Genomic DNA, 54,301 nt, shown 5'->3' with positions numbered 1-54,301 from the left:
AGGATAGAGGATAATCGCGTTGGGTGCGTTTGAACTCAGTCATCATCACGTTCTCCGGATTTAAGTCTGGAACGTGTCAACGCTATTCAGGACGGGTCAATCAAATAAATAAAGCCTCTCGTAAGAGAGGCTTTATGCTGACAAACCCTGTACTACCTGTTGAACAGGCCTGGAGGAGTTTTACTCAACGGTCAAAATACGCGTGGTATTGGTTGAACCGACGGTGCTCATGACATCGCCCTGAGTCACGATAACCAGGTCGCCGGAAACCAGATACCCTTTATCGCGCAGCAGATTAACAGCTTCATGCGCCGCGACAACGCCATCAGCCGCGCTATCAAAATGCACCGGCGTTACTCCGCGGTAGAGCGCGGTCAGGTTGAGCGTGCGTTCATGGCGCGACATGGCGAAAATCGGCAGGCCGGAGCTGATACGGGAAGTCATTAGCGCGGTACGACCGGATTCCGTCATGGTGATGATCGCGGTAACGCCTTTCAGATGGTTTGCCGCATACATCGCAGACATGGCAATGGCTTCTTCAACGTTGTCGAACTGCACGTCGAGACGGTGTTTAGACACATTGATGCTGGGGATTTTTTCTGCGCCCAGGCAGACGCGCGCCATTGCGGCAACGGTTTCAGAAGGATACTGACCGGCTGCGGTTTCGGCAGACAGCATAACCGCATCCGTGCCATCCAGGACGGCGTTCGCCACGTCCATCACTTCCGCACGGGTCGGCATCGGGTTGGTGATCATCGACTCCATCATCTGCGTTGCGGTGATGACTGCGCGGTTTAGCTGACGCGCACGGCGAATCAGCGCTTTCTGGATACCAACCAGCTCCGGATCGCCGATTTCAACGCCCAGATCGCCACGTGCGACCATCACAACGTCAGAGGCCAGAATGATATCGTCCATGGCGTTTTGGTCGCATACCGCTTCGGCGCGTTCGACTTTAGCCACAATTTTCGCGTCGCAGCCGGCGTCGCGTGCCAGGCGGCGTGCGTAGTTCAGATCTTCGCCGCAGCGCGGGAAGGAGACGGCCAGATAGTCAACGCCTATCAGCGCAGCGGTTTGAATATCGGCTTTATCTTTTTCGGTCAGCGCTTCAGCAGAAAGCCCGCCGCCGAGCTTGTTAATGCCTTTATTGTTAGACAGCGGGCCGCCGACGGTGACCTCGGTAAAGACTTTCATGCCCTGGACTTCAAGCACTTTCAACTGCACTCGACCATCGTCAAGCAGCAGGATATCGCCAGGAACGACGTCTGCCGGCAACCCTTTGTAATCAATGCCGACTTTTTCTTTGTCGCCTTCGCCTTTACCCAGGTTAGCGTCTAACAGAAATTTGTCCCCGATGTTGAGGAACACTTTGCCTTCTTTAAAAGTGGAAACGCGAATTTTTGGCCCTTGCAGGTCGCCTAAAATAGCCACATGACGCCCCAGTTTGGCGGCAATCTCACGGACTTTATCAGCACGCATTTTATGATCTTCCGGCGAGCCGTGAGAGAAGTTCATACGTACTACGTTTGCGCCCGCGGCGATAACCTTCTCAAGGTTGTTATCGCGGTCAGTTGCCGGGCCTAACGTGGTAACGATTTTGGTTCTGCGAAGCCTTCTGGACATGTAATACTCCGTTGACTAAAACAACTTGGTGTTGCGTGAACATTGATCCGGTCGTTCTGAAACCTTAACGGTATAAAATGAACGTCCCCGGATGACGAAAAGGGTAGAACATTGTTATTGCTTTTAGCGGTCATCACTCCTGATGAGTAATTCTTTATCAAAACGCGATTCCTTGAGCGCTTCCTTGACACGCTTCAAGTTATCTCTGAATTTTGCCCCGCGACGCAAAGTAAATCCCGTTGCCAGCACATCTATCACGGTCAGCTGAGCAAGTCGAGAGACCATGGGCATATAAATGTCTGTATCTTCCGGTACGTCGAGGGTAATGGCCAGCGTGGCTTCGCGCGCCAGCGGCGTTCCAGCGGAGGTCAGGGCGATCACCATCGCATCGTTTTCCCGCGCCAACTGCGCCAGTTCCACCAGGCTCTTGGTTCTGCCAGTATGCGAAATGAGCACCACGACGTCATCATCGTTACAATTCATACAGCTCATCCGTTGCAGCACGATATCGTCGGAGTAAATCACCGGCACATTGAAGCGAAAAAACTTATTCATGGCGTCATGCGCGACCGCGGCGGAGGAACCAAGACCAAAAAAGGCGATTTTTTTTGCCTGGGTCAGTAAATCGACGGCGCGGTTGACGGCCGATTTATCCAGCGACTGACGAACATGGTCGAGACTGGCCATGGCGGACTCGAAGATTTTTCCTGTATAGGCCTCAACGCTGTCATCTTCATCCACATTGCGATTAACATAGGGGGTGCCATTTGCCAGACTTTGCGCCAGATGCAGTTTAAAATCAGGAAAGCCGCGGGTATTCATGCTGCGACAGAAACGGTTCACCGTTGGCTCGCTAACGTTAGCTTCCTGGGCCAGCATGGCAATGCTTAAGTGAATCGATCTGCCTGGGGCGGCCAGAATAACATCGGCGACTTTTCGTTCAGATTTGCTTAAATGTTCCAGTTGAGACTGGACTTTTTCCAGCATATTCATGATTAGCAAGGCTCATGGGTATTAGCGATTTCAATGATGCGCGAAACCGAGCGCGTTTTGTTAGATATTACTCCTGGCGGCTGTCAAAGGGGGCAAAATGGCTAAAAAAGGTGTCGTTTTTTTTCATTACATGACCGACGTCGGATTTTAAGTTCCAGCTTGTGTGGAAAAGCGACAATTTTATTAGGCGTTTTGCCGATTATATTGCCAATCAAACGCCGGTTCACCTATGAAAAGGCGTTTACGGTTTCCGTAATCTCGTAAAAGCAGTACAGTGCTGTGTAATAAAATTACAACGATATCCTGGCTAAAGTACCAGGAGATTAACTGAGGAGAATGACATGGCGGTAACGCAAACAGCCCAGGCATGTGACCTGGTCATTTTCGGCGCGAAAGGCGACCTGGCGCGCCGGAAACTGCTGCCTTCCCTGTATCAGCTTGAGAAAGCCGGCCAGATCCATCCGGATACCCGGATCATTGGGGTGGGGCGCGCGGACTGGGATAAAGAAGCTTATACCCACGTCGTGCGTGAGGCGCTGGAAACCTTCATGAAGGAAAAAATTGATGAAGGCTTGTGGGATACGCTGAGCGGCCGTCTGGATTTTTGTAATCTTGACGTGAACGATACGCCTGCGTTTAGTCGCCTGGGCGATATGCTGGATCAAAAAAACCGCACCACCATTAACTATTTTGCGATGCCGCCCAGCACCTTTGGCGCTATTTGCAAAGGGTTAGGAGAGGCTAAACTCAACGCCAAACCGGCGCGCGTCGTGATGGAAAAACCGTTGGGTACTTCGCTGGCGACCTCGCGTGAGATTAACGATCGGGTCGGCGAATACTTTGAAGAGTGCCAGGTATATCGTATCGACCACTATCTGGGCAAAGAAACGGTTCTCAACCTGCTGGCGCTGCGTTTTGCCAACTCGTTATTCGTTAATAACTGGGATAACCGCACTATCGATCACGTTGAGATTACCGTAGCGGAAGAGGTGGGGATTGAAGGGCGCTGGGGATACTTTGACCAGGCCGGTCAGATGCGCGATATGATCCAGAACCACTTGCTGCAAATTCTCTGCATGATTGCCATGTCACCGCCGTCTGACCTGAGCGCCGACAGTATTCGCGATGAAAAAGTAAAAGTGTTGAAATCGCTGCGCCGGATTGATCGCTCCAACGTGCGTGAAAAAACGGTTCGTGGTCAATACACCGCGGGCTTTGCGCAGGGGCAAAAGGTGCCGGGCTATCTGGAAGAAGAGGGCGCGAATAAAAGCAGCAACACCGAAACTTTCGTCGCGATCCGCGTCGACATCGATAACTGGCGTTGGGCGGGCGTGCCATTCTATCTGCGCACCGGCAAGCGTCTGCCAACCAAGTGCTCTGAAGTCGTGGTTTATTTCAAGACGCCTGAACTGAACCTCTTTAAAGAGTCCTGGCAAGACCTGCCGCAGAACAAATTGACGATTCGCCTGCAGCCGGATGAAGGCGTAGATATTCAGGTGCTTAACAAAGTACCGGGGCTGGATCATAAGCATAATCTGCAGATCACGAAGCTTGATCTGAGCTACTCCGAAACCTTTAATCAGACGCACCTGGCGGATGCATATGAGCGCCTGCTGCTGGAAACGATGCGTGGCATTCAGGCGCTGTTTGTCCGCCGTGACGAAGTGGAAGAAGCCTGGAAGTGGGTGGACTCCATTACCGAAGCATGGGCGATGGACAACGACGCGCCGAAGCCGTATCAGGCGGGCACCTGGGGACCGGTAGCGTCCGTGGCGATGATTACCCGTGACGGTCGTTCGTGGAATGAGTTTGAGTAAATTTACCACTCACTCTTAGGTGGTATTTTACCGGTAACATGATCTAACACAGATTGTAGAATCATTTTTGCACTTTTAAGCCTCGTGTGGATTCACCTGCGAGGCTTTTTTTATTACACTGCCTGAAACGATTTTGCCCCATTATCCCCGGACATCATGTATTTCACTGTCTTTCCACATTGATGAAACGCATGGTAAACCCGGTAGCCGGACAGATAAATTTCAGGAGCCTCTATGAATCCTAATTTGTTACGCGTAACACAGCGCATTGTCGAACGGTCGCAGCAGACCCGAAAAGCCTATCTTGCCCGCATTGAGCAGGCGAAAACCGCCACGGTCCACCGATCTCAACTGGCCTGCGGCAACCTGGCGCATGGCTTCGCCGCCTGTCAGCCAGAGGACAAAGCCTCGCTGAAAAGTATGTTGCGCAATAATATCGCCATTATTACCTCCTACAATGACATGCTCTCTGCGCATCAACCGTATGAACATTATCCGCAGATTATTCGTCAGGCCCTGCATTCCGTGAATGCGGTAGGTCAGGTCGCAGGCGGCGTACCGGCAATGTGCGATGGCGTTACGCAAGGTCAGGATGGCATGGAGTTGTCATTACTCAGCCGCGAAGTGATAGCGATGTCGGCAGCAGTAGGCCTTTCTCACAATATGTTTGACGGCGCGTTATTCCTCGGCGTATGCGACAAAATCGTTCCGGGGCTGGCGATGGCCGCGCTCTCTTTTGGTCATTTACCCGCGATTTTTGTTCCGTCAGGCCCGATGGCGAGCGGCCTGCCGAATAAAGAAAAAGTCCGTATTCGTCAGCTATATGCGGAAGGAAAAGTAGACAGAATGGCGCTGCTGGAGTCGGAAGCCGCCTCTTACCATGCGCCGGGCACCTGTACATTTTACGGCACCGCCAACACCAACCAGATGGTGGTGGAGTTTATGGGAATGCAGTTGCCGGGTTCTTCGTTTGTGCATCCGGATGCGCCGCTGCGCGAGGCATTGACTGCCGCTGCCGCACGTCAGGTAACACGTCTTACCGGCAACGGCAATACGTGGATGCCGCTCGGTAAAATGATCGACGAAAAAGTCGTGGTGAACGGCATTGTCGCGCTGCTGGCTACCGGCGGTTCCACCAACCACACCATGCATCTGGTTGCAATGGCGCGCGCGGCGGGCATTCTGATCAACTGGGATGACTTCTCGGATTTGTCGGAAGTGGTTCCGTTGATGGCGCGTCTGTACCCGAACGGTCCGGCGGACATTAACCACTTCCAGGCGGCGGGCGGCGTACCGGTATTGATGCGTGAGCTGCTCAATGCCGGATTGCTGCACGAAGACGTTAACACTGTCGCAGGCTTCGGCCTGAAACGCTATACGCTGGAGCCCTGGCTCAACAACGGCGAGCTGGACTGGCGTGAAGGCGCGGAAAGGTCACTGGATAACGATGTCATTGCCTCTTTTGATAAGCCGTTCTCTCCTCACGGCGGTACTAAGGTGCTAAGCGGTAATCTGGGGCGCGCAGTAATGAAGACGTCTGCGGTACCGGTTGAAAACCAGATCATTGAAGCGCCTGCCATGGTATTTGAAAGTCAGCATGATGTGCTGCCTGCGTTTGACGCGGGCCTGCTTGATCGGGATTGTGTCGTTGTCGTGCGTCATCAGGGACCAAAAGCGAATGGAATGCCAGAATTACATAAACTCATGCCGCCACTTGGTGTATTATTGGACCGCCGTTTCAAAATCGCGTTAGTTACTGATGGACGACTTTCAGGCGCTTCGGGTAAAGTGCCTTCAGCTATCCACGTAACGCCGGAAGCCTACGATGGCGGCTTACTGGCAAAAGTGCGCGATGGCGACATCATTCGCGTGAATGGGCAGACAGGTGAGTTAACTCTGCTGGTCGACGAGGCGGAACTTGCCGCTCGTCAGCCTCATATTCCGGACCTGAGCGCGTCGCGCGTCGGAACGGGGCGTGAGTTGTTTGGCGCGCTGCGCGAAAAGCTGTCGGGTGCGGAGCAGGGCGCAACCTGTATCACTTTTTAAGATGACACACTAGTAATCAGGCGAGAGAAGAATTCCGATGAAAAACTGGAAAACAAGTGCAGAAGCAATCCTGACCACCGGCCCGGTTGTCCCGGTCATTGTAGTCAATAAACTGGAGCACGCGGTGCCGATGGCTAAAGCGCTGGTGGCCGGGGGCGTTCGCGTTCTGGAAGTGACCTTACGTACGGCCTGCGCGATGGATGCTATTCGCGCTATCGCTAAAGACGTGCCGGAAGCGATTGTCGGCGCCGGAACCGTTCTCAATCCGCAGCAGTTGGCGGAGGTGACGGAAGCGGGCGCGCAATTTGCGATTAGCCCGGGACTGACTGAGCCACTGCTGAAAGCCGCGACGGCAGGCACTATCCCATTGATTCCCGGTATTAGCACCGTTTCTGAACTGATGTTGGGCATGGACTATGGTCTGAAAGAGTTCAAATTCTTCCCGGCGGAAGCGAATGGCGGCACTAAAGCGTTGCAGGCGATTGCCGGTCCGTTCTCTCAGGTACGTTTCTGCCCAACCGGCGGCATCTCTCCGGCAAACTATCGTGACTATCTGGCGCTGAAAAGCGTGTTGTGCATCGGCGGTTCCTGGCTGGTGCCGGCCGACGCGCTGGAAGCGGGTGATTACGATCGCATCACCAAACTGGCGCGCGAAGCGGTAGAAGGCGCGAAACAGTAAGCCGTTAAATGCCCGATGGCGCTTGCTTATCGGGCTTACGAGTGGCGATCAGTCAGGTCTGATAAAAATGCGCTAACGTCGCCATCAGGCGATGGCGCATTAGCCTTTTACCGTCACGCGGCTGGCGGCCTTTTTCGCTCTTATCACCGCTTCTTCAACGTTTTCACCTGTCGCTAACGCTACACCAAGACGACGGGTGCCGTCGATCTCAGGCTTACCAAACAGCCGTACCTGCACTCCGGCCCCTACCGCCGCGTGTACATTATCAAACGTCACATTTTGACTGGTAAGCTGCGGCAGAATCACGGCCGAGGCAGCGGGACCATACTGGCGAATAGCGCCTATGGGCATTCCCAGAAAGGCGCGCACATGCAGCGCAAACTCAGAAAGATCCTGAGAAATCAACGTCACCATTCCGGTATCGTGCGGGCGAGGGGAGACTTCGCTGAAAATGACTTCATCGCCACAGACGAAGAGTTCAACGCCGAACAGACCATGACCGCCTAACGCCAGTACCACATGACGGGCAATCTCTTGCGCCCGCTTCAGCGCCAGTTCGCTCATCTGCTGTGGCTGCCAGGATTCGCGATAGTCGCCATCTTGCTGACGATGACCGACCGGCGCGCAGAAATGCACGCCATCGACGGCGCTAACGGTGAGCAGCGTAATTTCAAAATCAAATTTAACCACGCCTTCCACAATCACGCGACCCGCGCCAGCGCGTCCGCCCTGTTGAGCATACTCCCATGCCTGCGCGAGCTGTTCGGCCGAGCGGATAAAGCTCTGGCCTTTGCCGGAAGAGCTCATGACCGGTTTGACGATGCAAGGAAAACCCACTGCGGCTACCGCATCATGAAAACTGGCCTCACTGTCGGCAAAGCGATACGTCGATGTCGGCAGACCTAATTCTTCTGCGGCCAGGCGACGGATCCCTTCGCGGTTCATCGTGAGCTGCGTTGCACGGGCGCAAGGCACGACATTCAGCCCTTCGCCCTCCAGCTCGCGCAGCGTATCGGTGGCGATCGCTTCTATTTCCGGCACGATATAATGCGGTTTTTCCTCTGTAATCACATGACGTAGCGCCTCGCCGTCCAGCATATTAATGACGTGTGAACGGTGAGCCACATGCATGGCGGGAGCATCAGGATAGCGATCGACGGCGATAACCTCGATCCCCAGGCGTTGGCATTCAATCGCCACCTCTTTTCCTAATTCTCCTGCCCCTAATAACATCACCCGCGTTGCTGCCGGACGCAGCGCAGTGCCTAATAGCGTCATATTTCTGTCCCCTTATTTACCTGCGCGCAGTATATACGAAAACGTTTGCGCATGTCTTTTCGAATAGATTGCTTTTCTTGCCGCCTTGCAATATACTGTATATAAACACAGGTAAATAAGGGGCTGCAAAATGGCGGTTGAAGTTAAATACGTAGTCATTCGCGAGGGTGAGGAGAAGATGTCATTTACCAGTAAAAAGGAAGCCGACGCCTGGGACAAAATGCTCGATACTGCCGATCTTCTTGATACCTGGCTTGAGCAGTCGCCAGTCGTGCTGGAAGATGGGCAGCGCGAGGCGTTGTCGCTGTGGCTGGCGGAACATAAAGAGGTGTTAAGCACTATCCTCAAAACCGGTAAGTTGCCTTCTCCGCAGGCGGTTGAAAAGGACGCCGCGAGTAAAACGAAAAAGCAAGCCGCCTGAACCCGTACTTGCGCTCCCGGCGTTTTGTACCATGCTTTTCCTGAATCATTGTGCTAAGGAGAAAAGTATGAATAAAAGAGGAGCGTTGTTGAGCCTGCTGTTGTTATCCGCCAGCGTATCGGCATTTGCGGCATCCACCGAGAGTAAATCGGTTAAGTTTCCGCAGTGTGAAGGGCTGGATGCCGCCGGGGTTGCGGCAAGCGTGAAGCGCGACTACCAGCAAAATCGTATCGTGCGGTGGGCAGACGACCAAAAAAAGGTCGGGCAGGCTGACCCGGTCGCGTGGGTTAATGTGCAGGATGTTGTGGGTCAAAATGATAAATGGACAGTGCCGCTAACCGTTCGCGGTAAAAGTGCCGATATTCATTATCAGGTCATCGTTGATTGCAAAGCCGGCGAGGCGGAATATAAGCCCCGCTAGCAGCGTAATTTGCGCTTCTTTTGCCGGAACAGACAATTCCTGACATCCCCTCAGGTACGCTTGACCATTATTGGTCTGTATTTGAGGGGTACTATGGCTAACTGGTTGAACCAATTACAATCACTTCTTGGGCAAAAAGGCGCTTCTGCATCGCCTTCCGGTGAACAGGGGTTAAATAAACTGCTGGTTCCCGGCGCGCTGGGCGGTCTGGCTGGACTGTTGGTCGCCAATAAGTCTTCGCGCAAATTATTAACTAAATACGGTACTGGCGCTTTGCTGGTGGGCGGCGGCGCGGTAGCGGGTTCCGTATTGTGGAATAAGTACAAAGATAAAGTACGCGCTGCGCATCAGGGGGAGCCGCAATTCGGCAGCCAAAGTACGCCGCTGGATGTTCGCACTGAGCGACTGATCCTGGCGCTGGTTTTTGCTGCAAAAAGCGATGGGCATATTGATGCCAAAGAACGCGCGGCGATTGAGCACCAACTGCGAGAATCAGGTGTTGAAGAGCAAGGGCGCGTGTTTATCGAGAAAGCTATTGAGCAGCCGCTTGATCCACAACGTCTGGCACAGGGCGTTCGCAATGAAGAAGAAGCCCTGGAAATCTACTTCCTGAGCTGCGCCGCCATTGATATTGACCACTTTATGGAACGTAGCTATCTGAATGCGTTAGGAGACGCGCTAAAAATTCCTCAGGAGGTTCGGGACGGTATCGAGCAGGACTTGCAGCAGCAAAAACAGGCGCTACCAGGCTGATAACCTGCCATTAAGTAACATGTTTCGCTTGCATCATGCGTGTCTTTTGCCACCCTTATAGGATGGATAGTTTACGTCATTCATGTTGCAGGATAGCGGCGAAGCAGTGACATCTCAGGCGCTTACCGAGGTGAGCGACCGGGACTACCATGCTACGCCGCTGTGTTTGCCGCGTGATATATAACAAATATTAACGCAAAAGAAAAAACGACATGTTGCCAAAAGCCAATCGAATTCCCTATGCCATGACCGTACATGGCGATACGCGCATTGATAATTATTACTGGCTGCGAGATGACACTCGCTCGCAGCCGGAAGTCCTTGATTACCTGCATCAGGAAAATGAGTATGGCCGGAAGGTCATGACCTCTCAGCAGGCGTTACAGGACCGCATTCTAAAAGAAATTATCGATCGCATCCCGCCCAGAGAAGTTTCCGCTCCGTATGTGAAAAACGGCTATCGCTACCGTTATATCTATGAACCCGGCTGCGAATATGCCATCTATCAACGACAATCGGCGTTAAGCGAAGAGTGGGATGTGTGGGAAACCTTGCTCGATGCGAACCAGCGGGCCGCGCACAGCGAATTTTATACGCTCGGCGGACTTGCCATTACGCCGGATAATACCATCATGGCGCTGGCGGAAGATTATTTATCCCGTCGTCAGTATGGGTTGCGTTTTCGTAACCTCGAAAGCGGTAACTGGTATCCGGAACTGCTGGATAACGTTGCGCCTGAATTTGTCTGGGCCAATGATTCCCTGACCCTTTACTATGTGCGTAAGCATAAGAAGACGCTGCTGCCCTATCAAGTTTGGCGGCACACGATTGGCACTCCGTCATCGCAAGATGAACTGGTATATGAAGAGAAAGACGATACCTTTTATGTCAGCCTGCATAAAACCACTTCGCAGCATTATGTGGTGATTCATCTTGCCAGCGCCACCACTAGCGAAGTGCTATTACTTGACGCGGAACTGGCCGATGCCGAGCCGTTTTCATTTTTACCGCGCCGCAAAGACCATGAATATAGTCTCGATCACTATCAACATAAGTTTTACCTGCGTTCTAACCGGAACGGTAAAAACTTTGGGTTGTACCGTACCCGCGTGCGCAATGAAAACGCCTGGGAAGAACTGATCCCTCCGCGCGAGCATATTATGCTGGAAGGGTTTACCCTGTTTACCGACTGGTTAGTGGTCGAAGAGCGTCAACGGGGGCTTACCAGCCTGCGGCAAATTAACCGTAAAACCCGTGAAGTGATAGGCATCGCCTTTGACGATCCGGCTTACGTGACGTGGCTTGCCTATAATCCCGAACCTGAGACCTCCCGGCTGCGTTACGGCTATTCTTCAATGACGACGCCAGATACCTTGTTTGAACTGGATATGGATACCGGAGAACGACGGGTACTTAAACAGACGGAAGTGCCTGGGTTTGATTCTGGCTGTTATCAGAGCGAACACCTGTGGATCACCGCACGCGACGGCGTCGAAGTGCCAGTATCGCTGGTTTATCATCAGAAGTATTTTCGTAAAGGGCAAAATCCGCTTCTGGTTTACGGCTACGGATCTTACGGTTCCAGTATTGACGCCGACTTCAGCAGCAGCCGACTGAGCTTGCTGGATCGTGGCTTTGTTTACGCAATCGTACACGTTCGCGGCGGCGGTGAGCTGGGGCAGCAGTGGTATGAAGATGGCAAATTCCTCAAAAAGCGGAATACTTTTAATGACTATCTTGATGCCTGCGATGCCTTATTAAAACTGGGTTACGGTTCACCGTCGCTGTGTTATGGGATGGGCGGGAGCGCGGGCGGAATGCTAATGGGCGTCGCTATCAACGAACGCCCCGAGCTTTTCCACGGCGTTATTGCCCAGGTACCCTTTGTTGATGTATTAACCACGATGCTGGATGAGTCGATCCCACTAACGACAGGAGAGTTTGAAGAGTGGGGGAACCCGCAGGATATTGAGTATTATGACTATATGAAAAGCTATAGTCCTTATGACAATGTCAAAGCGCAGGACTATCCGCACCTGCTGGTGACGACAGGATTGCACGATTCCCAGGTGCAATACTGGGAACCGGCGAAGTGGGTGGCAAAATTACGCGAGCTAAAAACGGACCAACGTCTGCTGCTGTTATGTACGGATATGGACTCCGGGCACGGTGGTAAGTCGGGGCGGTTTAAATCCTACGAAGGCGTCGCGCTGGAGTTCGCCTTTTTAATCGGCCTGGCGCAGGGAACCTTACATAGCGCATAGACGCGCGCCCGCAATGGCTTGTGAGCGTCGCGGGTTATTGTGGTGTTCCATTGCTGCGTTGCTCGCCAGCCTGAACATCTTCCAGGTAGTGTTTAAGCGTCAGGCGAAGTTCCGGGCTCATATTATCAAGGTTATTAAAAAGCCAGCGTAAATAGCCCGGATCGCGTTTTGCGACTTCAGATACCGCCTTACCGCGGTATTTACCGAACGGGAAAGTGGTTAACAGCGCAGGACGGCCCGTGATATTGACCATTTCTTCCGCGGTCCAGCCGGTGGTTCGCATAATATCAATCAGCAAGGCGGCGGTGATATAGCAATCATAAAGCGCCCGGTGATGATGCAGCCCCGGCGGCGTTTGTACGCTTAGTTTGCGTGATTTATAGAGCGCCATATTGCTGTATTTTATTCCCGGCCACAGGCGTCGCGACAACTTCATGGTACAGATCCACTCACCCGGCAATTCAGGTAATACGCGTCTGTCGAAACTGGCATTGTGAGCGACATACCACTCACTACCGTAATAAAGCGGTATGACATCTTCAATCCACGGCTTATCGGCGACCATGGCTTCGGTAATACGGTGTATCGCCATCGCCTGCGGCGTAATAGGGCGATCGGGGCGTATCAGGTGACTCATGGGATTGACAATGTTGCCATCAATGACATCTACAGAGGCTATCTCTACGATCCCGCCCTGCAGCCCGCAGGTTTCCGTGTCTATAATCCGCAACATGATTCATTCCTCACCGAAAGATCTTAGCGTAATGGAATGATATCGCCTTGCCAACCCTCCGTTGTGCGCAGGCCCGTCAGTAATAGCGAACCGCAATCGGCACGAACAATAAGTTGCCCGCTTTCATCCCACAGCGCGCTACTGCCACAGGCATTGGCCATCAGTACGGCCAGCGCATATTTATGCGAAAAACGTTGTAAGCGTGAGGTAGAAGCATGTAGTTCAGGTTCGTTAAGACATTGACTGGTTGTGAATAACGTAAATGAGGGATCTATATCATCACCTTCTGGCTGCTCATCCACCACGTTGATAGCGCTTCGCTGCCTGGCAATACAGGCGCCATGACTTTTGTGAAACATGAGCGGCGACGCTAGCCATGGGGCAAAAATAGCGATGCCTTTTACGAAGCGGCAGTTATGCTCAACAGGCATACCCACAATGATAGTCATATGGTGGGTATCGGCCGCATGAGTGAGCGGCTGTAAAAGCGCCTCGTCAGGCGGGGCGGGCAACGATTTATTCCTTTCGTCGCAGCCTAATAGCGACAGTGACGGAAAGACCAGCAGTTCGCACTGTTGACGAGCCGCAAGCTCAATATATTCCAGATGATGGGCGACATGCTCCGCCGGCGAGGCGTTCAGGGGCGCATACTGCGCAGCAGCAATTTTCCAGGAGGACATAATGACTTCCTTTTCATAGTCTCTACAGCCATTCTAAAAAGCATAGGTTAAGAATCGCCTTATAATGTAGTCGTCTGCATGTAAGGAAGTGTAACGTTATATAATTTTTATTTAACTTTGGGTTCGTAAGGGAGTCGGGATAGTGATACGGAAGCCAGACGATGGGCAATCAGCCGCTCGCGAAACCAGGCGCGTAGATGCTCTGGCTGCTCACGTTCGACCGCCTCCGCGACAACTGGCATATTGTAGCGCTCTTTAAATGCCACCCCGGCTGCCGCCAGGTCCACATTGACTTTATCCATTTCCGCTTGTTCAAGCTGAGCCAGATTTGTTTTCATACGTGTCTCCTTTTTTGTTGCCGCCAGAAGGTACTAAGAGTCCGCGGTAATGGCAAGATGGAAATGATGATCCTCGACTCATTGATTGTTGAAGGTTATTCTTTGTAACGTAGGTATAACAAAAAGGAATAGTGAATATGGCTTCTTCTGCACCATCGCGACGTTTAGCTTTAGTGCTGCTGGCATCGACATTTGCGACGCCAGCGGCCTGGGCACATGCGCACCTGACGCATCAGTATCCAGCGGCGAATGCTGCCGTTACGGCCTCGCCACAGGCGCTGACTCTGAATTTTTCTGAAGGGATTGAGCCAGGATTCAGCGGCGCAACCATTACTGGCCCTCAGCAAGAGCTCATCAAAACGCGCCCGGCAAAGCGAAATGAACAGGATAAAACGCAGTTGATTATCCCGCTTGAGCAGCCGTTAAAATCTGGCACTTACACGGTAGACTGGCACGTTGTGTCGGTGGATGGACATAAAACAAAAGGGAAATACACCTTCAGCGTGAAATAAATGATGCTGACATTCGTCTGGATAACTCTCCGATTTATTCATTTTGCTAGTTTGATGCTGGTCTACGGCTGCGCGCTTTACGGCGCCTGGCTGGCACCCGCATCAATTCGTCGTTTAATGACGCGTCGATTTTTACATCTGCAACAACATGCCGCCGCCTGGAGCGTTATCAGCGCGGCTTTCATGCTGGCGATTCAGGGCGGACTGATGGGCGGCGGCTGGCCCGATGTTTTTTCCGTCTCGGTGTGGGGCGCGGTACTGCAAACCCGCTTTGGCGCGGTCTGGATATGGCAAATTATCCTCGCGCTGGTCACGCTGGCGGTGGTAGTCATTGCGCCGGTAAAAATGCAACGACGGCTTCTTATTCTAACCGTTGCTCAGTTTATCCTGCTGGCAGGCGTTGGACATGCGACGATGCGCGACGGTGTAGCGGGAACATTACAGCAGATTAACCATGCTCTGCATTTACTCTGTGCCGCAGCCTGGTTTGGTGGGCTGTTGCCAGTGGTTTATTGTATGCGCATGGCTCAGGGACGCTGGCGTCAACATGCCATTAGCGCCATGATGCGTTTTTCTCGTTATGGTCACTTTTTTGTGGCGGGCGTATTGCTCACAGGCATTGGCAACACGCTATTTATCACGGGATTTACCGCTATCTGGCAGACCACCTATGGACAGTTGCTTTTGTTAAAATGTGCGCTGGTGGTGCTTATGGTAGCAATTGCGCTGACGAATCGGTATGTTCTCGTACCACGTATGCGACAGGAAAATCCCCGGACTGACCTATGGTTTGTCAGGATGACGCAAATTGAATGGGGAGTTGGAGGCATAGTTCTGGCGATCGTCAGCCTGTTTGCAACCCTCGAACCTTTCTGATGGACTGGCATAACGAATGAAAAAAATACTCCTTCCGGCGCTTCTGCTGGCCACTTCGGGCGTAGCGTTGGCGGCGCCGCAGGTGATTACCGTAAGTCGTTTTGAAGTAGGAAAAGACAAGTGGGCGTTTAATCGGGAAGAGGTCATGTTGACCTGTCGGCCTGGCCAGGCGCTCTATGTGATCAACCCCAGTACTCTGGTGCAGTATCCCTTGAATGCTATTGCCGAACAGCAAGTAGCGGAGGGTAAAACGCGCGCTCAGCCTATTGCCGTCATTCAAATCGATAACCCGGCGAAGCCCGGTGAGAAAATGAGTCTGGCGCCGTTTATCGAACGTGCGCAAAAGCTTTGTGATCCATCCAATAGCTGACTGATTTTTAATAAAAAACCGTAAACCTTCACGAAAAGGCTTACGGTTTTTTTATCTCTGATGACAGACAAAACGCCAGGTTTTTTCAATCACCTTCGTCACAAACTGGAAAACCTGGCGTCGTCATCTATTCTTAAAGGGCAAGGCGATTTAGCCTGCATTAATGCCAACTTTTAGCGCACGGCTCTCTCCCAAGAGCCATTTCCCTGGACCGAATACAGGAATCGTATTCGGTCTCTTTTTATTTTTCTTATAAATCAAGTAATTAAAAACGTTTGTCCGAAAATGTCCGAAATTTGTCCGAATTTCTGTATTCGGTCTTTTTCCTTTATATCACAACAAAATCTGATTTAACATTTTTAAAACAGAAAATTAGAGCATCATGTATGCCTTTTCGTCTCGCTCATCAAGGTACATTTTTGTTGTGTTCTCGGAAGTATGCCCCAGGAGTTTCTGAGCAAACCCTTCCCCGTAAGCATCTTTATACAGTCGTCCGGATAAGCTGCGGATCTCGTGAAACGGCGGTGGGTTTTCACTGAAATTTATTCCGGTCAATTTTCGTGCCGCAACAAATTTTTTAGTCAGGCTGTCAGGATGAATACTCCCGTTCGGGCTGTTTTTGCGTATGCCAGCGCTGATAAGGTATTCGCTACGGCTTACCAGGCGGCAGCGATCAATCACCGTACTGAGGCGTAAACCCATGGAAGGAAGGTTGAGCGAAAGTGGCAGAGCGATTTTCATCCCGGTCTTGATTTGCTTAACGTACAGTCGCTCATCAATAATGTGACTGAACTTCATGCATGATAGATCCTCCCGTCGCTGTCCGGTAACAAGGGCTAGATCCATAGCCAGCGGGAACCATGCAGGAAGTTGTTCTGCTGCCTCCCTAATTTTGTTATATACATCCAGTCTCAGACGATCACGAGCGACTTCGATCTTGGGGGAGCGTGTTGGCTCCACTGGATTATGCGCAATATGTCCTCGAACTATAGCCTCCCTGAACATGTCGGAAAGTACAGAACGCATGGCTCCGGCCATTGTGTTTTTCCCCTCTGCTATCCAAGTTTCCAGAAATTCAGCAATATGGCGAGTAGATACTTCTATTAAAAGCATTCTCCCTATTTTCTCTTTTATTGTTTCTAACTGATTTCCGCGTATCTTATATGTATTAGCTGACAGGTTACGCCGTTTTAATAGTATTTCATACTGTTCTGCCCACTTTGTAACGGTGAGTGAGTCCGTTCCTTTTAGCTTTTCAATCAGCCCTACGGGGGTATAGTTTTTCGCAATAAAGTGATTGGCTTCGATTGCCTGAGCAATTGCATCCCTGCGTGAAATCTGACCTAGCTGAATTTCTTCATTAGTTAATGGATTTCTCCAGGCGAATGTTTTCCTGGATCTTCTATAAGTCAGATTTTTGGGGAGATTAGCATCATACTTTTTTTGACTCATTTATTAACCGCTCCAGCAACGCACTTTTTTTACCAGTTCGCCCGTTAGGATGGTGTTGTTCAAGCACCAGTCCCACTTTATTCGGCTTGATATAAAACGCGTCCGGATTAACCCGATACGTCCTGCCATGTAATACTGGAGTCGGGTAAATATTTCCGTTTCGCGCCCATCGTCTTAATGTTGTGAGAGGTGGAGGATCATCGGGATAATTTAATTCACCCCAGGTTTCAAGTCTCACAAAGCTCATAGTCATGTCTCTTTACTTCATGACCGCCGCCAACTATACGGTGTGGCGGTCGGTCGGGGTTGAACATCAATGATCAGGTTAAAATTTGAAGGACTGCTGACCGCCGCCCGGTAAAACTTTTACATCTCCGGCGCGCCGTCCTGTAAATCCTGCCCAATGCGCGGCGCGTATCCTGTCAGCCTGCTCTTCAGTCAGGCAGGGTTGCGGCAGGGCGGAGTTTTTCTGGTGCTCTGCAACGCGTATGGATTCGCCGGCTTCGTGTAACTTCTGGCACAGGGGGCAAAGGTCGCGTGTATCCATCATCCGGATCTTTCCATCGAAAAATATGTTGCCATGCCATGTAGCGCAGTTCCGGCACACGGGTGCATCGCAGGTGAACATGGCACGACATTTTTTCATGTACCCGTGTTTGTCCTCATCGGCATCCCAGCCGATGATCCCGTCACAAAGCAGGGTGGCCGGGGTGCCGCAGAACATACAGACAGACTTCTTCATGCTGCAATTACCTCCCTCATTCAGGCTGTACGAATCCCGCCGCGTGAGCGGTGTTTAAAAGCATTTTTACGGTTAATTAATTATTCAGCAGGCGATCTTTATTCCTTAATACATTTAAACTTTTCCAGCGTGACTTTCTCTTCGCGTGATTTTCCGGCTTCAGTTCTGCCGGCCAGCATTTTTTCACACTCGGCTTTATTCATTTTTTTGTCAGAAAAACGAACCCAGTTTGTCGGGGAATTACCCGGCTTTTTGACGATGGCGGTTATTCTATATTTGTACATTAATAAAGCACCTTCACTTCAGGCGGTCAGCGACCGCCAGTCTCCGTTATGCGGTCACGTTCTCTTCCACGCCAGCGTTTTCGACGACGCTGTACTCACCTGTGATGACAGACGCATCAGCCGGATCGATAGTCAGCGTCTCCTTTTCGTCCATTGATACCGCGCGCTGGATCTCAATGGATACAGGCAGGTATTTGAACAGGCGGCGTATGGCGGTTTTTTTGGCCATTTCCTCCCAGTGAGTAACCCACGGGCCGTTGTTACCGGCTTTGCTCTGTGCCCGTACCAGCTCTATCTGTTTACGGGTCATTACCTCAAACTGTGTGCCACCATCTTTAAGGCGGGCAACGGCATAGACATGAGTAACCGGTGCATCTTCGTTCTCACCCGGACGGTGTACCAGCTTTTCTTCCAGACCAAACTCGAAGCTGAAATCGTCACCTTCGCGGACGACGCGCGCGGAAAGACTTGCAATCTGTCCGGAACGGCGGGCAAGGTCGATCATTCCCCGGTATCCAATAATTAACTGAACGTTTTTTTTGCCTGACTTTTCGTTTTTGTTTCCGAACGGCAGCAGATAGGCATGACCGAGCGCGCCGCCGGGCTCCAGCCCAAGCTGGGAACACTGAACGATGGCGCTGACAAAACTCATGGTGTCACAGTCACCCAGTGCCGGAACTTTTCGGATTTCCGTTGTGGCTATCCGGATCATGCGTTCCGCTGTCATGTGGCGGGGCAGGGCCGCCGCCAGTTGTTCTTTCATGGAAGGCTGGTTGATAAAGCTGATCACATCGTTGTTATTTTTCACTGCCGTCGGGGTGCGTGCTCCCTGTGTTTTTTGCAGGTCGGCTTTTGCAATAGGTGGCTGTTTAGGCATTTGCATTCTCCTTCGCCCAGCGGGGCAGTGATAAAGTTTTAATGGCAGGCCATTCATCGTTACTAAGGCATTCGGCCAGGGTTTGCAGATTGCGACGATATTCCCGCTGACCTGCCAGTTTTGCGTCTTCACCCATCATGAAAATCTCAACCGGGTAACGCCCACATTCGGCGGTTGTACTGGCAACAAGGAAGACGAAGGTGGGTATCTCACCGAACTGCGCCCGATAACCGTCGCTGTAGAAAGCGTCCTGTACGTGGTAGCGATAATCGTAATAAGCTGTCCTGAACCGCTGGATATCAGCAGTGGTTTTCACATCCATGATCCAGTGAAATTCAGGGATGATTTTGTCCGGACGGCACCGACACAAAATTCCTGTTTCCGGATCTTCCCAGTAGACTGATGATTCAGCATATCCGGCGCTTTCAACCAGCCACTGCCCCAGCGGTAACGCCATCACACTCTGGTACATAAGTTCGATTTTCCGGCCTTCTTCTGCCGTAAGCACGGTTCTTCCTGTCCGGGCGCACTCTTCCAGAAAGGTTTTCTCTTCTTCTTTTCCTGCGCTGGTACGGCGGTTAAATTCCGGAGCGATGATGAAGCGTTTACTGAACTCCTCTGGTTCCAGTATCCGGCAGTGAAAAGCCGTTCCTGTATCGAGAGTCTTTGTTTTCTCCGTGTCCACGGGGGCATTTTTACGCCACAGATAAATTGCTGGTGTGTCTGCGATATCGTCAAGCTGTGATTTACTGACGCCGGGGCCAGCGTGATACGCCTCGTTAGGGATGTCATAGTAAATACCTGGCTGTATATCATCAGGGACAGTGAAATTTCCGTTTTCTACGGGATCTGCCGCTTCGCCAGCTTCATCACCGCCAGTACCTGATCCACCGTCCGTTGTAATTTCCTGCCCTGTATCGCCAGCCGTTTCCTGCTGGTTGCTCTCTTTCGGCGTTTCTCCATCTCTTTCTGTTCTGGCTTCCATTTTTTCGGTCTGATTTGAGGGAGCACTGAACAGCGCTGAAACGTCGAAAGTCCCGTCTGCGTTTCTGGTGACAGCCTCCGGCTCTGCTGCTGGTTGTTTTTCCTCCGGCACCACTTCTTCTTTTTCACCCTGATTTGAGGCGCTGTAATTGTTATGAACCCACTTCGGATCGTTCGGGGCGCTGATGCCTTCGACATATTCACCGCGCGCGGCTGCCAGTTGTTTACCAACATCAACCGGGTTTTTGGGTGGAATGTTTTTACGTGCTTCGTGCAGTTCTGCCAGTATTTTCTTGTAGCCTGCTTCTGTCTGGCTTACAGGTGGCTCATTCTCCAGCGGCTGCGGGTCCGGATGATGTTCAGTTGTGTCCTGTTCCACTGCTTCAGGCGTTGCTGGTTCATCTGCCAGTTCGCCTGCCGGTTGCGGTTTTTCTTCATCATCGTTTGCACTCCCTTTCACTGGCATGGGCTGAGATGTACGGCCACAGGCGATATCAACAATAAGCGGGTCGGGGCTGGCGTGGTCGGTTTCGGTAAGTACACGGTTGAGATACTCAGTAACGCGTGCAGGTATGGCTTCAATCCCGATCGGCGCTTCTTTCACTGACGCAACCACGATGGCACGGGAATAATCCATACCGCCGGGCATGTTCAGAAAAGCCTTACAGAACACATCGAAGGGAGGCTTATTGTCCGCGACAATTTCATCCACTCGTTTTGAATGCGCCTGATGCAGGTTGTAAATATCCAGGTCCATTGAGCGGGCGAGTACACCCATTGCAACGTCGCGGGCCAGTGACGCTTTATCGTGAACAAAACCTTCCCCACGATCGGTAAGGATGCCACCGCCAGCGTTAGCGCCTGATGGTGTGCGGTTGATGGAGGATACGCGATTTCCTTTCTGCCACTCTTTGACCAGCAGACCGCGGTCGATGGGGTGTGCGTCAGCGTATGCCTGCGCAAAATTAATCTTCATATGCAGCGTGCGTTGCTTATCACGCGGAAAAATCCGTTTAAAGGCATCAGTAAATTTCCACAGACCTGGAGTATCCAGCTTTTGTATACCTGGCACATTATGGCAGGCGAGCAACATATCCTGGATATAGTTGTCACTCATCTCCAGCTCCATGCGGCTGACTTCGGCAAGCTGTTCCGGCGTGATTTGATGTGAAAATTTATCTTCAAGAATGAACTGAGAAAGTATGCGATGGCGTTCGCTCAGCGTGGCGACAGGATGAAACATCGATTTTTCAACATCAGCCATCGGTTCGCCGTTAACGTTATAAGCGTAAGCGGGGAGGGGATCGCCGGCAGTATTGTCACTGTCAGCCGGAGTATCCATGGAGGCCGTGTCACTGCTGGCGTCATCATCTGCTGCCATTTGTTCATGAAACTGGTCTGCGGGAACCGCGCCGGGGATCAGCATCATGGTTTTTCCGTCTTCGCCGCCTTTTTCGTAACGGTTGCAGAATTCAGTATCAAACACACCTTCAGGGGGAAGGTCGCCAATGGCAGGAAGATTTACACGAACGGGTTTTTTAAAATCGTCCTCGTCATAACCCTTATCGTCCATAGCAGCAATGCAGCGGGAAATGGCTACCGACAGTTTTTTAGCTGTAGTCCAGAAGAAACCTGCTTTTATTCCAAGCCGCTTTCTGGCCTCTTCATTTTTAACAAGGCAGTGCAACGCAAAATCTTCTTTATTTTCACTCATTGTTTTTTAACCTCAGTTAAGATTAAAATCGTTTTGCCAGTGAAAATCCTCTCCGGGTGCTCACTGGTCATGTCTCTGGTGGTGGGTCTGGTCGCTCACCTCAGCATCGCCGGGATGTAAAGCCGGGGAAGCGCCTGCATTTAATGCAGGCTTTTTTCCTTTGAGGCCTCAGACATCGCCCGCGCAAAATCACTTGCAACAGACAAGCTCTTCAATGCACCAATAACCTCCCTGGGGACGTCTTTCACTTTGAGCAACATGGCTGCTGCGGCTATAGTGGAGTCCCATGCCCCTGTTTTTTCATCTGCATATGCAGTTATTGATTTATTTATTGAATAGCCATCTTCGTTTCTGTTTAACTCGTATGAATAGCCAATAACTACCGGCATATTGTTTTGCTCGCATATCTTAAATATACGGCTGGTGAGTTCTTTTAGTTCCTGTAATACTGCTGCATCAGGCGTTGTATTTTTCATTTTTATTTCCTTTTTCAGGTTGAGTGAATCCCTGCCATTGCTGGCATAGTTTTATTGTTTCAGTAAATGATTAATTAAAGTTCATGTGCCATCTGGTCATGGCTGGCACAGCGTTTACTGCAATATTTTTGTTTTTTACGTGAAATAAGCGTTCCGTGCATATATATCAGTTCATATTCGTATGCGGTCTCTTCCGGTATTGCTTTCTGACAATATGCGCAGTTAATTAATGTCGGGTCTCCTTTCTGGGTGAGTAGAGTATAAATTTTACGAATCAATCCCGGTTTTCTGTTTATTGCAGTCTGCTGTTTAGCCGGACTGCGCATCCAGTCGGAACGAGGTGTAATGACAGGTATCATCGTTTTATCCTCTTTGCCTGTTTATAAGCGAATTTTGTTGGTGCGGTGCCTGGTGCCTCCAGGTGACGATAACCAGTTAACCATTACCGCCGACTACTATTTCCACCCACAACATGAAGGACCGTTATGTCTTTTTAACTGTGCCGCGTGCGCTTAGCCGCATTCACCACACCACAAAATTCGCTTTAAAAAGGGCGGAAACCAGAAAGGAATGAACTGGTACCGCCAAAGACTACACACAGCAATGTCACGGGTTCCACTCGCAACCGGAAGCGCGCTCAACCAGGATCGGTGGATTTAACGACAACCTTAGTTAAGTAGCGAACGCGCTTTCGTGTTGCGTGCTCCGTATCGTGGAGCTGACGCCCGTCTTTATCCACATCGGGGCGGTGGTATACTGGAGTTCTCACACAACCAGTAAGGACATAAAAATGACACCCCGTCCAATTAGTGTTTTTTGGTTCAAAAATCTCGATCAGTACGAATCATGCAAAGAAATTTTGACCGATTCGTGGGTGCTACCTGACGATTATCGGGACTGGCTTATCCGCTTCAATCAGATGATTGATCGTTATGAACGCAGTGGTATCGAGGTGATCAAAGTAGAGATAGAGCCCAACGAGTTCTCCATCTGGTGCCTCGCCAACGGATGTGAGATAAGCACCAAGAGCTGCAACGACTTCGCTGTTTTCCATGGCAGTAGCAAGGCGCTCCGCGATAGAGATACTGATTGGGGATATGAGTAAACAAACTCGTCCTTCAATTCTGAATATTTCTATTTTCATGACAGTACCTCTACAAATTCTGCGAAGCATAGCGCCCCCTTACCTTCGATAAGGCTTTGAAAGTATTCCTGGTAAGCCTTTTCCATGGGGGTATTGAAATCCATGCTGACCTCATTCCCGCTTAACGCCCGGCGGCGGAACGTTTTATCTACTGCGCTTGTTACTTAACAACAACTGCCGTCATGTTCGTATGCCTCAGGCTGGCTACTTAGCCCGACTCAGCAGCGGGATAACTCTTGGTATTGTCCGGCTGTTATCTGGTCTGGCGTTGTCTTGATACATCAAATGCTCACATATCGTGAGTAATTTGTCAATATGAATTGTGAGCATTATTTTCTTGGTGGGATATGGATAAGCAAAAAAATCCCGCATTTGCGGGATTACTAAGAGGGGAGGTTAGCTCAAGAGGATGGAGTATCTTTTTTATGCTGTCTGCTTCTAAGGTATTGTTCTACATACTCATCAATTTCTTTTAATCTGATTTCAAACAGATCAAGCATACGTGTTTGCTCTGATGCTGGCAGTTGATTAAACAATTCGAGTAGCTTTTGTTGGTTATCACTCAGCCATGAGTTGGCATTTTCCTGCTTACCGAACATTAGTTCTGCGGGGGAAATGCCAAGCACTTGGCCAAGCGTAATGGCATCCTCAGCTCCAATACTCCGCGTTCCAGCCTCGTAATTTGCAATGCGTGACGACCCCGACCAGCCACATAGCTTAGCCAGTCGTCCCATGCTTAATCCTCTGTTTTGGCGGATAGTTTTAAGACGTTCGCCAATTTGTTCTGCAATCGTTTTCATGTTTGGAATTTTATCACGCTACGTGAAATTGATGATACTCACGTATGTGTAGTTGACTATGCTCACGAATTGTGAATAATAAAATTCGGAGGTTTTAAATGAACAAAATTTCAACATACAGAAAGCAACTGGGGCTATCTCAAAGGCAGCTTGCGACTCATTTGGGATGGATACAGAGCCGTCTGGCGAACTACGAAGCAAATTTTCGCACACCCGGACTGGAGGAGTGCCGAAAAATTGTTGCCACACTTAACCATCTGGGATCTCGCTGTGTTCTTGATGATGTTTTCCCGCCTCATGTGAACGATAGCAGAACCATATTAGCGAAGGTGAACAACCATGATCACCCCTGAAACAGCCAGTCAGGCGTTATCGTCATGGCTGGCATATCTACAGATAACCCAGGAAACCGCCACGCAACTGATCACCCGCGCATTCCTGGAGCAGCCGGCGCGACCGGAAATAGCGGTTCACCGTATCGAGCGTGACGACGGAACGGTGGATTACGACGCATGGCGCCGTAACCGGATAAACATTTTTCAGCGCTGGCGGAAACGGGAAACGGCGGAGCACTGCGAGAAATTCTCTGCGCTGATCCCCGCTATTCTGGAGGCGATCCGCAAAAGTGCGCCGGAACTGCATAAACGAATAACGGCAGGGCAGAGCATTGAATACCTGCTTTCACAGCTTTTAAAAAAACCGCAGTGGCAAGCGCGGTACTTCTTGGCGCGCCGCTGGCGGATTTTGAGCGAAAGTGTGACGAGGCCATATATGCGTTACAGGCGTTACGTAGCGGTTATCGCCAGCAGTACCAGAGACATGACCAGTGAGTAATTTTTTATGTTTTATCGCCCGGAAAAGAGCGTAGAGAGGCTTTATGGCCGCACTTCCATACATGCAGCTTTACATCGCTGATTATCTGGCGGACACCATGCACCTTTCTGCCGAGGAGCATGGAGCCTATTTGCTGTTGATGTTCAATTACTGGCAGACCGGAAGAGCTATCCCGAAAAGCAGGCTGGCAAAAATTGCTCGGATTAGCAGTGAACGCTGGGGGGCAGTGGAAGAGTCCCTGAGAGAGTTTTTCATTGATAACGGTACTGAATGGATTCATGAGCGTATCGAAAATGATCTCGCTGCGGTCAGGGATGTTCTGGCGAAAAAGTCGGCAGCAGGGAAAGCATCTGTTCAGTCCAGAAGGAACAGGAAGAAAACGCAGGCCGCCAGTGGAAGTAACACAAGTTCAACAGGTGTTGGTTTGGTGTTTAAACAGGAAGCCAACAAAAAGGGAACTAATAAAGATATAGATCTAAAAGAATTAAATCCCACACATAACGCGTGCGCGCGCGCGAGTGCTCCGGTTAGTCAGCCTGGAATTATGGAACAGCCTGTCGTGACTGAACCGGAATACCGGGAAGGCCTGAACGAGCCGATCGGGAAATTCTCAATGATGGATGACTGGCATCCCTCGCTGGATTTCCGACAACGGGCCGCCCAGTGGGGCGTTGCGTTACCAGAGCCGGAATATTTACCTACGGAGCTTGTCGCGTTCAGGGATTACTGGACGTCGGAGGGAAAGGTGTTCACACAAATCCAGTGGGAACAAAAATTCGCCCGTCACGTAAACCACGTCAGGGCAAAGGCGAAACCAGCCAGCAGGGGAGAAAACCATGCAGAAATCCAGCCAGACAGCACCGCATCGCGGGCAGTACAGCAAATCAGGGCAGCCCGCGTGCAGTGGGAACGCGAAAACGGGATCGCCAGCGACGGAGACGGCCTGGCGACTCTGGGAAGTCATGGGGGAAATTTATTCGAACCGATGGACGCAGAAGAACGGCGCGGCACCTTCGAAGCTGTGGGTGGCCCAGATTGGGGCGATGACTGAGCGCCAAATCCGGCTGATTTGTCAGCAGTGTATGGAGCGATGCCGGGCGGCTGAGACATGGCCGCCGGACCTGGCTGAGTTTATTTCGCTGGTTTCTGAAAGCGGAGCTAATGCGTTTGGTCTCACAGCCGATGCGGTGCTGGCGGAATATCGTCACTGGCGTAACGAGTCCTGGCGCTACTCCGGCAGTGATAAATATCCGTGGCCTCAGCCGGTTCTGTATCACATCTGCACCGAGATGCGCAGAACGGGCGTTGAGCACCAGATGACGGAAGGCGAACTGAAACGACTTGCAGAACGGTTACTGGCGAAGTGGACAAAACACGTCGGTAATGGTTTCAGCATACCGCCGGTACGCCGTCAACTGGCAGCGCCGCGTCATCCGGCAGGGCCAACCCCGGCACAACTGATGATGGAAGAATTCAGACGGCGTAAGGCGGCGGGAAGGCTTTAACAGGGGGGACTTATGAGCAGAAATTACACACCGGCGCAGAAAGCTGAAATACAGAAGCGCCTGACGGAACTGGTACGAAACCACGGTCGGATGACGTTTGGAGAACTGCGGAAGATAACGGGGTTAACCATTTTTTCAGCCCGTCACTACCTGGAAAAGGCGGAAAGTTGTGGGGATCTGTATCAGGCCGGGAGAAGCGGTATTTTTCCTTCGGAACAGGCTTTCCTGCTTTGGAAGCAGAAACGTGAAGATGCCAGGATTACCCGCTTTCTGAAAACGCCGGAAGGTGTCGTGAGTTCCTACGACCGGACCAGAAACGTTATCTGTACGGAGTGCCGGAACAGCGTGACGATGCAAAGGGTACTGGCATTTTATCGGGGACATCACCGGGAGGCGAAATCTGCATGAAAATCGAATAATATAACTTTGCAGAGGTAGCGAATATCGTAATCACCCGTTCGGCATTTGAATTCCGTGAGCACAGTCGTGTTGTGAATGTCGCCTTGTTCACAACACCAGGAATATTCCACTGTCAACTGGTTGTCTGCGGCTGGACATAATTTTATCTGATATTCAGGCTGTACCAGCGCAAAGGTTCCGTGAGTCCGACTGTCTTTTTTGCTTCCAAATATTCAGTTTTAATTATCTGAGTATGGCAAGGTGATCATCTGTATCAAACACCGGGCAACGGGTTTTACTTTACCCAACGATTACGTCCCTGTTGTTTAGCCCGATAAAGGGCCTCGTCCGCTCTGGCAATAATGCCGGTAACAGTGTCACCGGCTGTGGAAAGGGTGATGCCCATACTGACGGTGACCGTTTCGCTAACCGCAGATGCTGCATGCGGCAGTGCGGTTTCACGCAGGTTTGTCTGAATACGTTGAGCAACCAGTGCTGCTTCATTCAGCGACGAAGAAGGCAGCACAACGACAAACTCCTCGCCCCCGTAACGTGCCACCAGGTCTGCCGGAGTACGAATCGACCTCTTCACTACACAGGCCACCTTTGCCAGACAGGCATCGCCAGCCTGGTGACCATAATGGTCGTTATAGTTTTTGAAATAGTCCACATCGAGCATGATCAGTGCAAACGGCTCCGTCTGGCGGAGAGCATCCCCAAGAAAACTTTCCATTGAACGTCGATTAGCGGTCCCGGTCAGTGCATCTTGGTGAGCCATAACGTCGAGACGCGCGATAAGCATCCGGTTTTCCTGGTAACGCAACCAGGCTTCATCAAACCAGCGCTGCAGGATAAAGCGACCATAAATGAGTATGGCGGTAAGAGTAAGCCAGACTAATAAAAACCGGATATTCACATACTGATTAAGCTGCACACTGGCCAGTAGGGCGGTCAGCCATAACGGGACGATGAAAAGTAGCAACGCTGGCAGATGATAATAAAGCGCAGCCAGCGCGGTAAGCATAAGGATGACACTGAGAGGCCAGGCAAAAGGCAGCTGCCACCAGACAATAAAACAGTAGCTACAATAGCTCCACATCAGACTGAGAATCAGCAGCATCACCAGACAAAGAGGAGTAAATCTGGTCGGAAGGCGGTAAATGAAAAGGAGTATCAGGAACGAAAAAACAATAATACTGCCCATAATATCGTCTATTAAAGGCAGTATTCCAGTCTGTGCACTGATCGACTTGTCAAAGTCACTGATGAGTATGTGGCGAAATAAAATGATAAGCGCAAAGCTGATATTCACAAATGTGAACCACGGAATACTTACACGTAGCGCTTGCCTGACCATATCTTTATGATCCTGCCATACCCTTCCAGCACTGGAGGTACGGCGCCTGTCGTCCGAATCCTGCCCCATCCTTAATCGCCTCATATAATGAATAATTACTATCCAGTGTAGTGCGGAGATACTTCACAGTGAAAAATGGAAAAGCTATCAGGCCAGGCTGCATTTTTGGCTGATGAGATGATTTTTGTTCCACAGTGACGAACTTATCGTCAACGCTTCTGTAGTAGGGGAATAATTATAGTTGTCTCCCGGTAACGGGAAGCGAGCTTACCCCACTGACTAAAAGAGGATGGAACTGGCAGACGTAAAACATGATTTATTTGTATCCATAAATGGCGAAATGTAACGTTTTGGTTATATTTAAAAGAGCGAAAATGGTCAGCAATAACTTTAATTGTTTGAATTAACAGATAATTAATCGACCAGACTGAGTGATATAGAATATTTTTACATGAGGGGTACAAATGAGACTTAAGTTGATCGTTAAAAGTTTTGCGCTGGCGGGGCTACTCTCTTCCACTGCGCTGACACCTTTATTTGCACAGGAAGCCCCAAAAGGCGCCACTGCTTCAACCAAGCAAGCTAACGATGCGCTTTATAACCAACTTCCTTTCTCTGATAACACCGATTTCACGAATGCCCATAAAGGCTTTATCGCTGGCTTACCTGAAGAGGTGATTAAGGGTGAGCAAGGGAATGTCATCTGGAATCCACAGCAGTACGCTTTCATAAAAGAAGGGGAAAAATCTCCTGACACTGTTAACCCTAGTCTGTGGCGTCAGTCCCAACTAATCAATATCAGTGGCTTGTTTGAAGTAACAGACGGTGTCTACCAGATTCGTAACCTTGATTTATCCAACATGACGATTATCGAAGGTAAAGAGGGGATTACGGTTGTCGATCCGCTGGTTTCTGCGGAAACAGCCAAAGCCGGTATGGATTTGTATTTCAAAAACCGTGGCAATAAGCCTGTTGTCGCCATCATTTATACTCATAGCCATGTTGACCACTATGGCGGTGTGCGTGGCGTTGTCGATGAAGCGGACGTGAAATCCGGCAAGGTGAAAGTGTATGCGCCTGCTGGCTTTATGGAGGCAGCAGTAGCCGAGAATATTATGGCCGGCAACGTGATGAGCCGCCGTGCCAGCTATATGTATGGCAACCTCCTGAAACCAGATGCCTCCGGCCAGGTTGGCGCCGGACTGGGGACGACCACCTCTGCGGGGACGGTGACACTGATTGCGCCCACTAATATCATCGATAAAGACGGCCAGAAAGAAGTGATTGATGGCCTGACTTACGACTTTATGCTGGCCCCTGGTTCGGAAGCCCCTTCGGAAATGCTGTGGTTCATCGAAGAGAAGAAACTCATCGAAGCCGCAGAGGACGTCACTCACACCCTGCATAACACTTACTCGCTACGCGGCGCGAAAATTCGTGAGCCGTTGCCATGGTCGAAATATATCAACGAAGCCATAGTGCGTTGGGGGGACAAAGCTGAAATTATTATGGCCCAGCACCACTGGCCGACCTGGGGTAACGAGAATGTTGTTGGTCTGCTGAAAAGCCAGCGAGACCTGTATCGTTATATCAATGACCAGACTCTGCGCATGGCCAATGAAGGTCTGACTCGCGACGAAATAGCGGCCAACTTCAAACTACCGGATAGCCTGGCAAAAACCTGGGCCAACCGCGGCTATTACGGCTCCATCAGCCATGACGTAAAAGCAACGTATGTGCTGTATCTCGGTTGGTTCGATGGCAATCCGGCAACCCTTGATGAGCTGCCACCCGAAGAAGCGGCCAAGAAATTTGTTGAATACATGGGCGGTGCCGATGCGATTCTTCAGAAAGCTAAAGCAGACTTTGACCAGGGGAACTACCGTTGGGTTGCTCAGGTGGTGAGTAAGGTCGTGTTTGCCGATCCAAATAACCAGAATGCACGTAACCTTGAAGCCGATGCGCTGGAACAATTGGGGTATCAGGCTGAATCTGGTCCATGGCGTAACTTCTACCTGACCGGTGCGCAGGAGCTGCGTAACGGTGTGGTTAAAGGTCCGACGCCAAATACAGCAAGTCCGGATACCGTTCGGGCGATGACCCCTGAAATGTTCTTCGACTTCCTGGCTGTACATATCAACGGTGAAAAAGCGGGTAATGCCCGGGCGGTATTTAATATTGACCTTGGCAGCGACGGTGGAAAGTACAAGCTTGAGCTGGAAAATGGCGTGCTGAACCACACGGCTAATGCTGAAGCGAAAGATGCTGATGCCACGATTACTCTGAACCGTGACACGCTGAATAAAATTATCCTGAAGGAAGAAACCCTGAAGCAGGCTCAAGATAAAGGAGAAGTCAACGTTACCGGTAATGCTGCGAAACTGGATGAGATGCTGGGCTATATGGACAAGTTTGAGTTCTGGTTCAATATAGTTACACCATAAATAGATTCCCTGCGGCGTCAATGCTGCAGGGAAGTTACTTCAGACAATTCTGTACGTTTTTTATACTCGGTTTTTCCTTCATTCTTTATATCTTGCTTCATTTTATGTATTTGCTGCTGAAGAACATGGCCCTGATACCAGTCAGTTCTGATTCTGTTATGCACAGCCTTTTTCATCAGATGACAGTAACTGGTTGTTGCGTGATTCAATGGCCTGCGAGTCTGGTCAACATGCTTTTCGATGCCGGTTGGCCATGATGCCAGTATGGTTAACTGGCATCATGGCAGCATAATTTTGCCGGATAAGTCAACCGCAGCGATATTAATCGTCCTGATTATCATCTGCATCACCGTCACAGTGACTGCACCAGTAACGAGGAGAGACTGCGATCGAACCGGCCAGACAGAGAGGAGGTAGTTGTCTTCATTGCTAAGTAAGAGACCTTGGGGATGAATCTCCGTCACTTGTGATGTGTCAGACAACCTCAATGTACCCGCACTTAATACCTGCGCCGGCGGTTTTTGTAATGTCCGGGAAATGAGCATATCAAAAAATAACCAGTTATAAGATTATAAATAAAACACAGAGAAAATGTCATTGCACATGGTCAAAAAATAGACACATTTATTGATGATGGTAATTAATAGCCTTCTATATATTCATGGTGAGAATGAAGATGCTTTAAAAATGCTCAAGTTCGTTATCTATGGAGACACCGTGAAAAAACTAAATAAAACACTTACTTGTAAATATGCTGTTATTCGCCGTGATGACATGACAGTAATTGCTGAAATGGATTTTTTTCCTGACTGCAACAGGTCATTGATGTATCGGGATGGCCGCTATGTCCGGTTTCTGCCGTTGTTGCAAAATGACATCATGGGGAGCGATACCCTGATTAATGAGCTGACTATCAGAGCCGGTTATCATGAATAATCATCCTTTGTTATACTCGCCTGCGGGCTGAACTCCCAATCTACTGCGCCACCGGAGAGAACGATGGCGCATTTACAACTGGTCAAGCAAACCTCATCAGGGCTTCTGCTCCCGGCGACGCCGGAGAGTGGGGATTTCCTGCGCTCAGTAAAAATCGGTGAGTGGATACACGCCGATTTTAAGCGTGTCCGCAACTACGCCTTTCATAAACGATTTTTTAAACTCCTTCAGCTTGGTTTCGACTACTGGACACCAACGGGCGGCACGGTCACATCGCGGGAACAGAAACTTATCTCCGGGTTCGTTAATTTTCTTTGCGACTCCGCAGGCCAGGAATATACCCCGGCCCTTAACGAGGCGGCGGAACAGTACCTCCATAACGTAGCTACCCTGCGAACCGGGGATGTCGCCCTTCTTAAATCTTTCGATGCCTTCCGGGAATGGGTAACCGTTCAGGCCGGGTTTTATACCGGGCATTTTTATCCGGATGGCAGCTGCGGGCGCCGGGCGAAATCCATAGCATTCGCCAGTATGGACGAAACCGAGTTTCAACAGGTCTATAAGGCTGTGCTGAACGTCCTGTGGAACTGGATTCTGTTTCGTAAATTTTCCTCTCCGGAAGAAGTTGAAAATGTGGCCGCGCATCTGCTGGAGTTCGCATGAAAATGACATGGTTTCAGCATCCGGCGTGTACCACCGAAGAGGCGGATGAGCTGGTGAAGCAGTACCGGCGCAGGGGGGTAAAGACGGAGCGCAGTCTGAATCATGACTGTATTCACTGGACGGTAAGCGCCCTGTTACCGGAGTTCGGGCATGTGCCAGTACGGAGGCGTGCGTGCTCTTATCTGAAATGAAAACTTACCGCAGTAAAAAATGGCTGGCAGCCGTCGGGCAGATTGAGCAGTGCGTGCTGTGTGGTCGGTGGGGAACGCAGGTCGCGCACATGAATGAAGGCAAAGGCATGGGAATGAAAACGGATGACTGCGCCACGGCGGCTATTTGTCAGGAATGCCATCATGAAATCGATAACGGCAGTCACCTGAGCAGGGAAGAACGCCGGTGTCTGATGAACAGGGCAATCGTACTGACAGTGATTAAACTTGTACGCATGGGAAAGGTGGTACCGAAATGATTTATTCAACCAGTACCGGAAAACCGGGCGAATATTTTCGACTGAATACACTGGAAAGCGTGTGGATTCAGGGAAAACTCCGTATGTGGGGACGATGGTCATACATCGGCAGCGGTAAACCCGGCAATATGTTTAACCAGTTGCTGGCCTCCAGAAAACTGACAAAAACAGCCATCAATGAGGCTTTACGCCGTCTGAAAAAATCAGGAACAAGCAAGCCAGATCTAGAGGCCTTTCTTCGTGAAATGATGAACGGGAAACAAAAAAGCTGGCTGGCGCATTGTACTGATTCCGAGGCCATGTTGATTGACTGCGTGATTGGTACTGTATTAGCTGAGTATCCGGCGCTGAAAAAGTTGATTCACCAGCGTTACGAAGGGCGGGGAATGAGTCAGAGAAGGATGGCTGATTTACTAAACAAACAATATCCAGACTGGTGTTATGCAACATGCCGTAATCGCATAGGTGTGTGGCTAAAAATGGCGGAGTTTATGCTTTATCTGCCGATGCGTGAAGCGTTTGCAACCGATGCCCACAAAATCGCCCGTTGACTCTGTTTGTTATCCGGGGCTATATTCCCGGCATGCCAGCAAAATCTGGCGTCGGGATTGGCGTCCCGGATAGAAACCGCGACAGACACACGCCGCGAGCGTGTTTTTTATTGTCGTATGCACGCGCACATCTGAATTATGGTGGGCTGTGTGGGGGCACCGAAAGGTGCGCCGGTTGGTTTCCCGGTTACGCCAACCCTGCACAGTTCACCACCAGACGATTGGCGTCGTCGGTGGTGAGTTATTTAGAAACCACTCTAGGGCGTCATTATGACAACTCAAATCTCTGTCGAAACTCTTTCCCCGATTACCCATAACCAAATTCCCGTTATAACTACCGAACTTTTGGCGCAGTTATACGGCACAAAAATCAAAAACATTTCTGATAACTTTCTGAACAACACCACGCGATTCGTAGTAGGAAAGCATTACTTTAAAATTGAAAAAAACGAATTACGCGAGTTCAAAAACAGACCCGAAACAATCGGGTTAGTTGGTAAAAATGCCCGTTCCCTAATCCTCTGGACAGAACGCGGCGCAGCCCGCCATGCAAAAATGCTCGAAACAGATCAGGCATGGGAGGTATTCGAGAAGCTGGAGGATTGCTACTTCAGCCAAAAGAACCCTTCAGTGCTAGTTTCATGCCAGAAAAGTTACGACACGCGAGTTCTCTGTTATCAGCAAAGCGGTGTCACTGTTTCCACAATCCTGTTGCGGGATGATGACATTGTCATTTCCCTTGAGTCATGGCTGGAACTGGCGAGAGCCAACGGTTGGTTTGTTATTCGCAAAGATCAACTGGTGGAAAGGCTGATGCAGCTTTAGCAAAAAAGCTATTGCATTTTTAGCCACAAACTGCTTCAATCCCGGTATGCTTCGCAAAGCTGTATCGCGAGGCGAATAACAGACATGAACACAAAAGAACCCGCCATTGAGCGGGTTTTTGCGTTTTAGGGGGTCGCATTCGCGGGCCTTTTTTGTTCAACAGGCTTTGAATTGTGGTTTCTTGCACCGTGGCATTTTCTGCTTCGCCCTATACTATTTGCTTAGTCTGGCGGAGGTGTGAATGAAAGAAGGGTATTACTGGATTCAGCATAACGGTGTTGTTCAGGTGGCATACTATACGAACGACACAGTTGACGATCTGGAATCAGGACAGCTTATTGTCGGTGTCTGGCATCTGACAAGGGGCGATGATATCTGCCATAACGGTGAAGCAGAAGTACTGTCGGGGCTGTTACAACCACCAGCTTAGATATAGAACGCGCTGGCGGCGCTTGGAAGACGGCTTGAAATATTAGCTGCGTAAATTATACCCCTGATTTTCTGTATACCACTGCCACGTAGCGGGGATTGGCTCCCGCACCCATCACAAGGCTGCGCTATTGCGCGGCCTTTTCTTTTTCCACTTACCCGACATCCGGGTAGTCCATTTCCCGGACAGGGGAAGTTATGACAATGGATAAACATACGACATGGCTGGCCTACATCTGGGCATTAATCAGCGGCATATGCGCCCAGTGGACGTTAAACGACTATGGCGCGCTGATAGGTATTGTTCTGGGTATTGGTACGTTTCTGGTTAATAAGCATTACAAAAAGAAATCAGAGCAGGCTCAGGCAAGGCAGGCTGCCGCGATGGAAGAGCGTAACAGGCTAATCGCCCGGATTCTGGAAAAAAACGACCATGACAGCACGTTAAAGATGCTGGCGGTATCTGAAATGCCGGAGGGCAGTAATGGCGCTCAGGACAAAAGTTAAATACGGTCTTTCCGCCGCCATGCTGGCGCTGATTGCCGCCGGTGCCAGCGCACCGCAACTACTCGACCAGTTTTTGCAGGAGCGGGAAGGAAATACGCTGGTGGCCGTTCGTGATAACGGCGGCGTCTGGTCAGTATGCCGTGGCGTGACTCGTATCGATGGTAAACCCGTTGTGAAAGGCCAGCGATTGACGCAAAGCCAGTGCGACCATTACAACGCCATCGAGCGGGATAAAGCGCTGGCATGGGTAAATAAACATGTTCACATACCGCTGACCGAACCGCAGAAAGCCGGTATTGCGTCGTTCTGTCCGTATAACATCGGTCCCGGTAAATGTTTTCCGTCCACGTTTTACCGCAAGCTCAACGCAGGAGATCGTAAGGGAGCGTGTGCAGAAATCCGCCGTTGGGTATATGACGGCGGCAAAGATTGCCACAACAGGGAAAATCAGTGTTACGGCCAGGTGATACGCCGCGACCAGGAATCAGCGCTGACGTGTTGGGGGATAGACCAGTGAAATACTTACCCACAACGGTATGTTTTGTCGCGGCGGCTTATCTTGCCGCTCATGGTATTGACGGCTGGGGATGGTTTCTCTTTATCGGCGTTATTCTGGTATGAACCGTATAACCTTTACTGCCATCATCCTTCTGCTGATAGTTGCCATAGCGCTGGCGTGGACGACTGACCACTACCACGGTAACGCGGTGCGCTATAAAGACCAGCGCGATACCGCCACTCACAATCTGAAGCTGGCGAACGAGACAATTACCGACATGACGAAGCGCCAGCGTGACGTTGCCGCCCTCGATGAAAAATACACGAAGGAATTAGCTGATGCACAGACCAGGAATACTGATTTGCAGCGCCGCCTTGCTGCTGGTGGCCGGGTGCGCGTCGAAGGACGATGTTCAGTGCCCACCGAGACCGAAACCGCCAGCACCAGCCGCGTGGGCAATGCTGCCACCGTCGAACTCTCTCCAGGTGCTGGACAAAACGTTCTCGATATCCGCGCCGGGATCATCAGCGACCAGGAAAAACTGAAGTATTTGCAGGAGTACGTTCGCACGCAGTGCAGATAAAAAAATCCCCGCAGGAGGGAAAAGGAGCTTACCTGCGGGGGAGTTTCAGAAATGCATAAACATGACAATGTCTCTGGGTCTGCGTACTACCACATCGCGTTTTTATCGTACTGATATAAGCCAGTTTTCGTACATCTCAAAAACGTAACCAGACGCTAAAAACTGGTACACCTCATGAAAATAACTCAATGGCTGAAAAGCCTCGTCCATACGGAGCAAAGAGAAATGCCGGATATGAAAGATATCGTCACCGACGACATGGTGAAAAATGCCCTCAAATCAGACGCCGTTACCATCGCAGTTAAAACGCAGATTAAATCCACTCTGGATCAGCAGATTGACGCCGCTGTCGATACCGCATTGACCGATATTCTCGGTAGTGATGCTGATAATACGGTTATGCAGTAGGTGAGATCAGGCATTACAGCAGCCCTTCAGTGAGGGGCTGCGATAATGGTTAATCACAGGGAACATAATCATGGAAAAACCGGACTGGGAGGCCATCGAGACGGCATACCGGGCCGGAGTGATGTCCCTCCGTGAAATTGCGTCACATCATGGTATTAGTGAAGGTGCTATCCGCAAGCGCGCAAAGCGTGATGACTGGTCCCGTGATCTTAACGCCAGGATTCAGCAAAAGGCTGACGATCTGGTACGCAAACAGGAAGTACGCAAAACGGTACGCACCAAAACGGAACTTACAGAACGCGTACTGATAGAAGTCACAGCGGAGGTAATAGCCTCGGTTCGCATGGAGCACCGGGGCGATATTCGCCGGGCCCGGGAACTCACAAACACGCTTTTTGATGAACTTGGTGCGCAGTGTGCTGATGTGGGGGCGCTGGAGCAACTGGGTGACATCATGTTCGATCCTGACGATAAAGGCCGTGACCGGCTCAATGAAACTTATCAAAAAGTCATCAGTCTGCCTTCCCGTGTGAAATCTCTGAAAGACCTGAGCGACAGCCTGAAAACGTTGATCGGCCTGGAGAGAGAAGCATGGAGTATAGGTGCTGTCAGTGAACCAGAAAAAACGCCTCTACCAGGAAAAAATACTGATCTGACAACTGATCAGGCAGCGGAATTGTACAAAAAAATGATGAGTTGATTATGCCTTTACCATTCCCCTTTGACTTTAAAGATCCTGATTATATTCAGGTTTTCGAATGGCGAATGGAGCGTCTGCAACGTATCAGAAAGGCTCCCGAAACTCTCCCTGCTCTCAGGCAGTTTTACCGTACAAACCCGGCGCAGTTCATCATCGACTGGGGCATGACTACAGACCCGCGCAATCTCGATTATGGTCTTCCGGTCACCATCCCTTTTTTGCTGTTTCCACGGCAGGAGGAATGGATCGACTGGATTATGGAACGCTCGCGTAACCATGAGAATGGTCTGACTGAAAAAAGCCGCGAAATGGGGTTGAGCTGGACATCTGTCGGTCTGGCCAGTGCGTTATGTCTGTTTAACCGTGAAATGGTTATAGGGTTTGGTTCCCGTAAAGAGGAGTATGTCGATAGCACGGTTGATCCAAAAGCGCTGTTCTGGAAAGTACGCAAATTTATAGCAACTCTTCCTGCCGAGTTTCGGGGAGGCTGGGACGAGAGAAAGCATTCACGTTTTATGAGCGTGGAGTTTCCTGACACTGGCGCGGTAATTAAAGGCGAAGCTGGCGATAATATCGGGCGCGGTGACCGTACTACGCTTTATTTTGTGGATGAGGCCGCCTTTCTCCAGCGGCCATTACTTATTGATGCCGCGCTTTCCCAGACAACTCGTTGCCGTATCGATCTCTCATCGGTTAACGGCATGAATAACCCCTTTGCGCAGAAGCGGCACAGCGGAAAAATCTCTGTGTTTACGTTTCACTGGCGTAGCGACCCGCGTAAGGATGATGAGTGGTACCGCAAGGAGTGCGAGAAAATTGATAACCCGATCATCGTTGCTCAGGAGCTGGATCTTAATTACCAGGCATCGGCAGAGGGTATCCTGATCCCATCAGAATGGGTACAGGCTGCGGTTGACGCACATATCAAACTGGGGATTCAGCCCAGCGGTCAACGGCTCGGTGCAATGGATGTCGCCGACGAGGGGCGGGATAAAAACGCCTGTTCCCTTCGTTACGGCTTCCTGTTGAGTGATGTCCAGGAATGGTCGGGTAAGGGTAGTGACATCTATGACTCCGTGGTTAAGGTCTTCGGCCTGTGCGATGACTTTGGTGCCGATGAGTTCCGCTTTGACGAGGACGGGTTAGGCGCTGGCGTTCGTGGTGATGCACGCGCTATCAACGAACTACGGGAAGCTGAGGGTACAGATCAAATTACTGCCACACCATTCCGGGGGAGTGGAAGCGTTTTTTATCCTGAAAATGAAGCTGTTCCCGGTGATAACGGCAAACCGGCACGTCTGAATAAGGACTTTTTCGCCAATGCCAAAGCTCAGGGCTGGTGGCATCTTCGCAAATTATTCCGCAATACATTTCGTGCGCTAAAGGGCATGGAGTATGACCCGGATGAGATTATTTCCATCAGCAGCACGATGGAAAATAAAGACAGGCTTTTGATGGAACTGTCACAACCCACCTGGTCGAAAAATGCCGTCGGAAAAATTCTTGTTGATAAGCAACCTGACGGGACGAAATCTCCTAACCTGGCAGACTCAGTGATGATTGCTTATGCCCCGATGGAAATGCCCGTCGTAATTTCTGATGATTTTATGGAGTGGATTTGATGTGGCTTTTTAAACGTAAAAAAACGGTGACACCGCCAGAAAGTCCGCCTGAACCACATCCGATGACGATCAGCGATGAGGTGGTTGCTGAGGCCGGACAAAAACCGCAGCGTGAATTTGTTCGCTATGAGCCACCGCCGGGAGTCATTCCCGAAGACATGCGCAATGCTGTACTGGCAATGGACTCGACTCCCTACGATACACTGAACAGCCAGTATCCTGATTTTGTGTACGGAGGATTTCCGGGCTATCCGTATCTGGCACTTCAGGCGCAGTTACCAGAGTACCGGCGCATGGTCAGTGTGATTGCCGAGGAGATGACCCGCAAATGGATAAAGGTTAAGGCGGTCGGGGTAGGGGACGACAGCCGCGCGCCGCGCATAGCGCAGCTTACTGATGCACTGGAGCGCTATAACGTACGGGATGCCTTCAGGCTGGCGGTGGAGCATGACGGCTTTTTCGGGCGAGGGCAAATTTATATCGATGTGCGTTCGCCATCGGGTATGTCGGCCTGGACTGACCCGGCGGAGCTGGAGTCCAGGCTGTTTATTTCCGACAAAAAAATCCCGAAAGGTTCCCTGCTGGGGCTTCGTATTATTGAACCCGTCTGGACGTATCCGGGTATGTATAACTCGGATAATCCGCTGAGTGATGATTTTTACCGTCCGTCCGAATGGTACGTAATGGGAAAAACGGTTCACGCCAGCCGCATGATTGATCTGATTTCTCGCCCGGTTCCGGACATGCTGAAGCCGGCCTATAACTTTGGCGGCCTGTCACTGGTTCAGATTGCCGAACCTTACGTCAATAACTGGCTGCGTACACGCGACAGCGTGGGCGATATGCTGCATTCGTTTTCGCTGAGCGGGATCATGACGGACATGAGCCAGGCGTTAACGGGGAAAAGGGACCCGAATTACGCAAAACGCGCGGAGCTGTTTAACCGTACCCGTGATAACCGCGGGTTGTTGATACTGGACAAAACGAAAGAAGAGTTTTTCCAGTTCAACACCCCTCTGAGCGGCCTCGACACCCTTCAGGCGCAGGCACAGGAACACATGTTCTTTGTCAGTGCCATACCGTCAGTAAAGTTCGCCGGGCTGAGTCCTACGGGACTGAACGCGTCGAGTGAGGGTGAAATCCGTGTGTTTTACGACACCATCGCTGCACTTGCCACTCGCCTTCTGAAGAAACCGCTGAAAAAGGTACTGGATATTATTCAGTTGTCTGAGTTCGGCGATATCGATCCTGATATCACTTTTGAATTTGAACCCCTGCATGAACTGACGCGCGAGCAACTGGCGAATATCCGTAAAACTGAAGCGGAAACAGATCAGATTTACGAGAGCGCCGGAGCGGTGACCAATAACGAGGTACGCGAACGGCTGGCTACTGCACCGGACAGCCCGTACAGCGGTATTGACCTGAGCGGAGAAATCGAAATTGACGACACCGAAGAAAATCCGCCGCAAGACCCGAACGCAGACCCTGAGACGGATTTCACCCAACGCGGGGATTGAGGCCTGGTACCGCAGACAACTGGATAATGCCGTCAGTGAGATGCACAACAGCGTGCTTTACTGGCTGCGGGCTGAGTACCGTAAAACAGACCTCGCGCAGGATGCGTCCCCCGTTAACCTGATGCGTGGAGCCATGCAACAACTTGCCAGGCGCTGGCAGAAAAGGTTTGACGAAATGGCCCTGCGGCTGGCGAGGCGGTTTGCCGGTGATGTTCTGAAAAACAGCGATGCGTCACTGTCCACTGCGCTCCGTGATGCCGGGTTTACGGTTCCTTTCCGTATGACAGCGGAGATGAACACCGCACTTCAGGCCAGCATCACGGAGAATGTGAACCTCATTCGCTCCATCCCGCAGCAACATCTCACCCAGGTGGAAACACTGGTCATGCAGTCTGTTAGCCGGGGGCGTGACCTGAAAACTCTGACCGATGAACTGGAAAAACGCTACGGCATCACACGACGGCGCGCGGCGCTGATTGCCCGCGACCAGAACAATAAAGCGACCTCGGTAATGCAGTCGGCCAGACAACGCTCGGTGGGCATCACTGAAGGTATCTGGCGGCATTCCCGCGCGGGTAAAACATGGCGCCCGTCGCATGTGAAGGCGAACGGTAAACGGTTTGATCTGCGAAAGGGGATGTTTCTGGATGGTAAGTGGGTACTGCCGGGCGAAGAAATCAACTGCAAGTGCGGATGGGAGGCCGTTATTCCCGGACTGGAGAAAAGATGATTATTACCGAAATGCTGGCGTTTGACCGGGCATCGGTAAGGCAGTTCGATAAAGTAGGTCGCCTCCAGATTGAGCGCAGTAATCTCAGCAAGGCGAACGTCTGCGGTTATTTCGGGCATGAAATACCGGGGGCGGAAGCGCTGGGACTCGACCCTCAAAAACTTTATCAGCTTTACCGTGACCCCGATGAACTGCGCAAGGCAGTTTCAACCTTCAACAATATTCCCGTCCTGTGCCGACACAAACCCGATTATCCGGGCGCGCCCGCGCGCGAGTACCGGGTGGGGACGACTCATGCCAACAGCGAGTTTGACGGTGCCTATCTGGTTAACGGCATGTCCATCTGGGACAACTCCGCCATCGCGGGGATAGAAACGGATGAACAACGGGAAATCTCATCGTCATATGCCTATGTGGCAGATATGACGCCGGGAACCACCCCCGACGGTGAACCGTATGACGGCGTTATGCGGAATATCGTGGGAAATCATGTGGCGCTGGTCGGCGATGGCCGGGCGGGGCCGGACTGTCTTGTTATGGACTCTCTCCCTCAGGAGCTAAAACGCATGAAACTGAGTAAAAAAGAAGTGGCGGTGCTTACCGCGCTGGGAACCTATCTTGCGCCGCGTCTGGCACAGGATGCAGCTCCCAGGGATTTGTTACGCCTGATGGCGCAGCATAAGCGCCCGGCAGCTATCGCCAGCGCGGTAAAAACTGCTTACAGCGAACGGCTGGCACAGGATATGGATATTGAACCGGCGGAGCTGGCGCAACTGATGGAATCAGCAGAAGCCGTGCCGGAGCTGGCCGGGGACGATGATACCGGGTTAACTGACGAGCCGAAGGCATTTGATACCGACAGCCCGATGGAAAGTGTACTGGCGTTGCTGTCCGGCAAGGTTCCTGATGATGTGCTGGAAAAAATTAAATCCGCACTGGCTCCGGCAACTGACGAAGACCCCGAAATAAAAGAGGCTGATGTGAAACCCGACGATGGGAAAGTCGATAAACCCGCGATGGATGCGGCAATCAGGCTGGCAACTGACCAGGCAACGAAACGGGCTGCTGAAAATTTCCGCGCCGTTCGTGTGGCTGAAACCGAAGTGCGACCGCTGATTGGCGATGTGGTGGCGATGGACTGCGCCGAAGAGGTTTACCGTACCGCGCTGGAGCAGACGGGGATCGATATCCAGGGCATTCACCCCAGCGCGTACCGCAGCATGGTGAAGTTTGCCGTTGAGCAGAAACAGACGGCCAAAAGTCCACGCGTGGCGATGGACCAGGCCAGCGCATCGACGTTTGCAGCAGATTTCCCCGGTGCAAAACTGAAACGAGGTTACTGATATGAATACTTTTCAGACACACATGAACCAGTACCCGGCACCGGGGATTCCGGGGGCATTTGCCAGTGATAACCCTCACGCCTCGTATGTGGCGGGAGAAGACGCGCTGATTACCGGCCCTGACGGACTGGTTATTGCCCGGTTTGCCTGGGTAACCAAAGGCGTTGCCGCCAATGAGGGAACCGGTGCGCCGGCGGGTTTTGTTCCGCGCGACGGGCAGGCTTCTGTTGTGGAATGGCTGGCTGGCGACTCGAACACTATTTACCCGGGACGTGAATGTACCCTGATGGTATCGGGGGACTTCTGGGCGCTGACCACCACCGCTGCGACGGTCGGGCAGAAAGTTTTTGCCTCCCTGACCACCGGGGAGATAGCCACAGGGGCGGCAGGCGCCACGATGGCGGGTTTTGTCGAAACCGGGTTTTCCGTTGCCAGCGCTGCGGCGGCGAAAGAAGTTATTAAGATCAGCACCTGGAGCAAATGATGAATAAATTTAAACAGCATTATGCGACGGTAAGCCGCGACTACGGGATTATCCTTCCCGGTGCTCAGGCGTATCTGCCGCCGGAATACGCTGCCGATTACGGACTGGCGATGGACGCACAGCCTGCGCTGGTTACAGCGGCTAACAGTGGCATCCCGGCGTATTTCACCAATTACGTTGAGCCAGAACTGATCCGCGTGCTGGTGACGCCGATGAAAGCCTCTCAGATTCTGGGCGAAACCAAAAAAGGTGACTGGACGACACTGTCGGCACAGTTCCCGATTGCAGAATCTGCCGGGGAGGTGAGTTCCTACGGGGATTACAGCAACAACGGTATTGTGACGTCTAACGTCAACTGGGTACCGCGCCAGAGCTATCACTTCCAGACGTTTACCCGCTGGGGCGAGCGAGAGCTGGATATGTACGGCGCAGCCCGTATTGGCTGGGCAGCAGAGCTGAACGTGGCATCGGCACTGACGCTGAATAAGTTCCAGAATAAGTCCTACTTCTATGGTATTGCCGGACTGGCGAACTACGGTTTGCTGAATGACCCGTCGTTATCCGCACCGATAACCCCGGATACCGTGGACGGTAAGCTCAAGTGGGACGACAAGGACGGACAGGGCGTGTATGACGATGTCGTGAAGCTCTTTAAACAACTGGTGAAACAGACTAACGGCCATATTGAGCGTACCGACAAAATGAAGCTGTGCATGTCGCCGCTGGCGGAGGTGAACCTCACCAAGACTAACCAGTACAAGGTTAACGTGTCCGATCTGCTGGCGAAAAACTTCCCGGCGATGACCATTGAAACGGCGGTGGAATACACCTCTGACGCTGGCGAGCTGGTACAGCTTATCGCGGAGCGTCTGGGGGAACAGGATACAGGCTATTGCTCTTTCACTGAAAAAATGCGCGCCCATGCGGTAGTGACTGAATCATCTGCCTGGAAACAAAAAAAATCTGCCGGTACCTGGGGGGCGATTATTCGCCAGCCGCTGGCGTATGCACAAATGCTGGGGGTGTGAGTCATGGCTGAAATGGTAACTGTGGGCTGCAAACTGCCGAATGGCATAGTGCTGGAAGTGGGCCAGAAACGGGTTCAGGTAGCAGGCTGGCGGAATAACGCCGTTAAAATCGTTGGGGGCTATGGCCTGACGCAGGTTGAAAAGGCGTTCTGGGAAGCCTGGCTGGCGGAGCACTGCCAGCAACCTTATGTGAAAAACGGCGTTATTTTTGCGCAGGACAAGGCGAACAGCGCTGCCGCGCAGGCTACGGAGCAGAAAACCGTGAAATCCGGCCTTGAACCGCTGCCGCAGAAAAATCCGGCTCCGGGCATTAACCGCGATGATGAAGTGATGGACAAACCTCAGGAGTAAAACGGTATGGGTACGGTAACGTTTGACTGGCAGGCATTTTCGGCCCTTTACCCGGAGTTTTCCGCTGTTGGTCAGGTTGCCGCAGCCGCCCTGTTCGGTAAAGCGACCGCGCTGTACCTGGATAATACGGACGACAGTCCGGTTACCGACCTGAACGAGCGGGAACAGCTTTTGTTCCTGCTGGTTGCTCACCAGTGCGCGTTGCGTGGATTCGGCAAAAGCGGTGACGGGCAACCGGGGCTGGTGGGACGTATCACCAGTGCGTCGGAAGGTTCTGTTTCCGTCTCCGTGGACAATAGCGGCAGTAACGATGCGTCGTGGTGGTATCTCCAGACACCTTACGGCGCTGACTACTGGCAGGCGACGGCACCGTACCGTTCAATGCAGTATCATTCCGGCGGCTCCCCTTCGCGATATCCGGGGCATTATTACCGGGGATACGGGAGGGGGCGTCGATGGTAAACAAAGTCACGGGCGGCAAACAGTTCAGGCAGAAGTTGAAACAGGCCGCAGATAACCTTAAATCGGGCAAAAGTCTCAAAGTGGGTTTTCTTGAAGGGGCAACCTACCCCGACGGTACGCCGGTGGCGTATATCGCCGCCATTAACGAGTTTGGCGGTAGTGCGATTATACCCGCTCGCGAGCAGACGCTTCACTTTCGCTATAACGAAAAAAAGGGAGAAATCGGGCACCGCTTTGTCAAAGCCGGTAAGGGTAATTTTGCTCAGGATGTGGTTATTCCTGAACACACGGTCACCATTCCACCCCGTCCGTTCTTCCGTAAGATGATTGAACATAAAAGTCCCGAATGGGGCGAAAAAATGGTGACATTATTACGGGCGAATGATTTTGATACCGCGACCGCTCTGGTGTACATGGGGGAGCATATCAAAGGGCAGTTGCAGATGTTTATTCGCGACTGGAAAAGGCCGCCCAACGCCGCATCCACTGTCCGGCAAAAGGGCTTTAACAACCCGCTTATTGAAACCGGTCATATGATGAACAGTGTCGATTATTCTGTTGACGGGGGCAAAAAATGAACCTTCACGGTATTGTTTCCGGCGCGGTACGTCGGGTAAATCCTTATACGGACGCGCTGGTTTATCGCTCGCGCGGGAGTACACAGCAGGCGGATTATTCCCGCGTGCCTGAGTATGAAGATCCGGTTCCCGTCAGGGTACAAAAACAGGCCGTCACCCAGGCGGATTTACGTCATCTCGACAATCTGAACCAGCAGGGTGTTTTCGCCACACTGTATACCGACGGTAACTGGTGCGGGCTTAACCGTACCCGGCAACAGGGTGGCGATAAATTTGTCATTGGCGATGAAACGTGGCTGGTGGTTGAGGTTCCGGAAATCTGGCCGGACTGGACGAGGGTTATTGTATGTCTTCAGGTGTGACCCTCTCCGTTACGGAAAGCGATCTTTATCAGGCCCTCGGTGATTATCTCCGGGGGCTTTTTTCTGATGCCGGGATTGAACGAACACAGCAGAACCGGGTCCCGATGCCTCAGGGGGACTTCATCACCATGACAGGTATTGATGTTACCGGATTATCCACTGCGGTAGTGACATATTCTGCGCCGGAACAGGCCGGTGAAGGCTCTCAGCATATCACCCGTACCACAAAATGGCGTTGCCAGCTTGATTTCTACGGGCCTCATGCGGCGGATAACGCGCAGGCGCTGGCAACGCTTTTCCGGTCTGAATTTTCCGTGCAGCTTTTCCGGCAGACCGGCGGGCTGATTTCCCCGCTGTATTGCTCAGATCCCCTTAACACCACGTTCGTCAACGGCCAGCAGCAGTATGAACCGCGCCGGACGCTTGATATTCAGATGCAGATTAACCCTGTGGTCACAACACCCCTGATGTTTTTTGACAACGTGATCACCCGGACAACGGAGGCTGATAATGCCAATCCCACTCAGTAAAGATGTACAGATAATTCCCGGTGTGCTGGCTGTGGCGGGTAATGCCGTCGATCTTAATGGCCTGTTGCTGACCGGAAATCCACTACTCCCGGTCGGCGGTGTGGTTCCGTTTTCCTCCCCGGATGATGTGGCCGCGTATTTTGGTGCATTATCCGATGAGTACGCACGCGCGCAGCTTTATTTTCAGGGCTTCAAAAATGCCACTAAAACGCCGGGACAATTGTTGTTTTCCCGTTTCAATCTTGCCGCATCGGCGGCCTGGTTACGTAGTGGTTCGTTTAAGGGCGTGACTATTGAACAGCTACAAAAACTTTCCGGTACGCTGACGCTGAGTATTAACGGGAAAAGCGCCAGCGCTGAGGTGAATTTTAACGGCGTAAACAGCTTCGCTGCTGCTGCAACGGCACTACAGACAGCGCTGACCGCGGCGGTGGCAACAGTGGTATTCGATACCACACAGAATGCTTTCGTCATTACTGCCGCCGGGGCGAAACCGGAGAGCACCACGATAACGTTCGGCAGTGGATCGGCAGCGGAACCTCTGAAGATGACCAGTAATACGGGCGCGGTGATATCTCAGGGCGCGCCTGTATCTGATGTACCTGACACGATGGCAGCCATTAAGGATGCTTCCCAGCAATGGGCGGGGTTTTCCACAGTATCTGAAGTCACTGACGAGCAACACCTGGCGTTTTCTGCCTGGGTAAACGGGCAGGGCAAGCGTTACTTTTATGTGGCATGGACAACCAGTGGTAAGGCCAAAGTAAAAGGGGATACCAGTCATATCGCGTACCAGATAATCACCGTCAATAACTACAGTGCTGTTGTACCGGTTTTCGCGTCTGATGGTAACCGGGCGGCTGCGGTACTGGGGTATGCGGCGTGCCTTGATTTTGTCCGACCAGAGGGGCGCGTGCCGTTCAAGTTCCGCGAGTATGAAGGTCTGGCCGCTGATGTTACCAGTGGCAGCGATTACGATGCGCTGATAGCCGCAGGTTACAACTTCTACGGAAAATATGCGGAAAACAGTGTGGTGGAAGATTACTGGGCTGATGGCACCATTACCGGCGATTTTAAATGGATGGACAGCTTCTGCGGGCAAATCTGGCTGAATGCCAATTTGCAGGGAGCTGTGATCTCGTTATTCAAGTCAAACCAGACTATCCCCTACAACAATGAAGGGCGGGCGCTGGTTGCGGCATCAATGAGTGACGTTATCCAGCAGTACAAACGCTGGGGCGGTATCCGTGAGGGGGTGACACTGACGGAGGCGCAGAAGAAGCAGATCAACAATGTTGTGGGGGAGGATGTTTCTTCAACGTTGTTTGCCACCGGCTACTACCTGTATATCGGCGATATGCTTCCCTCTCTGCGGGCAACCCGTAGCAGCCCGTCCTGTACGCTCTGGTACTGTGACGGCGGCAGTATCCAGAAACTTGTTATTGCATCCACGGAGATCCAGTAAATGTCAGGTAACAACAACACCATCACTGCGGCGGATGCCATTATCACGCTGACAGTGAATAACCTGTATCCCTCCGGCGTACAACTTCAGGGATTTGCAGCAGATAACGTTTATGGCACCGATCCGCTGGTACTGGCGGAAACCGTCCGCGGTATTGACGGTAAACTGTCTGCGGGATTTGTGTACAGTAACATTATCCAGACGTTTCATATCATGCCGGACTCACCCAGCCGGGATATTTTTGATACCTGGTCAACCACATCCCGGACCAGCCGGGCTGTATTCCGTTGTAATGCTGTCGTGCTGCTTCCGGCGATAGGCCGTAAATATACCTGCGTAAATGGCGTACTCAAACAATGGAAAGCGCTGCCTGACGCGGCGCGTACATTGCAGCCAGGACAGGCGGTTATCGAGTGGGAAACTATCACTCCGGAGGTTTTTAACTGATGGCCCGTAAAGAGAAATTTATCACTATTGATGGTCAGGGGCGGGATAACGGCAAGATATTTCACCTTACCGAAATGTCTGCCTCGCAGGCGGAATGGTGGGCGATGCGCGCCATTATGGCGATGGGGCGTGGCGGCGTGGAGTTACCGGATGATGTTCGCAGTATGGGGATGGCCGCGCTGGCGCTGGAAGGGCTGAAAGCGTTGTCAAAAATCCCGCCGGAAGAAGCCCGTCCACTGCTGGATGAAATGATGGAATGTATACAGTTTGTTCCCGATCCGAAAAATCGTGGTATACGGCGACTTCTTATTGAAGACGATATAGAGGAAATCACCACCAGGCTTAATTTACGTGCGGAGGTATTCAGACTGCATGTGGATTTTTTCAGTCCCGCCGCCAGCTAGATATTCCCCCGCGTTATCTCGGCCCCGACAGACCGTTCGGGGTGGTGGATTACGTTAACGTTCCCCGCACCATTGCGACCGTTATCTCCTCCGGTAAGGCTTCAAAAGCCGAACTGGATTCCGTACTTGGTGTGCAGGACTTATGGGATCTGCTTGAGATTATTCAGGTGGACGCCCATAACGAACGTGTGATGCAGGAGACACAGAATGGCAGCGGTACTTGATGAGCTGGTTCTGGCACTGGATATAGAAAGTAAGGACTTTACCGCCGGGGAACAGGCTGCGCACGCTGCACTGGACCGACTGACCGCCGCAATGGAGCGGGTGGCGGATGTTTTCGAACTGGGGCAAAAACAGGCCAGTAATGCCCTGGCGAAAACAGGCAGTGATGCGGATAAAGCTGCACGTGAGACGGAAGCCGCCGGTGAGCGCACGGGTAAGGCCCTGAAGAAAACAGGCTCTGACGCTGATAAAACTGCCGCGGGTATGGAACAGGCGGGGAAGCGAACCGGTGATGCCATCGCGAATACCGGAAAAAAGGCCGAAAAAACCGCCAAGAGAATGGAGGCAGCAGGTAAACGGGCATCAACGTTTTTTTCCGGCATACGTACTCAGATACTGGCGCTGGCAGGCGTCACCCTGACACTGGGGGGAATTAAAAGCCTGGTCACGGGGTTTGCCGGTGATCTTAACCGGCTGTCAATTTCCTCCGATGCCTTTGGCATGAAAGCGAAACATCTGGACGGCTGGATACGCGCAGGGCAGGCGAATGGTGCTGACGCTGGCGAGCTCACCGGGGCGTTTTCCCGGATTACGGATGCAAAAGCCGCGTTCAAAGCCGGAAAGTCCTTTGATCCTGTGTTGCAGGATTTGTTTCAGGTTGCAGCCCGTGCGGGTGTCAGTGTTGATTTAAATACCGACAGTACCGAAGTCATCATGCGCAAGCTGGCGTCTGCCTTTCCGCGACTGACAAAGTCAGAACAGACAGCCTACGGTAATGCGCTGGGGTTCAGTTATGCCGGGCAGCAGTTTCTTGGCTCAGGCCATGCTCTTCAGGATGTGGATGACTTTACATCCCGTTCGCAGGTCTCCGACGATAAAATCCGGAAAGCCCGCAAATTGCGGGAAGCCCTTGCAGAACTGGACCAGGTATGGACAACAATTGGTCTGACTATAGGTACGGCACTGATGCCGTATGCCACGGAATTCAGCAAATGGCTGGAGAAACTCGGTGACTGGATGCAGCAACATCCGGAGGAAGTGAACAAGTTTATCACCACATTTCTGAATAAAGTTGAGTCAGTGGCCTCCTGGGTGAATAAGGCTGCCGGAGAAATGGGGGGCTGGCAGAATGTCATTATTACGCTGACTGGGCTGAAAGTGGCGTCATGGGTACTGGGGCTGACTAAGGCCCTCAACGGTCCCGGCGGCCTTCTTTTTGCGATAACGGCGCTTTACCCGGTTGTTGACGGGTTAATGACATCCATCGTTGGCAGGAAGAATAAGGACTGGCTGGATTCGCATGGTTTTTTCTGGGCTTCAGACGGGACTTTCTTTTTCAATAAGAAAGAGATGGAGGAATACCAGGCAAAACTGGATGCCGGAGAAAAGCCTGGCAACATCACCCATGCACAATCACCTACAGTATGGCAGCAGGGAATGCTGGATACTCAGGCTTCTCTGGCAACCGGGAGGGGAGCAGCCTCCGGGGTATCCTGGCTACAGGGTATGCGTGCGACGCAGGAAAAACTCGGTAATGCCATGCAAAACCGCCCGCGTCCGACGAAGGCCGGGGAGGCTCTGTTAGGCTGGCTGCAACCGAAACTGTCCCAACTGGAGGCAAAATATAACCTGCCGACCGGACTGCTGCGCAGTGTTGCGATCACCGAATCCGGTGGTAATCAGTTTGCCGTCTCACGCGCTGGTGCGATGGGACTGTTTCAGTTCATGCCGCAGACGGCTAAGGAATTTGGTCTGAGGGGAAACGATGCCTTTGATCCTGCAAAATCCGCTGATGCCGCCGCGAGAAAACTTGGTGGCCTGCTGCGGTTTTTTCATGGCGATCTGGCTAAGGCTCTGGCGGCATACAACTGGGGTGAGGGAAATGTTCAGCGTAAGGGGCTGGCTGCTGCTCCGGAGGAGACCCGTAACTATATTCCCCGCGTTCTGGCGAATCTGCCCCATCCGGGGGCGGCAATGGCCGTACACTCGCGTCATCCGGCGCCTGTATCTCAGTCCACCGTAACGGAAACCACGCATATCGGGACGCTGAATGTCACTACAACCTCGGACAATGTGAAGGGCATTACCGATGATGCGCGTAGGCGTATCAGGAATTCGGCGCTTGTTTCAGTTTATTCCAGCGGGGTAACAGGATGAGTTTCTCTTTCGATAATCTTTCCCTGAATAACTTTTCGCTCAATGAAAGTAACGTACTGAGTGCCGTTCGTGGCGGCGGTGTCCTGGGACTCATTAACAGTGTACTGGCACCGTCATTCGGTATTTATTACGCATGGAATGATCCGGCTGGTGTTCACCTGAAGGGCGGGAGGCCTTTCTCCCCGGATTCTTTTGTTGTCGTTGAGGTGGGAGCGGAGGCTTCTGTTTCCACCGCCCCCGTCGAACAGGGAGCCTATACCACCTTTAATAAAATCCAGCGACCGCCGGAGCTGCATGTGACTTTCACTGTAGAGGGGTGGACGGCGTTTTCCGGGGCCGTCCCGAACCTGACAAATTTTTCCACCACCTCGCGATCGAATGTGCTGGAAACGCTTGAAATGATGCGTACCACAGCAGGACTTTACGATATTGAGACGCCGGACAAGACATGGACATCCTACGACCTGGTGAAATACGACTACCGAACGCGAAGTAATAATGGACCGACATTACTGACGGTCAGCGCAGTATTCCAGGCGGTAATGAATACAGGAGAGGTGTCAGTGGGAAGTACGGATAACCAGTCTCCCACGGACAACGATAAAGCAAAAGGGGCAGCATCGGTTAAAACTCAGCCAGTTACGGCGTCGGTGACACAACCGTCAGACGCTGACAGACGGAGCGTCACGAACAGGGGGATCACCTGATGCTGGAAATTGTTTTATCTCCCGTCAAAGCCCAGCAGTTTACGGTGACACTGGGTGCTCAGGTCTGCATCATTCGCCTGAATCAGCGTACTACGGGGATGTATATCGATATTACCGTTAACGGTGAACCGTGCCTGTATGGCGTGTTGTGCCTGAACAATAACCGGATTGTCCGATACGGATACCTGCCGTTTCAGGGTGATCTGTTTTTTTCCGACACGGAGGGGAACCACGATCCCGACTGGCGGGGGCTTGGTTCACGGTACCGGCTCTACTGGCTGTCGCCTGAGGAGCTGACATGAGCTATGTACAGCGTGACATTACCGTGGAGTTCACCCTGTCAGACGGGCGGACGTTCGACAATGGTAAGGGTAATATTCTGACTGTTTCAGGAGCTAAATGTTTTGCCACTGTCACGGTATATGGCGGAACTGCCGGAACGCAGATAACCCTGTATATCTGGGGGCTGTCTCCGGCGCATATGGCCGACCTGAGTTATCGGGGCGTGTGGCGACCCGCTCAAAGTACGGCCAATGAAATGCGGGTACGGGCTGGTGGTCGGCTTATTTTCGAGGGAGATATTACCGATGCGTATGCGGACTACAACCAGGCGCCGGATATACCCCTTATTCTGACCGGGCAGGTTAGTTTCAACCTGCGTAATCAGACAGCGGCCGATTTCAGCGCGAAAGGTGATGTGCCGGTTGCAGATATCATCCGTGCGCTGGCGTCATCTGCCGGGCTGAAATTTGAAAATCAGGGCGTCAGTCGCAGCCTGTCGAATCCACACTTTTCCGGAAACCTTGTACAACAAATGCTGGATGCCGCTTCAGCCGCCGATATTAACATCGACCTGGGGGACGCGGAGAAAGTCACCATCTGGCCGAAGGACAAAGCCCTGGATATTCCGGCTGTGCATATTTCGCCGGACCACGGGCTTATTGGATATCCGGTCTATACCATGACCGGCCTCAGCGCCACCACGACATTCTGCCCCGATCTTTTCATCGGTCGGCGGGTCCATCTGGAATCGTCACTACCTAACGTGACAGGCGATTACCAGTTAACCGGAGTGATACACACCATTACCTCGCGAACCGTGGGCGGTCCGTGGAGCTCCAACTGTACCATGACAAGGCTTAACGATAATGGCACAACCACTCAGTAATCCGACGGACGTAAACAGCGAAATCAATGCGCAGGACTTTATGCTGCGGCAGTTTCTCGGGAAACACGTATTTATCACTCTGGGGCAGGTAGTGGCGGTGGAGGGGGAGTTTATTGATGTCCGACCGATGGTAATGGGCGTTGCAGCAGACGGTTCCCCGGTTGAGCATGAGGTGATTTATAACCTTCCCGTATGGCGGCTACAGGGGGGCAGCAATGCGGTGATTATGCCGCCACATGTGGGCGATATTGGTTTCCTCGGCATCTGCGACCGGGATATCAGTGCGGTAAAAGCCACGCGTCAGGCCGCGATGCCGGGATCAAAACGTACTCATAACTACGCCGATGCCATCTGGTTTGGTGGTGTGCTTAACGGTGCGCCCGTACAGTTCGTGGAATTTGCTGACAACCAGATACGGGTTATTTCCCCCTGGAAAGTGGAGATTTCTGCGCCGGAAGGCATCGTGAACGCCTCGAAAAGTTTCACTGTTAACTCTCCAAAAATCGCGCTTAACGGGGATGCTGCCGTCAGCCAGGGGCTTAATGTTACCGGACAGTCTGAGCTTTCCGGTGGCGCGAAGATTGGCGGTATTGATTTTGGAAACCATGTTCACAGTGGTGTTAAGTCCGGCGGTTCGACCACGCAGGGACCGCAGTAAACAGGAGAAAATATGCAGTCACGATCGCTTCTTCTCGACACCGGGACATGGGACATCCTGCTTGATGATACCGGTAATCTTGCCATTACTGATAATCCCCATGCGGTAGCCCAGGATGTGGCGTGTGCGTGCAGTACCTTTCTGGGGGAGTGCTGGTACGACTCAACGTCCGGCATACCTTACTGGTCACGCATCCTCGGACACTGGCCCGGCACACAACTGGTGAATGCCACCCTGCAACAGGAAGCACTTAAACTGCCGACCGTGAGCGCCGCAATTTGCCAGGTCACTGTTGATAAAGCCCGGACAGTAACGGGAGTGCTGCGCATTACAGATACCAATAACGACATTTTTACGGTACTGCTATGAGTGAAAATAAATCTTTTTCTACCGCAGTACCCGCTGTGCGTATTACGGACAGCGGGCTGAACGTGCCGGATGAAGCGGATATTCTGAGCGGCAGGCTCAGCGATTTTTCTGGTGCGCTGGGCGGCGCAATGAGTACCAGTCTGAGCAGTCCGCAGGGGCAGCTTGCATCAAGCGAAAGTGCCATTATCGCGGATAAAAACGATCAGTTGCTGTATATCGTTAACCAGGTAAACCCTGACTTCTCCAGTGGACGCTTTCAGGATGCAATAGGAAAGATTTATTTCCTGGAACGACGCGGGGCTACAGGT

General features: G+C 51.6%; 67 protein-coding genes (1 of these 67 running past the window's edge). 51 read left to right on the top strand and 16 right to left on the bottom strand.

From position 1 onward, the window contains the following. Window positions 1-180 precede the first annotated feature (180 nt). Both pyk and ACLJR2_RS09095 read right to left on the bottom strand, forming a co-directional pair. Window positions 181-1,623, bottom strand: coding sequence for a pyruvate kinase (pyk, locus tag ACLJR2_RS09100; protein WP_000091156.1), 1,443 nt, complete (start codon window positions 1,621-1,623; stop codon window positions 181-183). A 123-nt stretch (window positions 1,624-1,746) separates the two neighbouring features. Beyond that, complete coding sequence (locus ACLJR2_RS09095) at window positions 1,747-2,616, bottom strand: MurR/RpiR family transcriptional regulator (RefSeq protein ID WP_001056719.1); 870 nt, start codon at window positions 2,614-2,616, stop codon at window positions 1,747-1,749. Window positions 2,617-2,957: 341 nt separating this feature from the next. Between ACLJR2_RS09095 and zwf the strand changes: the two genes are divergently transcribed. The 3 genes from zwf to kdgA all read left to right on the top strand — a co-directional run bounded on the left by zwf (window position 2,958) and on the right by kdgA (window position 7,158). Continuing rightward, the gene (gene zwf / locus ACLJR2_RS09090; RefSeq protein WP_000301711.1) at window positions 2,958-4,433 is read left to right on the top strand and encodes a glucose-6-phosphate dehydrogenase; all 1,476 of its coding nucleotides are present in this window, start codon (window positions 2,958-2,960) and stop codon (window positions 4,431-4,433) included. 234 nt (window positions 4,434-4,667) lie between these two features. After that, window positions 4,668-6,479: a phosphogluconate dehydratase gene (gene edd / locus ACLJR2_RS09085; RefSeq protein ID WP_001069124.1), complete on the top strand. Its 1,812-nt coding sequence runs from the start codon at window positions 4,668-4,670 to the stop codon at window positions 6,477-6,479. A gap of 37 nt (window positions 6,480-6,516) precedes the next feature. Then, a complete protein-coding gene (gene kdgA, locus ACLJR2_RS09080) occupies window positions 6,517-7,158 on the top strand; it encodes a bifunctional 4-hydroxy-2-oxoglutarate aldolase/2-dehydro-3-deoxy-phosphogluconate aldolase (RefSeq protein ID WP_000800494.1) in 642 nt (213 codons plus the stop codon). A 99-nt stretch (window positions 7,159-7,257) separates the two neighbouring features. Here the strand turns inward: kdgA and purT are convergent, their stop codons facing one another. Next, window positions 7,258-8,436 (bottom strand): formate-dependent phosphoribosylglycinamide formyltransferase, encoded by a 1,179-nt coding sequence (purT, locus tag ACLJR2_RS09075; RefSeq protein ID WP_000173428.1) that lies wholly within the window; start codon window positions 8,434-8,436, stop codon window positions 7,258-7,260. A 130-nt stretch (window positions 8,437-8,566) separates the two neighbouring features. Here purT and yebG point away from each other — a divergent pair, with 130 nt between their 5' ends. The 4 genes from yebG to ptrB all read left to right on the top strand — a co-directional run bounded on the left by yebG (window position 8,567) and on the right by ptrB (window position 12,295). Continuing rightward, window positions 8,567-8,857: a DNA damage-inducible protein YebG gene (yebG, locus tag ACLJR2_RS09070; protein WP_000257723.1), complete on the top strand. Its 291-nt coding sequence runs from the start codon at window positions 8,567-8,569 to the stop codon at window positions 8,855-8,857. A gap of 67 nt (window positions 8,858-8,924) precedes the next feature. After that, on the top strand, window positions 8,925-9,278 hold the full coding sequence (gene yebF, locus ACLJR2_RS09065) for a protein YebF (protein ID WP_001042127.1): 354 nt from the start codon (window positions 8,925-8,927) through the stop codon (window positions 9,276-9,278). Window positions 9,279-9,371: 93 nt separating this feature from the next. Continuing rightward, window positions 9,372-10,031, top strand: coding sequence for a tellurite resistance TerB family protein (locus ACLJR2_RS09060; protein WP_000024707.1), 660 nt, complete (start codon window positions 9,372-9,374; stop codon window positions 10,029-10,031). A gap of 212 nt (window positions 10,032-10,243) precedes the next feature. Then, window positions 10,244-12,295 carry an oligopeptidase B gene (ptrB, locus tag ACLJR2_RS09055; protein WP_000936999.1) on the top strand — a complete coding sequence of 684 codons (2,052 nt, stop codon included), beginning with the start codon at window positions 10,244-10,246 and terminating at the stop codon, window positions 12,293-12,295. A 34-nt stretch (window positions 12,296-12,329) separates the two neighbouring features. Here the strand turns inward: ptrB and exoX are convergent, their stop codons facing one another. From exoX to ACLJR2_RS09040, 3 genes are all read right to left on the bottom strand, one after another. After that, on the bottom strand, window positions 12,330-13,028 hold the full coding sequence (gene exoX, locus ACLJR2_RS09050; RefSeq protein WP_000944282.1) for an exodeoxyribonuclease X: 699 nt from the start codon (window positions 13,026-13,028) through the stop codon (window positions 12,330-12,332). A 23-nt stretch (window positions 13,029-13,051) separates the two neighbouring features. Next, window positions 13,052-13,708: a carbon-nitrogen hydrolase family protein gene (locus ACLJR2_RS09045; protein WP_000100255.1), complete on the bottom strand. Its 657-nt coding sequence runs from the start codon at window positions 13,706-13,708 to the stop codon at window positions 13,052-13,054. Window positions 13,709-13,815: 107 nt separating this feature from the next. Next, a complete protein-coding gene (locus ACLJR2_RS09040) occupies window positions 13,816-14,046 on the bottom strand; it encodes a DNA polymerase III subunit theta (protein ID WP_000856224.1) in 231 nt (76 codons plus the stop codon). A 137-nt stretch (window positions 14,047-14,183) separates the two neighbouring features. Between ACLJR2_RS09040 and yobA the strand changes: the two genes are divergently transcribed. The 3 genes from yobA to ACLJR2_RS09025 are packed head-to-tail and all read left to right on the top strand — an operon-like array spanning window position 14,184 to window position 15,804. Next, window positions 14,184-14,558: a CopC domain-containing protein YobA gene (gene yobA / locus ACLJR2_RS09035; RefSeq protein WP_000168397.1), complete on the top strand. Its 375-nt coding sequence runs from the start codon at window positions 14,184-14,186 to the stop codon at window positions 14,556-14,558. Beyond that, the gene (gene copD / locus ACLJR2_RS09030) at window positions 14,559-15,434 is read left to right on the top strand and encodes a copper homeostasis membrane protein CopD (protein ID WP_000979688.1); all 876 of its coding nucleotides are present in this window, start codon (window positions 14,559-14,561) and stop codon (window positions 15,432-15,434) included. A 16-nt stretch (window positions 15,435-15,450) separates the two neighbouring features. Further along, window positions 15,451-15,804 carry a YebY family protein gene (locus ACLJR2_RS09025; RefSeq protein WP_000722368.1) on the top strand — a complete coding sequence of 118 codons (354 nt, stop codon included), beginning with the start codon at window positions 15,451-15,453 and terminating at the stop codon, window positions 15,802-15,804. 372 nt (window positions 15,805-16,176) lie between these two features. On the opposite strand, the gene ACLJR2_RS09020 is transcribed toward ACLJR2_RS09025, so the two are convergent. The 8 genes from ACLJR2_RS09020 to ACLJR2_RS08985 form a co-directional block, all read right to left on the bottom strand. Next, window positions 16,177-17,256, bottom strand: a complete 1,080-nt coding sequence (locus tag ACLJR2_RS09020) for a tyrosine-type recombinase/integrase (RefSeq protein WP_001534378.1) — start codon at window positions 17,254-17,256, stop codon at window positions 16,177-16,179. Then, entirely contained in the window at window positions 17,237-17,509 is a 273-nt protein-coding gene (locus ACLJR2_RS09015; protein ID WP_031617245.1) for an excisionase, read from the bottom strand. Before ACLJR2_RS09015 ends, ACLJR2_RS09020 begins: the two co-directional genes overlap by 20 nt. 72 nt (window positions 17,510-17,581) lie before the next feature. Beyond that, on the bottom strand, window positions 17,582-17,998 hold the full coding sequence (locus tag ACLJR2_RS09010) for a hypothetical protein (protein ID WP_043991144.1): 417 nt from the start codon (window positions 17,996-17,998) through the stop codon (window positions 17,582-17,584). A gap of 98 nt (window positions 17,999-18,096) precedes the next feature. After that, window positions 18,097-18,282 (bottom strand): DUF1187 family protein, encoded by a 186-nt coding sequence (locus ACLJR2_RS09005; RefSeq protein WP_001534356.1) that lies wholly within the window; start codon window positions 18,280-18,282, stop codon window positions 18,097-18,099. 46 nt (window positions 18,283-18,328) lie between these two features. Then, window positions 18,329-19,159: a recombination protein RecT gene (recT, locus tag ACLJR2_RS09000; protein WP_001534364.1), complete on the bottom strand. Its 831-nt coding sequence runs from the start codon at window positions 19,157-19,159 to the stop codon at window positions 18,329-18,331. Continuing rightward, the gene (recE, locus tag ACLJR2_RS08995) at window positions 19,152-21,857 is read right to left on the bottom strand and encodes an exodeoxyribonuclease VIII (protein ID WP_057515593.1); all 2,706 of its coding nucleotides are present in this window, start codon (window positions 21,855-21,857) and stop codon (window positions 19,152-19,154) included. The genes recT and recE overlap by 8 nt, the downstream gene beginning before the upstream one ends. Window positions 21,858-21,997: 140 nt before the next feature. Beyond that, window positions 21,998-22,333 carry a hypothetical protein gene (locus ACLJR2_RS08990; protein WP_000799627.1) on the bottom strand — a complete coding sequence of 112 codons (336 nt, stop codon included), beginning with the start codon at window positions 22,331-22,333 and terminating at the stop codon, window positions 21,998-22,000. Window positions 22,334-22,407: 74 nt separating this feature from the next. After that, window positions 22,408-22,692 (bottom strand): YdaE family protein, encoded by a 285-nt coding sequence (locus ACLJR2_RS08985; protein WP_000613374.1) that lies wholly within the window; start codon window positions 22,690-22,692, stop codon window positions 22,408-22,410. A gap of 431 nt (window positions 22,693-23,123) precedes the next feature. Here ACLJR2_RS08985 and ACLJR2_RS08980 point away from each other — a divergent pair, with 431 nt between their 5' ends. Continuing rightward, window positions 23,124-23,438, top strand: coding sequence for a hypothetical protein (locus ACLJR2_RS08980; protein WP_001669535.1), 315 nt, complete (start codon window positions 23,124-23,126; stop codon window positions 23,436-23,438). A 440-nt stretch (window positions 23,439-23,878) separates the two neighbouring features. On the opposite strand, the gene ACLJR2_RS08975 is transcribed toward ACLJR2_RS08980, so the two are convergent. Further along, on the bottom strand, window positions 23,879-24,277 hold the full coding sequence (locus ACLJR2_RS08975; protein ID WP_001574209.1) for a helix-turn-helix domain-containing protein: 399 nt from the start codon (window positions 24,275-24,277) through the stop codon (window positions 23,879-23,881). A gap of 98 nt (window positions 24,278-24,375) precedes the next feature. Here ACLJR2_RS08975 and ACLJR2_RS08970 point away from each other — a divergent pair, with 98 nt between their 5' ends. From ACLJR2_RS08970 to ACLJR2_RS08950, 5 genes are read left to right on the top strand one after another with little or no spacing between them, the layout of a single operon-like run. After that, window positions 24,376-24,630 carry a helix-turn-helix domain-containing protein gene (locus ACLJR2_RS08970; RefSeq protein ID WP_001033911.1) on the top strand — a complete coding sequence of 85 codons (255 nt, stop codon included), beginning with the start codon at window positions 24,376-24,378 and terminating at the stop codon, window positions 24,628-24,630. Further along, on the top strand, window positions 24,617-25,111 hold the full coding sequence (locus tag ACLJR2_RS08965) for a hypothetical protein (protein ID WP_001534383.1): 495 nt from the start codon (window positions 24,617-24,619) through the stop codon (window positions 25,109-25,111). Before ACLJR2_RS08970 ends, ACLJR2_RS08965 begins: the two co-directional genes overlap by 14 nt. 43 nt (window positions 25,112-25,154) lie before the next feature. Continuing rightward, window positions 25,155-26,162 (top strand): DUF1376 domain-containing protein, encoded by a 1,008-nt coding sequence (locus ACLJR2_RS08960; RefSeq protein WP_000729544.1) that lies wholly within the window; start codon window positions 25,155-25,157, stop codon window positions 26,160-26,162. Then, the gene (locus tag ACLJR2_RS08955; RefSeq protein WP_157872077.1) at window positions 26,074-26,616 is read left to right on the top strand and encodes a replication protein P; all 543 of its coding nucleotides are present in this window, start codon (window positions 26,074-26,076) and stop codon (window positions 26,614-26,616) included. The genes ACLJR2_RS08960 and ACLJR2_RS08955 overlap by 89 nt, the downstream gene beginning before the upstream one ends. 12 nt (window positions 26,617-26,628) lie before the next feature. Then, the gene (locus tag ACLJR2_RS08950) at window positions 26,629-27,024 is read left to right on the top strand and encodes a DUF977 family protein (RefSeq protein WP_001534353.1); all 396 of its coding nucleotides are present in this window, start codon (window positions 26,629-26,631) and stop codon (window positions 27,022-27,024) included. Between the two features lie 286 nt (window positions 27,025-27,310). On the opposite strand, the gene ACLJR2_RS08945 is transcribed toward ACLJR2_RS08950, so the two are convergent. Beyond that, window positions 27,311-28,441: a GGDEF domain-containing protein gene (locus tag ACLJR2_RS08945; protein ID WP_043991141.1), complete on the bottom strand. Its 1,131-nt coding sequence runs from the start codon at window positions 28,439-28,441 to the stop codon at window positions 27,311-27,313. A 395-nt stretch (window positions 28,442-28,836) separates the two neighbouring features. Between ACLJR2_RS08945 and ACLJR2_RS08940 the strand changes: the two genes are divergently transcribed. The 35 genes from ACLJR2_RS08940 to ACLJR2_RS08770 form a co-directional block, all read left to right on the top strand. Beyond that, the gene (locus tag ACLJR2_RS08940; protein WP_001237395.1) at window positions 28,837-30,816 is read left to right on the top strand and encodes an alkyl/aryl-sulfatase; all 1,980 of its coding nucleotides are present in this window, start codon (window positions 28,837-28,839) and stop codon (window positions 30,814-30,816) included. A 687-nt stretch (window positions 30,817-31,503) separates the two neighbouring features. Continuing rightward, on the top strand, window positions 31,504-31,752 hold the full coding sequence (locus tag ACLJR2_RS08935; protein ID WP_079902958.1) for a hypothetical protein: 249 nt from the start codon (window positions 31,504-31,506) through the stop codon (window positions 31,750-31,752). A gap of 63 nt (window positions 31,753-31,815) precedes the next feature. Further along, window positions 31,816-32,415, top strand: a complete 600-nt coding sequence (locus ACLJR2_RS08930) for a DUF1367 family protein (RefSeq protein ID WP_001534379.1) — start codon at window positions 31,816-31,818, stop codon at window positions 32,413-32,415. Then, complete coding sequence (locus tag ACLJR2_RS08925) at window positions 32,412-32,606, top strand: hypothetical protein (protein WP_021000145.1); 195 nt, start codon at window positions 32,412-32,414, stop codon at window positions 32,604-32,606. Before ACLJR2_RS08930 ends, ACLJR2_RS08925 begins: the two co-directional genes overlap by 4 nt. After that, a complete protein-coding gene (locus ACLJR2_RS08920) occupies window positions 32,603-32,884 on the top strand; it encodes a DUF1364 family protein (protein ID WP_000861020.1) in 282 nt (93 codons plus the stop codon). Before ACLJR2_RS08925 ends, ACLJR2_RS08920 begins: the two co-directional genes overlap by 4 nt. Further along, a complete protein-coding gene (locus tag ACLJR2_RS08915; protein ID WP_001534385.1) occupies window positions 32,881-33,435 on the top strand; it encodes a DUF1133 family protein in 555 nt (184 codons plus the stop codon). The genes ACLJR2_RS08920 and ACLJR2_RS08915 overlap by 4 nt, the downstream gene beginning before the upstream one ends. Before the next feature lie 270 nt (window positions 33,436-33,705). Next, window positions 33,706-34,260, top strand: coding sequence for an ORF6N domain-containing protein (locus tag ACLJR2_RS08910; RefSeq protein ID WP_001534362.1), 555 nt, complete (start codon window positions 33,706-33,708; stop codon window positions 34,258-34,260). Window positions 34,261-34,501: 241 nt separating this feature from the next. Next, window positions 34,502-34,690: a hypothetical protein gene (locus tag ACLJR2_RS08905; protein WP_001534381.1), complete on the top strand. Its 189-nt coding sequence runs from the start codon at window positions 34,502-34,504 to the stop codon at window positions 34,688-34,690. Between the two features lie 203 nt (window positions 34,691-34,893). Further along, window positions 34,894-35,196, top strand: a complete 303-nt coding sequence (locus ACLJR2_RS08900; RefSeq protein ID WP_001525456.1) for an HP1 family phage holin — start codon at window positions 34,894-34,896, stop codon at window positions 35,194-35,196. Beyond that, a complete protein-coding gene (locus tag ACLJR2_RS08895) occupies window positions 35,174-35,713 on the top strand; it encodes a lysozyme (RefSeq protein WP_001534313.1) in 540 nt (179 codons plus the stop codon). Before ACLJR2_RS08900 ends, ACLJR2_RS08895 begins: the two co-directional genes overlap by 23 nt. 100 nt (window positions 35,714-35,813) lie before the next feature. Next, window positions 35,814-36,278, top strand: coding sequence for a lysis protein (locus ACLJR2_RS08890; RefSeq protein ID WP_001534346.1), 465 nt, complete (start codon window positions 35,814-35,816; stop codon window positions 36,276-36,278). A 174-nt stretch (window positions 36,279-36,452) separates the two neighbouring features. Then, window positions 36,453-36,686: a DUF826 domain-containing protein gene (locus tag ACLJR2_RS08885; protein WP_016716098.1), complete on the top strand. Its 234-nt coding sequence runs from the start codon at window positions 36,453-36,455 to the stop codon at window positions 36,684-36,686. A gap of 70 nt (window positions 36,687-36,756) precedes the next feature. Further along, window positions 36,757-37,386 (top strand): hypothetical protein, encoded by a 630-nt coding sequence (locus tag ACLJR2_RS08880; protein ID WP_001534358.1) that lies wholly within the window; start codon window positions 36,757-36,759, stop codon window positions 37,384-37,386. A 2-nt stretch (window positions 37,387-37,388) separates the two neighbouring features. Next, a complete protein-coding gene (locus tag ACLJR2_RS08875; protein ID WP_001534342.1) occupies window positions 37,389-39,008 on the top strand; it encodes a hypothetical protein in 1,620 nt (539 codons plus the stop codon). Further along, the gene (locus ACLJR2_RS08870) at window positions 39,008-40,528 is read left to right on the top strand and encodes a DUF1073 domain-containing protein (RefSeq protein ID WP_001534366.1); all 1,521 of its coding nucleotides are present in this window, start codon (window positions 39,008-39,010) and stop codon (window positions 40,526-40,528) included. The genes ACLJR2_RS08875 and ACLJR2_RS08870 overlap by 1 nt, the downstream gene beginning before the upstream one ends. Before the next feature lie 40 nt (window positions 40,529-40,568). Continuing rightward, window positions 40,569-41,258 carry a phage minor head protein gene (locus ACLJR2_RS08865; RefSeq protein WP_000552021.1) on the top strand — a complete coding sequence of 230 codons (690 nt, stop codon included), beginning with the start codon at window positions 40,569-40,571 and terminating at the stop codon, window positions 41,256-41,258. Then, on the top strand, window positions 41,255-42,601 hold the full coding sequence (locus tag ACLJR2_RS08860; RefSeq protein WP_001534359.1) for a DUF2213 domain-containing protein: 1,347 nt from the start codon (window positions 41,255-41,257) through the stop codon (window positions 42,599-42,601). The genes ACLJR2_RS08865 and ACLJR2_RS08860 overlap by 4 nt, the downstream gene beginning before the upstream one ends. Before the next feature lies 1 nt (window position 42,602). After that, on the top strand, window positions 42,603-43,085 hold the full coding sequence (locus ACLJR2_RS08855; RefSeq protein WP_001534373.1) for a hypothetical protein: 483 nt from the start codon (window positions 42,603-42,605) through the stop codon (window positions 43,083-43,085). After that, window positions 43,085-44,113: a hypothetical protein gene (locus ACLJR2_RS08850; RefSeq protein WP_001031913.1), complete on the top strand. Its 1,029-nt coding sequence runs from the start codon at window positions 43,085-43,087 to the stop codon at window positions 44,111-44,113. Before ACLJR2_RS08855 ends, ACLJR2_RS08850 begins: the two co-directional genes overlap by 1 nt. A gap of 3 nt (window positions 44,114-44,116) precedes the next feature. Then, entirely contained in the window at window positions 44,117-44,464 is a 348-nt protein-coding gene (locus ACLJR2_RS08845; protein WP_001534319.1) for a hypothetical protein, read from the top strand. A 6-nt stretch (window positions 44,465-44,470) separates the two neighbouring features. After that, entirely contained in the window at window positions 44,471-44,926 is a 456-nt protein-coding gene (locus ACLJR2_RS08840) for a DUF4054 domain-containing protein (RefSeq protein ID WP_000537613.1), read from the top strand. Continuing rightward, entirely contained in the window at window positions 44,920-45,504 is a 585-nt protein-coding gene (locus ACLJR2_RS08835; RefSeq protein ID WP_001534354.1) for a hypothetical protein, read from the top strand. The genes ACLJR2_RS08840 and ACLJR2_RS08835 overlap by 7 nt, the downstream gene beginning before the upstream one ends. Beyond that, a complete protein-coding gene (locus ACLJR2_RS08830; RefSeq protein ID WP_001048639.1) occupies window positions 45,501-45,866 on the top strand; it encodes a phage collar protein in 366 nt (121 codons plus the stop codon). Before ACLJR2_RS08835 ends, ACLJR2_RS08830 begins: the two co-directional genes overlap by 4 nt. Then, window positions 45,851-46,396 (top strand): LIC_12616 family protein, encoded by a 546-nt coding sequence (locus tag ACLJR2_RS08825; protein WP_000094504.1) that lies wholly within the window; start codon window positions 45,851-45,853, stop codon window positions 46,394-46,396. Before ACLJR2_RS08830 ends, ACLJR2_RS08825 begins: the two co-directional genes overlap by 16 nt. Continuing rightward, window positions 46,377-47,861 (top strand): DUF3383 domain-containing protein, encoded by a 1,485-nt coding sequence (locus ACLJR2_RS08820; protein WP_001534340.1) that lies wholly within the window; start codon window positions 46,377-46,379, stop codon window positions 47,859-47,861. Before ACLJR2_RS08825 ends, ACLJR2_RS08820 begins: the two co-directional genes overlap by 20 nt. Then, window positions 47,862-48,308 (top strand): phage tail fiber protein, encoded by a 447-nt coding sequence (locus ACLJR2_RS08815; RefSeq protein ID WP_000016414.1) that lies wholly within the window; start codon window positions 47,862-47,864, stop codon window positions 48,306-48,308. It begins immediately after the preceding gene. Further along, entirely contained in the window at window positions 48,308-48,712 is a 405-nt protein-coding gene (locus ACLJR2_RS08810) for a hypothetical protein (protein ID WP_001534365.1), read from the top strand. The genes ACLJR2_RS08815 and ACLJR2_RS08810 overlap by 1 nt, the downstream gene beginning before the upstream one ends. Before the next feature lie 41 nt (window positions 48,713-48,753). Next, the gene (locus tag ACLJR2_RS08805; RefSeq protein WP_000228830.1) at window positions 48,754-48,936 is read left to right on the top strand and encodes a hypothetical protein; all 183 of its coding nucleotides are present in this window, start codon (window positions 48,754-48,756) and stop codon (window positions 48,934-48,936) included. Then, complete coding sequence (locus ACLJR2_RS08800; RefSeq protein ID WP_001534380.1) at window positions 48,920-51,091, top strand: transglycosylase SLT domain-containing protein; 2,172 nt, start codon at window positions 48,920-48,922, stop codon at window positions 51,089-51,091. The genes ACLJR2_RS08805 and ACLJR2_RS08800 overlap by 17 nt, the downstream gene beginning before the upstream one ends. Next, window positions 51,088-51,798, top strand: coding sequence for a phage baseplate protein (locus tag ACLJR2_RS08795; RefSeq protein ID WP_001525483.1), 711 nt, complete (start codon window positions 51,088-51,090; stop codon window positions 51,796-51,798). The genes ACLJR2_RS08800 and ACLJR2_RS08795 overlap by 4 nt, the downstream gene beginning before the upstream one ends. Then, complete coding sequence (locus tag ACLJR2_RS08790) at window positions 51,798-52,100, top strand: phage baseplate plug protein (RefSeq protein WP_001534376.1); 303 nt, start codon at window positions 51,798-51,800, stop codon at window positions 52,098-52,100. Before ACLJR2_RS08795 ends, ACLJR2_RS08790 begins: the two co-directional genes overlap by 1 nt. Next, window positions 52,097-52,966: a baseplate hub protein gene (locus ACLJR2_RS08785; protein WP_000122818.1), complete on the top strand. Its 870-nt coding sequence runs from the start codon at window positions 52,097-52,099 to the stop codon at window positions 52,964-52,966. The genes ACLJR2_RS08790 and ACLJR2_RS08785 overlap by 4 nt, the downstream gene beginning before the upstream one ends. Beyond that, entirely contained in the window at window positions 52,947-53,624 is a 678-nt protein-coding gene (locus ACLJR2_RS08780) for a Gp138 family membrane-puncturing spike protein (RefSeq protein WP_001534334.1), read from the top strand. Before ACLJR2_RS08785 ends, ACLJR2_RS08780 begins: the two co-directional genes overlap by 20 nt. Window positions 53,625-53,636: 12 nt before the next feature. After that, window positions 53,637-53,993, top strand: coding sequence for a hypothetical protein (locus ACLJR2_RS08775; RefSeq protein ID WP_001191865.1), 357 nt, complete (start codon window positions 53,637-53,639; stop codon window positions 53,991-53,993). Then, window positions 53,990-54,301: the beginning of a baseplate J/gp47 family protein gene (locus tag ACLJR2_RS08770; protein WP_001534351.1), read on the top strand. Its footprint extends 930 nt past the window's final position; only the first 312 of its 1,242 coding nucleotides appear in the window; it begins with the start codon at window positions 53,990-53,992; the stop codon falls past the right edge of the window. Before ACLJR2_RS08775 ends, ACLJR2_RS08770 begins: the two co-directional genes overlap by 4 nt.

Origin of the sequence: Salmonella sp. SAL03688, assembly GCF_046551895.1 — a bacterium.
Lineage (GTDB): Bacteria > Pseudomonadota > Gammaproteobacteria > Enterobacterales > Enterobacteriaceae > Salmonella > Salmonella enterica.
The sequence above is the reverse complement of the archived record's forward strand: the minus strand, read 5'-3'. Positions and strand labels throughout refer to the sequence as shown.

Bases quoted from the DNA above. Each gene is read 5' to 3' on its own strand.
- ACLJR2_RS08860 (WP_001534359.1), top strand. From the start codon at position 41,255: ATGATTATTACCGAAATGCTGGCGTTTGACCGGGCATCGGTAAGGCAG.
- ACLJR2_RS08915 (WP_001534385.1), top strand. From the start codon at position 32,881: ATGATTTATTCAACCAGTACCGGAAAACCGGGCGAATATTTTCGACTG.
- ACLJR2_RS08940 (WP_001237395.1), top strand. From the start codon at position 28,837: ATGAGACTTAAGTTGATCGTTAAAAGTTTTGCGCTGGCGGGGCTACTC.
- ACLJR2_RS08870 (WP_001534366.1), top strand. From the start codon at position 39,008: ATGTGGCTTTTTAAACGTAAAAAAACGGTGACACCGCCAGAAAGTCCG.
- ACLJR2_RS08890 (WP_001534346.1), top strand. From the start codon at position 35,814: ATGAACCGTATAACCTTTACTGCCATCATCCTTCTGCTGATAGTTGCC.
- ACLJR2_RS08865 (WP_000552021.1), top strand. From the start codon at position 40,569: ATGCACAACAGCGTGCTTTACTGGCTGCGGGCTGAGTACCGTAAAACA.
- ACLJR2_RS08820 (WP_001534340.1), top strand. From the start codon at position 46,377: ATGCCAATCCCACTCAGTAAAGATGTACAGATAATTCCCGGTGTGCTG.
- ACLJR2_RS08975 (WP_001574209.1), bottom strand. From the start codon at position 24,277: ATGAAAACGATTGCAGAACAAATTGGCGAACGTCTTAAAACTATCCGC.
- ACLJR2_RS09060 (WP_000024707.1), top strand. From the start codon at position 9,372: ATGGCTAACTGGTTGAACCAATTACAATCACTTCTTGGGCAAAAAGGC.
- ACLJR2_RS08780 (WP_001534334.1), top strand. From the start codon at position 52,947: ATGGCACAACCACTCAGTAATCCGACGGACGTAAACAGCGAAATCAAT.
- ACLJR2_RS08930 (WP_001534379.1), top strand. From the start codon at position 31,816: ATGGCGCATTTACAACTGGTCAAGCAAACCTCATCAGGGCTTCTGCTC.
- ACLJR2_RS08970 (WP_001033911.1), top strand. From the start codon at position 24,376: ATGAACAAAATTTCAACATACAGAAAGCAACTGGGGCTATCTCAAAGG.
- ACLJR2_RS08825 (WP_000094504.1), top strand. From the start codon at position 45,851: ATGTCTTCAGGTGTGACCCTCTCCGTTACGGAAAGCGATCTTTATCAG.
- ACLJR2_RS08840 (WP_000537613.1), top strand. From the start codon at position 44,471: ATGGGTACGGTAACGTTTGACTGGCAGGCATTTTCGGCCCTTTACCCG.
- ACLJR2_RS09025 (WP_000722368.1), top strand. From the start codon at position 15,451: ATGAAAAAAATACTCCTTCCGGCGCTTCTGCTGGCCACTTCGGGCGTA.
- ACLJR2_RS08950 (WP_001534353.1), top strand. From the start codon at position 26,629: ATGAGCAGAAATTACACACCGGCGCAGAAAGCTGAAATACAGAAGCGC.
- ACLJR2_RS09020 (WP_001534378.1), bottom strand. From the start codon at position 17,256: ATGAGTCAAAAAAAGTATGATGCTAATCTCCCCAAAAATCTGACTTAT.
- ACLJR2_RS08845 (WP_001534319.1), top strand. From the start codon at position 44,117: ATGGCTGAAATGGTAACTGTGGGCTGCAAACTGCCGAATGGCATAGTG.
- ACLJR2_RS08925 (WP_021000145.1), top strand. From the start codon at position 32,412: ATGAAAATGACATGGTTTCAGCATCCGGCGTGTACCACCGAAGAGGCG.
- ACLJR2_RS08895 (WP_001534313.1), top strand. From the start codon at position 35,174: ATGGCGCTCAGGACAAAAGTTAAATACGGTCTTTCCGCCGCCATGCTG.
- ACLJR2_RS08935 (WP_079902958.1), top strand. From the start codon at position 31,504: ATGCTCAAGTTCGTTATCTATGGAGACACCGTGAAAAAACTAAATAAA.
- ACLJR2_RS09040 (WP_000856224.1), bottom strand. From the start codon at position 14,046: ATGAAAACAAATCTGGCTCAGCTTGAACAAGCGGAAATGGATAAAGTC.
- ACLJR2_RS08880 (WP_001534358.1), top strand. From the start codon at position 36,757: ATGGAAAAACCGGACTGGGAGGCCATCGAGACGGCATACCGGGCCGGA.
- ACLJR2_RS08885 (WP_016716098.1), top strand. From the start codon at position 36,453: ATGAAAATAACTCAATGGCTGAAAAGCCTCGTCCATACGGAGCAAAGA.
- ACLJR2_RS09045 (WP_000100255.1), bottom strand. From the start codon at position 13,708: ATGTCCTCCTGGAAAATTGCTGCTGCGCAGTATGCGCCCCTGAACGCC.
- exoX (WP_000944282.1), bottom strand. From the start codon at position 13,028: ATGTTGCGGATTATAGACACGGAAACCTGCGGGCTGCAGGGCGGGATC.
- purT (WP_000173428.1), bottom strand. From the start codon at position 8,436: ATGACGCTATTAGGCACTGCGCTGCGTCCGGCAGCAACGCGGGTGATG.
- ACLJR2_RS08910 (WP_001534362.1), top strand. From the start codon at position 33,706: ATGACAACTCAAATCTCTGTCGAAACTCTTTCCCCGATTACCCATAAC.
- ACLJR2_RS08990 (WP_000799627.1), bottom strand. From the start codon at position 22,333: ATGAAAAATACAACGCCTGATGCAGCAGTATTACAGGAACTAAAAGAA.
- yebF (WP_001042127.1), top strand. From the start codon at position 8,925: ATGAATAAAAGAGGAGCGTTGTTGAGCCTGCTGTTGTTATCCGCCAGC.
- ACLJR2_RS09015 (WP_031617245.1), bottom strand. From the start codon at position 17,509: ATGACTATGAGCTTTGTGAGACTTGAAACCTGGGGTGAATTAAATTAT.
- yobA (WP_000168397.1), top strand. From the start codon at position 14,184: ATGGCTTCTTCTGCACCATCGCGACGTTTAGCTTTAGTGCTGCTGGCA.
- yebG (WP_000257723.1), top strand. From the start codon at position 8,567: ATGGCGGTTGAAGTTAAATACGTAGTCATTCGCGAGGGTGAGGAGAAG.
- ACLJR2_RS08965 (WP_001534383.1), top strand. From the start codon at position 24,617: ATGATCACCCCTGAAACAGCCAGTCAGGCGTTATCGTCATGGCTGGCA.
- zwf (WP_000301711.1), top strand. From the start codon at position 2,958: ATGGCGGTAACGCAAACAGCCCAGGCATGTGACCTGGTCATTTTCGGC.
- ACLJR2_RS09095 (WP_001056719.1), bottom strand. From the start codon at position 2,616: ATGAATATGCTGGAAAAAGTCCAGTCTCAACTGGAACATTTAAGCAAA.
- ACLJR2_RS08775 (WP_001191865.1), top strand. From the start codon at position 53,637: ATGCAGTCACGATCGCTTCTTCTCGACACCGGGACATGGGACATCCTG.
- ACLJR2_RS09005 (WP_001534356.1), bottom strand. From the start codon at position 18,282: ATGTACAAATATAGAATAACCGCCATCGTCAAAAAGCCGGGTAATTCC.
- ACLJR2_RS08905 (WP_001534381.1), top strand. From the start codon at position 34,502: ATGAAAGAAGGGTATTACTGGATTCAGCATAACGGTGTTGTTCAGGTG.
- ACLJR2_RS08795 (WP_001525483.1), top strand. From the start codon at position 51,088: ATGAGTTTCTCTTTCGATAATCTTTCCCTGAATAACTTTTCGCTCAAT.
- ACLJR2_RS08810 (WP_001534365.1), top strand. From the start codon at position 48,308: ATGGCCCGTAAAGAGAAATTTATCACTATTGATGGTCAGGGGCGGGAT.
- ACLJR2_RS08945 (WP_043991141.1), bottom strand. From the start codon at position 28,441: ATGGGGCAGGATTCGGACGACAGGCGCCGTACCTCCAGTGCTGGAAGG.
- ACLJR2_RS08985 (WP_000613374.1), bottom strand. From the start codon at position 22,692: ATGATACCTGTCATTACACCTCGTTCCGACTGGATGCGCAGTCCGGCT.
- edd (WP_001069124.1), top strand. From the start codon at position 4,668: ATGAATCCTAATTTGTTACGCGTAACACAGCGCATTGTCGAACGGTCG.
- ACLJR2_RS08900 (WP_001525456.1), top strand. From the start codon at position 34,894: ATGGATAAACATACGACATGGCTGGCCTACATCTGGGCATTAATCAGC.
- kdgA (WP_000800494.1), top strand. From the start codon at position 6,517: ATGAAAAACTGGAAAACAAGTGCAGAAGCAATCCTGACCACCGGCCCG.
- ACLJR2_RS08875 (WP_001534342.1), top strand. From the start codon at position 37,389: ATGCCTTTACCATTCCCCTTTGACTTTAAAGATCCTGATTATATTCAG.
- ACLJR2_RS08980 (WP_001669535.1), top strand. From the start codon at position 23,124: ATGACACCCCGTCCAATTAGTGTTTTTTGGTTCAAAAATCTCGATCAG.
- recE (WP_057515593.1), bottom strand. From the start codon at position 21,857: ATGAGTGAAAATAAAGAAGATTTTGCGTTGCACTGCCTTGTTAAAAAT.
- ACLJR2_RS08815 (WP_000016414.1), top strand. From the start codon at position 47,862: ATGTCAGGTAACAACAACACCATCACTGCGGCGGATGCCATTATCACG.
- ACLJR2_RS09010 (WP_043991144.1), bottom strand. From the start codon at position 17,998: ATGAAGAAGTCTGTCTGTATGTTCTGCGGCACCCCGGCCACCCTGCTT.
- ACLJR2_RS08855 (WP_001534373.1), top strand. From the start codon at position 42,603: ATGAATACTTTTCAGACACACATGAACCAGTACCCGGCACCGGGGATT.
- ACLJR2_RS08835 (WP_001534354.1), top strand. From the start codon at position 44,920: ATGGTAAACAAAGTCACGGGCGGCAAACAGTTCAGGCAGAAGTTGAAA.
- ACLJR2_RS08955 (WP_157872077.1), top strand. From the start codon at position 26,074: ATGGGGGAAATTTATTCGAACCGATGGACGCAGAAGAACGGCGCGGCA.
- recT (WP_001534364.1), bottom strand. From the start codon at position 19,159: ATGCCTAAACAGCCACCTATTGCAAAAGCCGACCTGCAAAAAACACAG.
- ACLJR2_RS08960 (WP_000729544.1), top strand. From the start codon at position 25,155: ATGGCCGCACTTCCATACATGCAGCTTTACATCGCTGATTATCTGGCG.
- ACLJR2_RS08785 (WP_000122818.1), top strand. From the start codon at position 52,097: ATGAGCTATGTACAGCGTGACATTACCGTGGAGTTCACCCTGTCAGAC.
- ACLJR2_RS08800 (WP_001534380.1), top strand. From the start codon at position 48,920: ATGGCAGCGGTACTTGATGAGCTGGTTCTGGCACTGGATATAGAAAGT.
- ACLJR2_RS08920 (WP_000861020.1), top strand. From the start codon at position 32,603: ATGAAAACTTACCGCAGTAAAAAATGGCTGGCAGCCGTCGGGCAGATT.
- ptrB (WP_000936999.1), top strand. From the start codon at position 10,244: ATGTTGCCAAAAGCCAATCGAATTCCCTATGCCATGACCGTACATGGC.
- copD (WP_000979688.1), top strand. From the start codon at position 14,559: ATGATGCTGACATTCGTCTGGATAACTCTCCGATTTATTCATTTTGCT.
- ACLJR2_RS08830 (WP_001048639.1), top strand. From the start codon at position 45,501: ATGAACCTTCACGGTATTGTTTCCGGCGCGGTACGTCGGGTAAATCCT.
- ACLJR2_RS08790 (WP_001534376.1), top strand. From the start codon at position 51,798: ATGCTGGAAATTGTTTTATCTCCCGTCAAAGCCCAGCAGTTTACGGTG.
- ACLJR2_RS08850 (WP_001031913.1), top strand. From the start codon at position 43,085: ATGAATAAATTTAAACAGCATTATGCGACGGTAAGCCGCGACTACGGG.
- pyk (WP_000091156.1), bottom strand. From the start codon at position 1,623: ATGTCCAGAAGGCTTCGCAGAACCAAAATCGTTACCACGTTAGGCCCG.